We start from the raw sequence: 54,898 nt of genomic DNA on the forward strand, positions 1-54,898 counted from the left end.
GTCAGGCCGCCGTTCGCCGGGTCACCGCCCAACTTGTTCCGCAGGATGTCAGCCAGCAGCGCGGCAGCGACCTCAGTGTCCGTCTCGGACAGGAAGGTCACACCCTTTTCGAGCAGCTCGAGCTTGAGCTCGGCGAAGTTTTCGATAATGCCGTTGTGGATGACGGCGAGCTTGCCGCCGTCAGCCAGGTGCGGGTGCGCGTTGCGGTCCGTCGGGCCGCCGTGCGTGGCCCAGCGGGTGTGGCCGATGCCGGTCACTGCCTCAGGCAACGGACGCGCCTCCAGCTCACCGATCAGGTTGCTCAGCTTCCCGGACTTCTTCCGCGACTCGATGGTCCCCTGGGACACCACCGCCACACCGGCAGAGTCATAACCGCGGTACTCCAGGCGGCGCAGCCCCTCAAGGACAACGTCCAGCGCACTGTGACCGTTAATTGCACCGTCAGTCGAACGGCCTACGTATCCCACGATTCCACACATAGCCACAAGACTATCGGCAGCGTGCCTGTTGCTCTAAACCGGCTGGCCCATGTGTGGGGCTTGCGGCTGGTCTTCCGTGACGGGTGCCGCCGCGCTGAGCAGGGGCGTCATTTCGCGATGGGCCGGGAGCGGGGCAGAATCTTTAGCGTGACTTCGCAACGCAATGAAGCGAACGGGGAGGGTGCCTCGCCGTTCGTGGAGCTGGACCGGCATACCTGGTCCCGGCTCGCAGCCCAGATGGAACAGCCCCTTAATGAAGAGGACGTGCTGCGCCTTCGCGGGCTCGGCGACCCCCTGGACATTAAGGAAGTCCGGGACGTCTACCTGCCGCTTTCCCGGCTCCTGCACCTGTACGTGGAGGCGGCCGGCCAGCTGCACGCCGCCACCACCACGTTCCTGGGCGAGCAGACCCAGCGCACCCCTTTCGTGATTGGCGTGGCCGGTTCCGTTGCGGTGGGCAAGTCCACCATCGCCCGCGTGCTGCGGGAAATGCTGCGCCGCTGGCCCGGCACCCCCAACGTGGAACTCATCACCACCGACGGCTTCCTCTACCCCCTGGCAGAGCTTAAGCGCCGCCAGCTGCTGGACCGGAAGGGTTTCCCGGAGTCCTACGACCGGCGGGCGCTGCTGCGGTTCGTGAGCGAGATCAAGAGCGGCGCAGAGGAAGTCCGCGCCCCCTGGTACTCCCACGTCACCTACGACATTGTGCCGGGCAAGGAAGTGGTGGTCCGCCGCCCGGACGTGCTGATCGTGGAGGGCCTGAACGTGCTGGCCCCGGCCCGCCCGCGCCATGATGGCCGCCAGGGCCTGGCGCTGAGCGACTTCTTCGACTTCTCCATCTACGTGGATGCCAAGACCTCATACATTGAAGAGTGGTATGTGGACCGGTTCCGGAAACTGCGGAGCACCGCGTTCGCGCAGCCGGAGTCCTACTTCCACCGCTACGCCACCCTGTCCGACGAAGAGGCGGAGAGCACCGCACGGGACATCTGGAAGCGGATCAACGAGCCCAACCTGGAGGAGAATGTGCTCCCCACCAGGGGCCGGGCGCAGCTGGTACTGACCAAAGAGGCGGACCACTCCATCCGCCGCATGCTCCTCCGGAAGGTTTAGCACACGTGTGCCACGAATGCGGGTCACCCAGCCGGCGCAGCTTCACGCGCTTCCTCGCAGCCGGTGCCGGGCTGACGGTCCTGGCTGCCTGCACACCGGAGGCACCCAAGGCGGCGCCGTCGTCGTCCGCTGCTCCTTCCCCGTCCCCCTCCCCCTCAGCCCTCTCGGCTTCAGCGGGCCCGACGGCGGAAACCGCCACGGTAAGCCAGTCGCCGGAGTCGCCGTCCCCCACGCCGTCGCCGTCCGCCACCCTGGCGCGGCAGTTTTCGCTTGACGACCCCAAGAGCCAGTGGGTCATCGTGAACAAGCACCGGCCGTTGAAGCCCGCGGACTATGTGCCGGCTGACCTGGTGCGTCCCGCCGTCGCCATTTCCGCCGCAGGTGAGGCGGCGTTGCTGAACAGCACCACCGCGGCAGCCGCGGAAGCGATGTTCGCAGCGGCCGCACGGGACGGCGTGGCAATCGTGCTGGCGAGCGGCTACCGCTCCTACAGCACGCAGGTGACCACCTACAACGGCTACGTTGCCGCACGCGGACAGGCCGACGCCGACACCGCCAGCGCGCGCCCGGGCCATTCGGAGCACCAGACGGGGTGGGCGTTCGACATCGGCGACGGCGGAGGCGCATGCAGCTTCCAGCCGTGCTTCGCGGACCAGCCGGCGGCCACCTGGGCGAAGGCAAACGGGCACCGCTTCGGGTTCGTGGTGCGCTACCCGTGGATGCTGCACCCCATTACGGGGTACTACTACGAGCCATGGCACCTGCGGTACGTGGGCGTGGAGGCGGCCACGGACATGCTGAACCGCGGCATCGGCACGCTGGAGGAATACTTCGGCCTGGAGGCGGCACCCGCGTACCTGTAATGCCCGCGAAAAGAGCTTCGGAAAACATGCGCAGATATTGATCTGCAACTGCAAAGAACCTGTCTTTCCTGAGGTAACCTCACGTTTCATGTCGCTAAGGCCCGGAGCAATCGCCGCAATATTCCAAAATGCGGCCGTCGGCCGGTCCTGGGCACTTGCGATAGCCCGGCTAGACGCCCTGATTACACCTCAACGGCTGCGCCTTTACCCGCGTTTCTTCGCGGTGGCAACAATTCTCGCGTTGCTACTGTCATCCATTGCGAGGATTGCAGCCCCTACCGTTCAGGGCGCTTGGCTCCCGGACTATTTGGCTCATTGGACGGGAGGCAGGCTTCTGGTGACTTCAGAAACTGCTGGCTTATATGACCCAGGAGTTCAACAAGCCCTGCAGAACGCAACCTTGGGCGGGACGTCCGCACTCGCCTGGTTCGTTTCGCTGCCGGTAGTTGCCGTCTTTTATGCTCCTCTTGCTGTGCTTCCGTACACCTTGAGCGGGCTGGTCTGGTTTTTTGTCAGTGCATCCCTCCTGGTCTGGTCCATCCTCGCTCTCAAGGATCTTGCGCCGGTGCTGATGGCACGACGAAAAATGGCCGTGGTTCTGGCGATCATGGCCTCACCTGTTGTCTTCGAACTGCTCGGCGGGGGCCAGGACTCAGCGTTCATTCTGGCAGTTTGGCTTCTCGGCATCCGTCTGGTGAGCAGCCGGCATGATATTTGCGCGGGGGCTGTGTTTGGCCTGGGATTCGCCAAGCCTCAACTCATTCTCCTTGTGCCGCTCACGTTGCTGGTTACCAGAAATTTCCGGGCCTTGGCGTCATTTACAGCAGTTTGCGCTCTTCTCGCCGGGGTTTCTCTGGGAGTGGCCGGTGTGGAGGGGCTGCGGCATTGGCTGTCGGCGCTTTCCAGCCCCCTGTATATGGAGCACGTTCAAAATGGTCAGGCTTGGAAGATGGTGGGACTGCCCTCCCTGCTGCAAGCATTCATACCGCCGGCTCACCAGGCGTGGGGAACCCCGCTTCTGACCTGGCTGCCATTGCCGCTGGGAGCGCTCATCCTGCTGGCCTGGATCCGGGGACATCGAGGGGCCCAAGGAAGCCCCATAACAGTTTGGATCGTTGCACTGGCCACGACCGTGGTGTTCTCACCCCATTTGGCCACCTATGACGCCATTCTCTTTATCCCAGTGATCATGTTTCTCCTCGAAGAACGCGCCTCCCGCGTGCTGCGCGTTTCCGTTGTTGCCGCCTTCGGACTCCTCTACCTGGGGCCTGTCTTCCACGTTGCCGCAAGTAACCTTTCCTGGCCGCTGAGCATCATCCAGGCGCCCTGGTCCGCGCTGCCGTTCACGCTCATTTGGCTGGAATTGCTCCGGTCACAGGGAGCTGCACCACACACTTCCCTTGGGCCCGTGCCTTCGGGAAAAGAGCCGGAGGCTAAGACAATCATTATGGAGTAGCGGTTGCTGGCTGCTAGCCGCACCCTAGCGTAGGCGAAGGTACCCCGCGTTGCACCCGGGGCGTGTTGCTTGCTCATCCGCCGTTCGACGCGTCAGGGTAGGTTGGTTTCCATGCTGACTGGATTCAAGAACTTCATCATGAAGGGCAATGTGGTTGACCTTGCGGTCGCCGTTGTCATGGGTACCGCGTTCGGATCGGTGGTGACGGCGCTGGTGAACAAAGTGCTGATGCCCTTCATCTCCGGCCTGGTGGGCGCGCCAAACTTTGACAGCTTTGCGCGGGTGGAGCTGCGCGGCAACGCCATCGAGTTCGGCGTGCTGCTGACGGCTGTGGTCAACTTCCTGCTGATCGCCGCGGCCATCTATTTTGTGGTGGTGATGCCGATGAACCTGATGATCGAGCGCCGCAACCGCCGGCTGGGGATTGACAAGAGCGTGAAGAAGGACGCTGCGGAGGACCCGCAGGTAGCGCTGCTGACCGAAATCCGGGACGCGCTGAAGGACCGCGTCTAAGCCTGCTCAACCGCAAGTGGCCCGCCTCCTGCTGGGAGGCGGGCCACTTTTGTTGCTGCTAGTTCGACGCCAGTTCCAGCGCGAGCTCGGTCCGGACCACCTGGGCCAGGTGTTCGGCGATGGACTGGGCCGTCTCTTCGTCCGCGGCTTCCACCATCACCCGGACCACGGGCTCGGTGCCGGAGGGACGGAGCAGGACGCGCCCGGTCTCGCCCAATGCCGCTTCGGCAGCTGCCACCGCCTGGGCCAGGACGTCATTGCTGCCCACTTTGCTGCGGTCCACGCCCTTGACGTTGATCAGCACCTGCGGAAGCTTGGTCATCACCGTGGCGAGTTCTTTGAGCGGTTTACCGGTCAAGGCCACCTGCGCGGCGAGCTGCAGGCCGGTGAGCAGGCCGTCGCCGGTGGTCGCGTGGTCGGAGAAGATGACGTGGCCGGACTGCTCGCCGCCAAGGTTGTAGCCGCCGTCGCGCATGCCTTCCAGGACGTAGCGGTCACCAACGGCGGTTTCCACGATGGTGATGCCGGCTTCCCGGAGCGCAATCTTGAGCCCGAGGTTGCTCATCACAGTGGCCACCAGGACGTCATCCCTGAGTTTGCCGGCCTTCTGGAGCGCGACGGCGAGGATGGCCATGATCTGGTCGCCATCCACCTCGTTGCCCTCGTCGTCCACGGCCAGGCAGCGGTCGGCGTCGCCGTCGTGGGCGATGCCGAGGTCGGCACCGTACTTGACGACGGCTTCCTTGAGCGGGCCGAGGTGGGTGGAGCCGACGCCGTCGTTGATGTTGAGGCCGTCAGGATCCGCGCCGATCACGATGACGTCCGCGCCGGCGTCCTTGAAGAGCTGGGGCGAGCAGCCGCTGGCGGCGCCGTTGGCGCAGTCCAGCACCACGGTGAGCCCGTCCAGGCGGTGCGGGAGGGTGCGGAGCAGGTGGACGATGTAACGGTCCTCTGCGTCCGAAAAGCGCTGGATGCGGCCGACGTCCGCGCCGGTGGGGCGGACGGCCTCCTTGCTCATCTGGGCTTCGATGGCGTCCTCCACTTCGTCGGGGAGCTTCTGCCCGCCGCGGGCGAAGAACTTGATGCCGTTGTCCGGCGCCGGGTTGTGCGAGGCGGAGATCATGACACCGAAGTCCGCTTCCAGGTCCGCCACCAGGTATGCGGCGGCAGGCGTGGGCAGGACGCCGGCATCGTAGACGTCGATGCCCGAGCTGGAGAGGCCGGCTTCCACGGCGGCGGCGATGAATTCACCGCTGGCACGCGGGTCCCGGGCCAGCACGGCGCGGGGCCTTGCGCCGTTTGCACTGCGGTCATGACCAAGCACGACGGCGGCCGCCTGGGCCAGCTGCAGGGCCAGTTCTGCTGTCAGCAGGCCGTTGGCCAAGCCCCGGACACCATCAGTTCCAAATAATCTAGACACCGGTCAAGTGTAGAGGATGGGTGCGGTGGGACCTGCGTAGGCGTCGCCTCCGGGCTGGTTCTACCTGTCGGATACCTGCCTCCCGACGGGGCCGGATACTGGGACTACTTGCTTTCATCCGCGGCTACCTGTCTTTGCCCAAAACCCTCGCCACGGTTATTTGGCGCCCCCTACGATCCATGCATGACACCTAGCTATGGGGGCTTGGCGCTTGAAATTGTAGTACCGGTCTATAACGAAGAAGCGGTACTGGAACGCAGCATCACAAGGCTCGCCGAATATCTGACGAATGAAATGCCGTCGACGTGGAAAATCACCATCGCCGATAATGCAAGCACCGACCGGACACCGGTGATTGCCGCCCGCCTTAGCGGGTACATTCCAAACGTCGAGTATCGGCGCCTCGAGGTCAAAGGACGCGGGTACGCGCTAAGGGATGCCTGGTCTGCCTCCGATGCCAAAGTCCTGGCTTACCTGGATGTCGACTTATCCACGGACCTTGCCGCTCTGCCTCCGCTGGTGGCTCCATTGTTGTCCGGTCACTCTGACGTCTCAATCGGCACGCGTCTGGGCCAGAACTCAAGAGTGAGCCGAGGTCCGAAGCGTGAATTCATATCGCGGTCTTACAACTTCCTGCTTCGCCGAGCCATGCAGGTTCGGTTTACCGACGCACAGTGCGGGTTCAAGGCCATCCGAGCTGGCGTTGCCAAACGACTTCTCCCCCATGTTGAGGACAACGGCTGGTTCTTTGACACCGAACTGTTGATCATTGCTGAACGCTCCGGACTTCGTATCCACGAAATCCCCGTCGATTGGGTGGATGATCCGGACAGCCGCGTGGATGTCAGGCAGACAGCCCTGGATGACTTGAGGGGAATGGTGCGGGTCGCCGGATCGCTGGTCAAGGGGGTCATCCCGGTGCGGGCAATATACGCAGAGCTCGGCCGCCAGCCTATCGGACACGGTGGGCGGCCAAGCTTTTTTGGGCAGGTGCTGCGATTTGGACTGGTCGGAGTGGCCTCGACACTCGCGTACGCGCTTCTGTACCTTCTCATGCAGGGGCCGTTCGGTTCCCAGGAAGCGAACTTTATCGCCCTGCTTATAACAGCTGTCGGCAATACCGCTGCCAACCGCAGGTTCACTTTCGGCATCAGCGGTCCCGTCGGGCTGTTTACCCAGCAATTCCAAGGGTTGCTCGTCTTCTTGCTGGCCTGGACATTCACGTCGGCGTCCCTCCTTCTTCTGCACGCAATCTCCTCAGATACACACCCCAGCCTGGAACTTCTTGTGCTGACGGCGGCAAATATTTTTGCCACTTTACTGCGGTTTGTATTACTGCGCCTTTGGGTGTTCGGCGGAAGGAAAACCCGGCCGCGTTCATTGGTAACGGAGGTGGTGCATGTTCAGAACATCTCGTACTAACACCCCCGACGCCGACCACCAACCTCACACTTTGGGCCAAGCATTCGCAAGCCGGCCTAACTCCCTGAACGCTGTGCGTTTAGGGCTGGCGGTCACGGTCGTTTTCTCCCACAGTTGGCATCTGGGTGGGTACGGCGAAGAGCCTCAACTGTTCAAGCTCGGCCTCGGCACATGGGCCGTCTTGGCGTTTTTTGGTATTTCCGGCTACCTCATAACAGGCAGCCGAGTCAGCCAAGAGAGTTCATGGAGGTTCTTTCGTGCCCGCATCCTTAGGATCTTGCCGGGCTTATGGTTTTCGGTTGCCATGGTCGCCTGTGCAATAGCGCCGACTGCTGCGGCACTGAGCGGACGAATCTACAGTCCTGCCGACGCGTTCTCATTTATAGTCCACAATGGCCTATTCCTTTCACAACCATCCGGCGTTAGTACTATCGGTGAGACCCTTTCGGGTCTCCCTGACGAGCGCTTCTGGAATGCTCCGCTTTGGACGCTTTTTTGGGAGGCGTTCTGCTACGTGGTCGTGGGTTTGTTGGGTGCGATACTCAGGCCCAGGCTGTTCGCTATCGCTGCTGGGCTACTGTTCGTCGTGGGGACGGCCGGCCTGCTCCTGGTGTCTAGGACGGAGGAAACGTCATACTGGGTATCGAACGGCCCAATAGCCCCACTTACCGCTTTCTTCGCGGGCTCGGTAATCTACTTACAGCAGCACCGTGTCCATTTTTCCGTGAAAAGCGTGTTGGGATGGTTGTCCCTGACTGGCATCATTGCCGCAACGGGACTAAGTAATTATCTTATCTTTTTGCCATTCATCCTATGCACGATCTTGTTTTCGCTGCTTGTTCCTTTGAAACATGTAGGCCGGCGGCATGACATCTCCTATGGAGTGTATATATATGGATGGCCCGTACAACAGTGTCTCGCGATGGCCGGACTTCAAAAACTCTTTCCGCCCACAATTTTCGCTGCCGTAAGCCTGATTGCCGTTTTGCCGTTCGCATGGTTCAGCTGCGTCGCGGTGGAACGCCCGGTGCAGAAAATTGCTAAATTCATGGAACGAAAGCCGGGCTATCACCAGATGATACGCGGGATTAACACAGTTGGACCGATAGGCCATTCTCTGAATCGGAAGTCATTCACCCTTACGCACGAACAAGCTCCCGGCAGGCTCCGAAAAAGCAATACTCCAAAGCGGGCTGGCTTCAAGGTAGGCAGCGAGACCCGTGTCAGGTGGAACAAGCGCGCAGTCAGCACCTTGAAGCGCCGAGTCGAGGTCTCCGCGCCCGGCAACGGTCTCAAGCGATTTATCAACTCGAGCTGATCCGTAGAGATCATTCCGTGAATCCATGGAAACCTTGACGTCCGGTCGCTCCAAGATCACGAGGCCACCGATTTGGTAGTCATTGTACAAATGGCATCCTGTGGGAATCTGTTGGATGGCTGATACGGGAAAATGGGTGGGATCCGGACGCCCCAGGCTTTGCACGTTAACCATGGCTGCAGAAGCTGCAATGACAACAGCCGCAACGGCACCTTGATTAAGCATCTTTCGGCGGCTTCTAAAGTACTGGAGCAACTTCGGAGGGGCCCCAGCCGCCAAGACCGGAAGGGAGAGGAAGAGCAATATGGGAAGGATTCGATATGCCGCGAAGGATGCGCACAGGGTGGCGGACAGCACCGCCACTGCGACAGGGTCCCGACGTCGAATCGAGACCAAAAGAGCAATGACACCAGCCGCGAGAACCAACAGCTGGAGGGGATCTCCGGGATCGAAAGCCTGCCACTCCTTGATGTTGGACGACTCGTTCTTTACAAGGAGTGTCTGCCCTACAATTCCCACCCCGTATGGCGTAAAGAAGCAGCACATGGCAACCGTCAGGCTGGCTGTCACAAACCGGATTGCCTGCCAACGTTCACTTCGACTCGCAAGAATCCCAATAGTCGCTGCCCCACACACCAGAGCCCCGAGTAGCGCAGCAGCATGCAAATTCGCCCACATCGTCGTCACGACAGCGAGCCATACCAGGACGCAGACAGGACGGGCGGCCACCCGAAGGCGCCCCAGGAGGAGGACGATCACAAGCATCGCGCTGTAATCCACGATCTGGGGCCTTGCAGTGATCCAGGTTGTCGCCATTGCACCTCCGACGAAGAGCACATAACCAGCCACTACGGGGTTGGCGCCCAGTTGGCGAGCTTGGAATAGAACCAAGCCCCCGATTAACGCAACGAAGATAGAGGACACAATGGCAGTTCCCGCCAAGCCAAATGCGAGATATGCACCGCCAAGGACGACGTTGAAACCCCAGGCATTCAGCGTCCACGGCTCCCCCGCGGCCGTCCAGGAAAAGGGATCGCGCGTCGGGAGGGACCTTGTGGCCATAGTCAGCACGCCCGTACGGATTGCCCAGAAGGTATCAGACTCAGCGAAGTTTTCAGCACGAATCAGCACTAAAGGCAAAAATGCGAGCCACGCAAGTAACCATGGAGTTCTACGCTCAGCAACCTGGATATCACTTTGGCTCGCCGGTACTCGGAGCGTATCCTCGCGACTTAAGATCCATCTCATAGGAGATTCCTCCACTGTCTCTGCCATAGAGGCTGGCCTCTTCGCAGATAACGTATTTCCCCAGTCATGCCCTGCGCCCTGTTGGCAATCATATTCCCTACACTACGGATAGCTGGTTCGACCTTGAGAATGCGCCCTGTTCTAAACAAAGATCAATTTTCTGCACGCTATCCCACATTCATGAAGGGTGCCCTGGTTCTTGCGTGGGTATACGGCATCTTCACAGTTCTATACAAGATATGGGTTTCGATCGGCACTGGTTGGCTCGGCTGGGATGCACACGCGTATTGGCTTGCCGCTCGCGGTGATATGGCCTACAGCCGTTCCGGTGGCGAGGTTGACGCCTATCTTTACTCGCCGGCATTCGCCACGGTCATCCACCCGATGGCCACGTTGGGCTGGCCGCTCTTCTATGCACTCTGGGTCATGTTGCAGTCATCGGCACTGGTGTGGCTTCTCAAACCGTTGAAGCTGAGGTGGTCCGCACCCCTCTTCTTGGCCAGTGTTCCCGAGCTGATCAATGGGAACATCTTCATTCTCCTCGCCATGTGTGCGGTCCTAGGGCTCACGAAGCCGGCCCTTTATTCCTTTGCCCTCCTCACTAAGATCACCCCCGGAGTCGGCCTTCTTTGGTTTGCAGGGCATCGGAACTGGCGTTCCTTGGCCGAAGCTGCGATAGCTACCCTATTAGTCACCACCTGTTCCTACTTGCTGAGCCCCACAGAGTGGGATGCATGGCTGCAGTTCTTACTCAACCATCACGACGGCAGTCCGGACGGGCTAGCCGGCTTGGTGGTGCGCTTCCTTCTCGCGGCCGCACTCGTGCTGTACGGGGCCAAGAAAGACATGGCATGGCTGATCGCGCCCGCCATGGTCATAGCTTCGCCCATATTTGATTTTCCAGTTTTAACTCTATTGACAGCCATTCCCCGGTTATCTTTAGGTTCACAAAGCCGCACTGACCAAAATCTTCGAGTTAAGGTACCAGTCACGTGAACAGCCATGCGTCGCAATCACCCGGGAGCAACCTCATCGTGAAAGTATCGAAGCGTACTTTCACCGCTGGCACGGAGCGAACTCTCCTCGGCATCCTCCTATCTGGCACGGCCCTGCTGTATGCGTGGGGCCTGGACCAAAACGGGTGGGCCAATTCGTACTATTCAGCGGCGGCTATGTCCGGGGCGGAGGATTGGACTGCTTTTCTGTTCGGCTCGTCGGATCCTGCTAACGCAATAAGCGTGGACAAACCGCCAGCGGGTCTCTGGCTGATGGCGTTGTCAATACGCGTGTTCGGCCTCAGCCCTTGGAGCATCTTGCTGCCGCAGGCGTTGATGGGCGTCCTTAGCGCTTATTTGTTGTTTCGCCTTGCCCGTACCTACCTTGGCCCTACCCCAGCTCTCGCCGCTTCCTTCCTCCTCGCCATTACGCCTGTGGCAACTGTGATGTTCAGGTTCAACAACCCTGACGCCCTGCTTTGCCTTGTGATGATAGGCATCGCGCATACGACACTGAAGTCCATTGACCGCAACAACAGCCGGTGGCTTATTGCAGCAGGGGGATTGGTTGGATTCGGGTTTCTTACAAAACAATTGCAAATTGGTTTGATTGTCCCGGCCATGGTGGTTACGTACCTTGTCTTTGCGGGTGGCAAACTCACGATCCGGCTGTTGCGGCTTGGATGCGCGGGACTTGCCGCCGCAATCACGGGGGGATGGTGGTTGATCCTGGTGCAGTTGACGGACCATGCTTCCAGGCCATTCATCGGCGGATCCTTCACCAATAGTGCCGCTGAGCTCACCCTCGGCTACAACGGGCTGGACCGGCTAACCGGACAGGATGCCGCAAGCAGCGCTACGAAAGGCGCATGGGGTTCCGTGGAAACGCTCGATCCCGGCCTGCAACGTTTCCTCCAGCCTGATTTCTCTGGACAGTTCGGCTGGTTTCTTCCGCTTGCTGTTGCGGGATTAGTCATTTCGATCGTGCAACTCCATCGCCGTCAGGGCCCGCGCCCCTACCGCACATTTCTTGTGTTCAACATTATTTGGTTAGCAGTAGCCCTCATCTTGATCGCCTTTATGTCGGGGATTGTGCATCCCTATTACGGGCTCACGGCCGTGCCACCAATCTGCGTCCTAGCTACCGTCGCCCTAAGGACTTTCCTACGGGAAGGACTCTCCGGGCCTCGGCGCGGGCTGGCAGTGGCCACCCTAGTGGCAAGCGCGTTGTTCGCATACGTAACGGCGGTACGATCCGCGGACGACTTCCCTGGATTGCCCCTGGTCGTGCTGCTTCTATGGGCGGTGACCATCGGCTTATATGCACTCAACGTTCAGCACGCGTCATTTCACCGTATCTCCGCCTCATTGCTAACATTCACTCTCCTTTTGGGCCCGGTTCTCTGGAGCTTGAATACCATCTTCACGGGCCATATTGGAGCCGCTGTCTCGGCAGGCCCCGCCACACTCGGGTTGAAGGCAGATGACCCCAGCAGGCAGCGGCTCAATCCGGAGGATCCCCAAGCTGTCGTCGCGCTCATGCTCGGCGATATCCCGGCACCGGGAATCTTGGCTAAGTTGAAGAACGACAACCTAGCAACATGGCCGGCTGCAATCGTCGGCTCGGAGTCTGCAGCAAATTACCAGATGGAAACCGGACGTCCGATCATGGCCCTCGGGGGTTTTACTGGTTCCGACCCATTCCCCACAATGGATGAGTTCACCAACTTGGTCGGGGACGGGAAGATCGGAGCTCTCGTTATTCAGAACCTCCCTCCAGTAACTGCCGAAGGCCGAGGAGATGCGGCTCGTATTGTCGCTTGGGTGCGGCATCATTACAGTGCCCAGATGATTGATGGCGCAGAATTCTACGATCTCGCAGTCAGCCGTTGATCATACCCACAGGGAGCATTGCGGGCTGCAACCAACAGTTCCGATCCTCCCCGCGCATACAACAAAAGCCCGCCCCGCCAGCGGCGGAACGGGCTTCTGTGCAAGCGAATTCAGCGCTTGGAGTACTGCTGGGCCTTGCGGGCCTTCTTGAGACCGGCCTTCTTACGCTCGATGACACGGGCGTCGCGGGACAGGTAACCGGCCTTCTTCAGGGTCGGCCGGTTGTTCTCCACGTCGATCTCGTTCAGCGAACGGGCGATGCCGAGGCGCAGTGCGCCGGCCTGGCCGGAGATGCCACCACCGTGAATACGGGCGATGACGTCATAGGCGCCTTCGAGATCGAGGATCTTGAAGGGCTCGTTGACGTCCTGCTGGTGCAGCTTGTTCGGGAAGTAGTTCGCCAGCTCGCGGCCGTTGATGGTCCACTTGCCGGAGCCCGGCACAACGCGGACGCGTGCAACGGCTTCCTTGCGGCGGCCAACAGCTGCGCCGGCAACGGTCAGTGCCGGGCGCTCCTTCTTGGGAGCAGCTTCAGCAGCGGAGCTCTCAGAGGTGTAGCTGGTCAGGTTTTCCTCGGCCTCGGGGGCCTCGGTGGTCAGTTCTTCGTTCTGAGCCACGATTCTCCTTGTATTAAGTAAGTTGTTTGGTGGCCAGGACTACTGGGCGACCTGGGTGATTTCGAAAGTCTTGGGCTGCTGGGCGGCGTGCGGGTGCTCGGCACCGCGGTAAACCTTCAGCTTGCCGAGCTGCTGGGCAGCCAGGGAGTTCTTGGGGAGCATGCCCTTGATGGCCTTCTCAACGGCGCGGACCGGGTTGGTTTCCAGCAGTTCCGCGTAGTTGACGGAGGTCAGGCCGCCCGGGTAGCCGGAGTGGCGGTAAGCACGCTTCTGCTCCAGCTTGGCGCCGGTCAGGGCTACCTTCTCAGCGTTGATGATGATGACAAAGTCGCCCATGTCCATGTGGGATGCGAAAGTGGCCTTGTGCTTGCCGCGCAGCAGGATTGCGGTCTGGCTTGCAAGACGACCAAGGACAACGTCGGTGGCGTCAATGACGTGCCACTGGCGGTTGATATCGCCGGGCTTCGGGGTGTACGTACGCACGGTGTTTGCCTCGTTCTTGTTCTGGCGTTCTTGTTTAGGTGTCGCTAGCTCGCGCACCTACTGTCTGCGCGCTACCGGAACAGAGGTGAGGGCTCTATGTAACCAGTCATCCTGAAGTTCCGAATGTGCACGTTGAGTAGTTATCCTGCAACCGGATTCTCAAGCGGGCACGCACCATCGGAACGGGACACGCACAACGACTACCAAGATTAGCGCGTCAGGTGGTTCAGGGTCAAAATGGGGTAGCCAACGACCACTGGGGGCGTGCCGGCTCAACCAATACAGGGAGATGCAGTGTTGTCAGCGGGGAACGGGGACTCCACTAGCCTGCTCTTAGTCCTTGGGGCCGGCCTTGCAGGCGCCTTCGTCTCCCCCGTCGCCGAGGCACTCATTGCAAAACTCCTTCCGCGACTAGGCACCGTTCCCGCGCCACGCGTTCGCATTGCGACGGCGGCACTCACCGGCGTCGCCTGCGCCGCCTTTGCGTTGCATTTTGGAATTACTTCCAGCCTTCCGGCGTTTATATTCCTTGCGGTCATCGGCTCGCAGCTGGCCCGGATCGATGTGGCGCTCCATTTGCTGCCCAATCCCCTTGTATTGATACTGCTGGCCGGTGGTCTTTTATTGCTTTTGCTGCCAGGACTAACTGATAAGCAGTCTGACGAATGGCTTCGTGCGGCTCTCGGAGCCGTCATTTTGTTTGCCGCCTATCTGATTTTGCGACTAATTTCCCCCGGAGGCATCGGTATGGGTGACGTGAAGCTGGCAGCACCAGTCGGCCTTTACCTGGGGTACCTAGGTTGGACCCAACTGCTCTACGGGGGCCTGCTGGGCTTCGTTCTCAACGGTGCTGTCACGGTGCTGGTACTGCGGGTAAAAGGCCGGGAACAAGCTACAGAAGTACCGCATGGCCCCTCCATGCTGGGCGTTTTGGCAGCGATTGCACTCTTCACCAACTAGGCATCTTCATTTCAATCCCCCAGCCCTTCCGCGGCATCCAGCGTCGGCTTCCAAGTAGCCGGCAGGGTACCCGCGCCCCTTTCTGAGTACTGCCCACATCTTTCGAGTACGTATTTTTGCCTCCCACGCTAAAAGTCGAGTACCACTACGCATTGTTGGTCAATAGCGTCCAGTGACAATCTCTTCTTAGCGAAGTCCAGCCGCTAGGATTTATGGGGGCAGCTGGAAATTCGTTGAAATCAAAATATCAATTCATTTCACCGAATTAAGGACACTAAAATGACTTCTCTCATGGTCTCGATGATGGCATTCGTCGCCGGCGTCAAGGATCGCTTCACTCGCGAGGAAAATGGCGCCACCGCCGTCGAATACGGCCTCCTGGTGGCGCTCATCGCAGCAGTGATCGTGGTTGTGGTTGCAACCCTTGGCACTCAGATCAATGCGGCGTTCGGCAAGATTTCCGGCGAGCTCTAGTCCAATGTCTGGTCTCACGTTGCGGTTTCTGCTGCTCCTCAAGACCTGGAAAGCCGGCGTTCATTCAGAAAAGGGCGCAACTGCCGTTGAGTACGGGCTCCTGGTCGCACTGATCGCCGCGGTGATCATTGTGGTCGTTGCAACGCTTGGCACGCAGATAAACACAGCTTTCAGCTCCGTTTCCTCCCAACTCTGACGTGACGACACATCCTCGGGCGGGTGAACAGGGAGGCAACCAAATTGCTGGCCTGTTCACTCGCCCTTGGTGGTTCTCAAGAAAAAGTTCCCCCGGCCGCTGCATGTCGATGGCCGGCCTTCACAGAATCTGGTCACATCATCATGAAGACTCGTTCCACTCGAAATATTCGGCGGCGCCGCCGGCGTGAAGCCGGTGCTGTTGCGGTCGAGTTCGCGTTAGTTCTTCCGATTTTCCTGGCCCTCGTCCTGGGCATTGCTGAGATGGGACGGGCATTCAACATCCAAGTCTCGCTGAGCGAAGCTGCTCGTCAGGCATCGCGGTACGCGGCCGTCCACTGCTCTGAACCCGGATACTCACAAACGAACGCGCAGGCGTCAGGTGTAGCAGCCGCTCCTTCTGTGCCTCTGACGAACGCGAACATTGCCATCTCGTACACAGGCACTGGCTCGTGCGCTGACGGCAATGACGTCTCGGTCAGCGTCAGCTACACAACTCCGTGGATGACGGGCTTTCCCAACATGATTCCTGGGATGCCGGCCAGCCTCACCATTCAAGGCAAAGGTGTCATGAGATGCGGCGCATGAAGAAAACGGGCTCTGAGCGCGGCGTCGTTGCCCCTCTGACAGCGCTCGTTATGGTGTTCCTGCTGGGTATGGCAGCCTTCGCGGTCGACGTTGCCACCATGTATTCCGAGCACGCGCAACTTCAAAACGGTGCCGACGCTTCGGCACTCGCCATCGCGAAGGAGTGCGCCAAGTCGGCAACGCCCTGCGCTGCCAATCAATCCGCTGCAGCAGTCGGGTACGCCAACGGCAACGCATTGGATGCACACAGCAATGTTCTTAGCGCTATAGCGGATGCCTCGGCCGCAACCGTCGACGTTACCCTGCAGTCGCAGGACCCCGACGGGGGTAACCACTTCTCTCTTCAGTTCGCCAGGGCTATAGGAATTCCGACAGCAGACATCCAGGCTTCCGCTTCTGCAAAGTGGACCTATCCGAGCAGCGGCAAGGGATTTCCTCTGGCGTTCTCGCAAAGCTGTTGGAACCTGGGCCCGGCAACGCCCGCGGGAGGCGACGTACAAAAGATCACGTGGAAGCCCGGGACACCGTCCTGCACCAACGCTTCCGGCCTCACTGTTCCGGGCGGCTGGGGATGGTTGGACGATGCCTCAACGGATCCCTGCACCGCCGTTACTTCCATTGGTGACTTCACCACGAGCAATCCCGGCAATAATCCGCCTACGACTTGCCAAACCATCCTCCAAGGCTGGAAAGACACGCTCCTGGCTGGCGGGACCGTAAAGGTCACCTTCCCCATTTTTGATACGGCCTCCGGCAGCGGCAACACGGGCGTATTCCACATCGTGGGGTACGCAACGTTCAGCATCTGGGGCTGGCATTTCGGAAATGCTGCCGGGCCATACGAGTTCCGTGACACAGCCACGGATCCTGGCATGAACGCAACCCTGGCCTGTTCTGGTGGAAACGATCGCTGCATCATCGGCCAATTCGTCGAATACTCAACCTCCGGCGGAGGCGGCGGTGGAGCGGACTTCGGGACAGACAGTGTCTCACTCATCAAATAGGAACCAAGTTAGGGGAATACATTGAAAACTCGCCTTCTGGGAGGCATCGTTGCGCTTGTGCTCGCCGTAGTCGGCACACTGCTTCTCATTTCATACGTTCAAGGCTCTGAAGCCAGGGCCCAGGCGGATCTGCAACCCATCGACGTTCTGGTGGTGGAAAAGCAGATCCCGCAAGGATCGACGCTGGACCAGATCAAGTCGGCGGTCAAGCTCGCTTCCCTCCCGTCAGCTTCAGTGCCCAATGGCGCCCTGAAGAGCCTCGACGGCCTCGACGGGAAAGTGGCGTCCGCTGACCTGGTACCGGGAGAACCCCTCCTGGGAGTTCGCCTCGTTGACCCGACGTCTCTGGCAGCCCCGGGATCCGTTCCCGTTCCTGCCGGCATGCAGGAGATCTCGGTCCAGCTCGACGCGCAGCGGGTTGTTGGCGGACGTATCGCGGCCGGCGACACCGTGGGCGTCGTAGCCCTGTTCGCTGGAGACGGACCCGACGGCGCGACCGCGCAGCAGATCTTCCACAAGGTACTGGTCACCAGCGTCCAGCGGGCGGCCGCCCAAAACTCCGGGAACAACGGGAACAACCAGGCGTCCAGCGAACAGGCAAACACGCAGCTACCAACGGGTCAGTTGCTGGTGACGTTCGCCCGCAGCGACGCCGACGCTCAAAAGATCGCTTTCGCCGCAGAGTTCGGAAAGCTCTGGCTTACGAAGGAACCGGCATCAGCTACGGAAAGCGCTCCGGCCGTCATCAAGAAAGTGGAGCTGGTCAAATGAGCAGGTTCGTGTTGATCACCCCGGACAACAACTTCACCCAGCGGACCAAGCAGGCCACCAACAGCCTCCACGGAGCTGTGCAGACGCTGCAGGCTGATTACCTGCCGCCGAGCCCGGACGACATCCTCCGCGCCATCAACGGGGACCCGGCGGAAGTGATCCTCCTGGGTCCCGGGCTTCCAACCGAAGATGCTATCCGGCTTGCGAGCCTGTTCGATCTCCAGTTCCCGGAGATCAGTGTAGTCCTGGTCACTGAGGGAGGATCCGACGTCGCATTGCCGGCCATGCGGGCCGGTATCCGTGACCTCCTTAGCCCGGAGGCGTCAGTTGACGACATCCGGGCGATGCTGGAACGGGCAAGCCTGGCATCGGCGGGACGACGGAGGGGACTGGGTGCGTCTGTAGCGGAAGCACCCACCGGAACCCGCATCATTGCCGTGATGTCGCCCAAGGGCGGAGTGGGCAAAACAACGGTGACAACGAACCTGGCAGTAGGGCTGGGGAAAGTTTCACCAAGCAACGTCGTAGTGGTGGATCTTGACCTTCAGTTCGGTGACGTTGCTTCCGGGCTGATGCTGGAACCGGAGCGTACTTTGATTGATGCGGTCACCGGAGCGGCCGTACAGGACAGCATGGTCCTGAAGTCCTACCTGACCCTGCACCAATCCGGTGTCTACGCCCTGTGCGCCCCGCTTAATCCTGCCCAAGCCGATCAAATCAGCGGCGATCAGGTGGGCCACCTTATTGCGCAACTCGCTTCCGAGTTCCAGTACGTCGTGGTCGACACCGCGCCCGGTTTGGGTGAACACGTTCTTGCAACTTTGGATCGTGCCACTGATGCCGTGTGGGTTTGTGGCATGGACATTCCCAGCATCAGGGGCTTGCGGACAGGCTTCCGGATCCTCGAGGAGTTGAATCTCCTGCCCGAGAACCGGCACGTTGTGCTGAACTTCGCGGATCGCAGGAGTGGGCTCACGGTGCAGGATGTGGAAGCCACGATTGGCTGCCCGGTGGACATAGTCCTCCCACGTTCCCGGGCCGTTCCCTTTTCCACCAACAAGGGCGTGCCGCTCCTCCAGGACGGCAGCCGGGACAGCGCTGCACGGGGCTTGAGTCAGCTGGTGGAGCGTCTCAAGCCTGATTGGAAGGAAAAACAGCACAAGAAGCTGCACAGAAGGGCGGTAGTGCAATGAGTCTGGCAAGAAGGTTGGAAGCAGCCCGCGGAAACGACGAAGCCAAGAACGGTCCCGACACGGCAGTGCCGGCAGCCCCATGGAGCCCCAACAGTGCCTCGGTTGCCGATCCGCTCGTTTCCCCGGCGTACACAAGTGAACCCAACGAAGCCCTCGCTGCCGTCAAGGAACGGGCTGGCGTGGCGTTGTATGAGCGCATGGGCAGCCGGATCACTGATTCTTCCATCGAGGACGCGGAGCTGCAGCAGTACGTCAAGGATGAACTCAAGAAGATCATCGAAGAAGAAGACATCCCGCTGACGCTCACCGAGCGGAACCGGCTTGTCCAGGAGATTATCGACGACGTCCTGGGCCTGGGCCCCCTTGAGAAATTCCTCAAGGACGGGGACATCACGGAAATCATGGTGAACGGTCCGGACAAGATCTACGTCGAACGCCAGGGCAAGCTCGGGGTGACCGGTGCCCGCTTCAATGACGAGGACCACCTTCGCAGAGTGATCGAGCGGATCGTGACGAAGGTGGGACGGCGCATTGACGAATCGTCACCGCTGGTGGATGCACGCCTTAGCGACGGATCCCGCGTTAACGCGATCATTCCGCCCCTGGCCGTCAGCGGTTCATCCCTGACAATCCGCAAGTTCGGCCAGGTTCCGCTGACAGTCAACAACCTCATTTCCCTGGGGTCGATGTCTCCTGAAATCGCCGAGCTTCTGCACGCATGTGTCCAGGCCCGCCTCAACATCATCGTGTCCGGGGGAACCGGTACCGGCAAGACGACGTTGCTCAACGTCCTGTCGTCCTTCCTGCCCTCGGACGAGCGGATCGTCACCATTGAAGACGCGGTGGAACTCCAGCTCCAGCAGGAACACGTGGTACGGCTTGAGAGCCGCCCACGCAATATCGAGGGCAAAGGTGAGATCACTATCCGGGATCTGGTCCGTAACTCCCTGCGCATGCGGCCTGACCGGATCGTGATCGGCGAAGTTCGTGGAGGGGAATCGCTTGACATGCTGCAGGCGATGAACACCGGCCATGACGGCTCCATCTCCACCGTCCACGCCAACTCGCCGCGTGACGCCATCTCCAGGCTTGAGACCCTGGTCCTCATGGCCGGCATGGATCTGCCGCTGCGCGCCATCCGTGAGCAGATTGCCTCGGCCGTGAACCTCATTGTCCATATTTCCAGGCTCCGGGACGGATCCCGGCGAATCACGCACGTGACCGAAGTACAAGGAATGGAAGGCGACATAGTTACCCTCCAGGACGCGTTCGTATTTGATTACAGTGCGGGCCTGGATGCCAACGGAAAATTCCTGGGGCGCCCTGTACCGACGGGGGTGCGTCCGCGCTTCGTAGACCACTTCGCGGAACTCGGCATTTCGCTGTCGCCGGCAGTGTTTGGCAGCTCGCCCGTGGGCGGTGGCTTCCGGTGACCACCACCAGCCCGGTCTTCCTGGCCCTCGGCGTGGCACTCTGCCTGGGCGCCGGCACGATCCTCTTCTTCGTCACGTTCAAGAGCAGCCGCGGTGCGATTGCCATTTCCCGTCGGAGGCCAGGGGTAGCCAACGGCCCTACCCTCCTCACGCGCGTAACGGATTCGGCCACGTCCTACCTGGAAAGAAACGTCAGCAAGAACGCCAGGTTCGGCAGCCGCGCGTCATTGGAACAGGCCGGCCTGAAGATGCGCCAAGCAGATTTCCTGTTGTTGGTTGCGTCCGTAGCCGTCACGGCAGGCTTTGTCGGCTTCATTCTCGGGGGGATTGTCGCAGCGCTGCTCTTCGTCCTGGCGACTCCCGTGCTGGCCATGCTGGTCCTGAGCATCCTTTCTTCCCGACGCCGTTCAAAGTTCGAAGCTCAGCTGGGCGACACCCTGCAAATGCTCTCCGGCGGCCTGCGTGCCGGACACAGCCTGCTCCGGGCCGTAGACGCAGTTTCGAAGGAAGCCGAGGCACCCACGTCCGAGGAGTTCGCAAGGCTGGTCAACGAGAACAGGCTTGGGCGGGACCTTAAGGACTCGATGCTTGATGCCGCCCAGCGGCTGCGCAGCCAAGACTTCGAATGGGTGGGCCAGGCGATCGAGATCCATCGTGAGGTGGGTGGCGATCTGGCGGAAGTCCTCGATCAGGTGGGTGACACCATCCGCGAGCGCAGCCAGATCAAAGGCCAGGTAAAGTCACTAAGCGCTGAGGGCCGGCTCTCCGCCTACATCCTGGTGGCTCTCCCGATTGGAATGTTCCTGTACATGTCAGTCGTCAACACCTCATACATCGCGACCCTCTACACCGCCGTCATCGGATGGATCTTGCTGGGAGTTGCAGTGTTTCTCCTGGTGGTGGGGTCGTTCTGGCTTAGCCGCGTCGTGAAGATCAAGTTCTAGGAGGAAGACATGACACCAATGGCTTGGCTGATTGTTGGCCTGATCGTGTTTCCCACCTCATTCCTTGTTTGGTCCTTCCTGGCCGTAGACAGGACAGGGGTCGCAGCAGTTCGCAGCAACCTGGGCCGCGGCATCCGCCTCGTGGAGAGCGCGGTGCCCGGGGCCGGGGCGGCCGGGGCCGGGGAATCCAAACCATCGGTCCCCCTCGGGATGAGGATGACGCCCAAAGGGTACGTGGCTTGGCTGGATAAACTCCTGGCCAGGGCCGGCAGGCCCGCACAGCTTCCCCTTCCGCGGCTGCTGATTGCCAAGCCGGCGTTAGCGCTCCTCGTCACGGTACTCGGGATCCTTATCGCCACCAAGAACCCCACAGCATCGGCTTACCTGTTCGTAGTGCTGGCGGCAATCCTCGCCTACTTTGTTCCGGACATCCTGGTTCACGGCAGGGGCGTCGAGCGTCAGAAAGCCATCGAACTCGAACTGCCAAACACACTCGACCAGATGCTGATCTCCGTTGAGGCCGGATTGGGGTTCGAGATTGCCATGGCAAGGGCAGCACAAAACGGAAAAGGCCCCCTGGCCTTCGAACTCACGAGAACCCTCCAGGACATGCAGGTGGGCAGGAGCCGGCGGGACGCCTACCTCGCTTTGGCCTCCCGGACCGATGTGCCCGATCTTCGTGCTTTTGTTCGAGCCGTGGTCCAGGCGGACATCTATGGGATTGCGATCGCGAACGTGTTGCGTACCCAGGCAAAGCAGATGCGCGTCAAGCGGCGGCAACGGGCCGAGGAGAAAGCCATGAAACTGCCCATCAAAGTTCTCTTTCCACTGATGTTCTGCATCCTCCCAGCCTTGTTCATCGTGATCATAGGGCCCGCTGCCATCAATGTCATGAAGAACTTCGCTGGAGTCTTCTAAACCTCGTCCACCCCCATCGCGCTCCTGCAGCGCCCACTGACCGGACCCCCTCGGCACCCAGAACCGAGGGGGTCCTTTTGTGTGCCTGCAGTGGTGTTGGGAAAACGCAGCGTCAGCGCAACAAAGACCACGCAAATGCGCAGCGAACAGGCACGCCGTAAAGGCTTTGCGCAGGATGTTGCAAGATCCCATCAATGTCGTATCAAGCGTTGCTAACTTCGTTGAAGCGCTGGTGCTGGGCCAGCCTATCCGTCTCGCACAGGAGTCAAAATGCTTTCTCTCTACACCAACCTCTCGGTCCGCCTTCGCAGCGAAAAGGGCGCAACCGCCGTTGAATACGGCGTCATGGTGGCCCTCATTGCTGTTGCCATCATCGTCGCCGTCACTCTGCTTGGTGGTAACCTCACCGAGCTCTTCAATAGCACTGCTTGCTCCGTCAAGGGCGGCACATGGACGGCGACGACCACCGCCCTCGCAGGCAGCTGCTCCAAGTAACCGTCAGGGCTTTCCAAACGTGGTGGCGGCGGCATTTGGATCGCCGCCACTTGCGTTTCAGTAACGGAGCGTATGCAAACGAGAGGCACACCCATGAATCGCCAATCCGAACGCGGCGCTGCTGCTGTCGAGTTCGCGATCGTGGTGCCTGTCCTAGTCATGTTGCTTTTGGGAATCATGGAATTCAGCCGGGTTTACAACACCCAAGCATCGTTATCAGCAGCCGCGCGTGAAGGTGTGCGGGTTATGGCCATCTCCAATGATCCAGCGGCCTCACGAACAGCAGCCAAGAACACCGCAGTTTCCCTCAATCCAGTGTTAGTTGATTCAAACATCACCTTCAAGAACCTTGACACGGGTACGGCGACCTGCGCGTCCGGGAACCGCATGTCCGTGACCATCACGTACTCGCTGTCCACCCTGACAGGAATAGCGGGCCCCTTCAGCATGACCGGCCAGGGAGCCATGCTGTGCGGAGGCTGAACCTGACTAAAAGGACGCACGACGGCGAACGCGGCGCTGTTAGCGTCATTGTCGCACTGATGCTGGTGGTCCTCCTCGGCTTTGGTGCCATGGCTGTGGACGTGGCGATGATGTACTCAGAACGCACCCAACTGCATAACGGAGCCGACGCCGCCGCCCTGGCAATCGCCCAAAAGTGTGCCAGCAACCTGACAGACCCGGACTGCTCGCCCACGTCGACGTTGGCTGCGAACCTGGCGAACAACAATGCCAATGACAGCCTCAGCAACCTCAAGTCCGTGGTGCTCGACAAGACCAACCGCAAAGTGACCGTTACAGTCGCGTCCCAGGAAGCGGGCCACACTCCAAACCAGGTGTCACTCTTCTTCGCACGCGCCCTGGGACTAAACACCACGGAGGTCAATGCGCCCGCGTCCGTCCAGTGGGGCAGCCCAACTAAAGGTCTGGCCGCCTTCCCCATCACCATTTCGATTTGCCAGGTCCGCGGCCAATACGGAGTCATGCAACTTCTGCAGATGCATGGAACAGGAGCCAACCCCTCCTGCAACTACGGACCCTCCGGTGCTGCAGTGGACGGCGGCTTCGGCGGACTCAAGCAGGACCCCAATGCCTGCGGTGCCACGATCGACATCTCAAAAAGCACCGCCGGCGGCGATACCGGCAACAATCCGCCGCCCTATTGCGACACCCTCTTGAACTCATGGGCGGCGGACATGACAGCCGGAAAAGACGTCATCGTGCTGATCCCCATCTTCAATGCCGTCACCGGTACCGGCACCAATGCCATCTTCGGCCTCACCACCTTCGCCGCCTTCAAAGTCGCCGGCTGGAAATTCGGTCCGACAGGCCTGCCGTACACGTTCCGCAACAGGACGCCGGACGTACCTGCCGCGCTGCAGTGCAAAGAGCCATGCCGCGGAATCATCGGAACCTTCGTCAAATACGTCTCCCTGGCCAACGGTTACACCCTGGGCCCCGTTAATCCGGACGGCGCTACCGTCGTCGTCCTCAGCAGCTAGCCCCACCCCGTCAAGTGGTTTTCAGAGCAACAGGAGAAGTCAGTGAAGTCTCGTATGTTGGCCGGTGTATCAGCAATAGTGCTGGCCATCATCGGAGCGGTCCTCATCGTCACCTATGCCCAGGGTGCCGATCAGAGGGCCATGAAGGATATGGATCCAACTGACGTCCTGGTGGTCACCAAGGCTGTCCCGGCAGGTTCGTCCCTCGATGTCGTGAGGGCCTCTGTGGCAGTGCAGCAGGTTCCCGCCACCGCTGTTTCCAAGACCGCCCTGAAAAACCTCGACGACGCGGCCGGCAAGGTGGCGGCCGTCGACCTCGTCCCCGGCGAACAGCTCCTGAAGGAACGCTTGGTTGACCCCGCGGATGTTAAGACCAGCGGCTCAGTAAAGGTGCCCGCAGGCCTTCAGGAAGTCACGTTCGAGCTGGAGCCAAAGAAGGTGGTTGGAGGCCGCCTTGAAGCAGGCGACCACGTAGGCATCGCGCTTAACTTCACAGCCGGGGCAGACAAGACCAAGGCAGGCGATCCAACCACCCAGCTCACCATCCGCAAGGCCCTGGTCACCGCCGTCCAGCGAGCGCCCCAGCCGTCAGCCACAGCAAAGCCCACGGACGGCACAAACCCTCAAGACACCACACTCCCGCAGGGATCCTTCATGGTGACAGTGGCGGTCAATGACATCGACGCCGCGAAAATCATCTACTCCTCCAACAACGGCGACCTCTGGCTCACCAAGGAACCCCTCGACGCCCAGGACAACGGCCCGTTCATCGCCAGGAAGGACAACGTGTACAAATGAGCCGCTTCGTCCTTCTCTCCCCCAACGCAGACTTTGACCAGAAGCTACGCGCCGCCGTCGCCAACGGCCTGCGCGGCAGCGTCCAGACCATCGCCTCGGACATCCTTCCGGCAGGCCCGGCGGAACTCTTCGGCCTCCTCAACCAGGAGCAGCCGGAAGTCCTGATCATTGGACCCGACGTTCCTTATGAAGAGGCGTTGCGGTTCGCCAAGGTCTTCGACGTCCAGCTCCCGGGCCTCAGCCTGGTCCTGGTCAGTGACGTCCAGCCGGAGTTCCTCCTCCACGCCATGCGCGCCGGCGTCCGCGACATTCTCAGCCCGCAGGCGGACGCGGCGGAAATCAGGGTGCTGCTGGAACGTGCCTGCCAGTCCTTCGCCACCAGGCACCGCAGCCCCGATGCACAGCAGGCGGAAGCAAACACCAAGGGCCTGGTAATCGGCGTCTTCTCCCCCAAGGGCGGCGTAGGCAAAACCACCCTGGCCACCAACATCGCCATCGGCCTGGGCCAGATCGCACCCATGAGCGTGGTGATCGTGGACCTGGACCTGCAGTTCGGCGACGTCGCGTCCGGCCTCTACCTCAATCCGGAGCACACCGTGACGGACGCCGTCACTCCTGCCGCCGCCCAGGATTCCCTGGTCCTCAAGGCCTTCCTCACCGTCCACCCCGCCGGCATCTACGCCCTGTGCGCCCCGCCAAACCCCGTGGACGCGGACCACATCACCCCGGACCAGGTCAGCCGCCTGCTCGAACAGCTCGCCCAGGAGTTCCAGTACGTGGTGGTCGACACTGCCCCCGGCATGCCGGAAATCGGCCTCGCCGCCATGGAACAGTGCACGGACGTGGTCTGGGTCAGCGCCATGGACATCCCCAGCCTCCGTGGCCTGCGCTCCGGCCTGGAGGTGCTCCGCCAGCTGGAGATCATGCCCGAATCCCGCCACGTGGTCCTCAACATGGCGGACAACAAAACCGGCCTGAACGTGCAGGACGTCGAATCCACCATCGGCGCGCCCGTGGACGTCAGCGTCCCCCGCTCCCGCGCCGTGGCCCGGTCCACCAACCGCGGCATACCCCTCCTCCAGGAATCCAAGAAAGACCCCGCCGTCAAAAGCCTCCGCCAGCTGGTGGAGCGCTTCAACCCGGCGTGGCGCACGCAGGCCCAGCGGAAGCTTCACCGAAGGGTGGTTATCTGATGAAACTCTCTGAACGCATCAACGCGGTCCAGAACCGTACCCAGGCAGCCGGTGCCGGCACGGCGCTGCTCGATGCTCCCCTCCCGGCGCCGCCGCCGTCCGCCGCGGAAAGTCCGGAGCGGTACCTTCCGGCGCATGCCGCCGTCGAACAACCAACGCACGACGACGGCATGCAGCAGGTGCCTGCGGCCCCCAGGGTGGACGTCTTCGCAGCCCTGAAGGACAGGGCGGCAACCGCCCTCTTCGAACGCATGGGTACCCGCTTCAACGACGCCGCCGTCACCGAGCAGGAGCTGCGGAGCACCGCCAAGAAGGAACTGACCCGCATCATCGACGCCGAACAGGTGCCCCTGACGCCCGAGGAGCGCACCCGGCTGGTCCAGGACGTCGCCGACGATGTGCTGGGCTACGGCCCCCTCCAACGCCTGCTGGACGATCCCGCCGTCACGGAAATCATGGTTAACCGGATGGACCAGATCTACGTCGAACGCAAAGGCAAGCTGACTCTCTCCGAGTCCCGTTTCAGCTCCGAGGAACACCTGCGCAAGGTCATCGAACGGATCGTGTCCAAGGTGGGGCGCCGCATCGATGAGTCATCTCCGCTGGTGGACGCTCGCCTGGAGGATGGCTCGCGTGTCAATGCCGTGATCCCCCCGCTGGCTGTGGGCGGCTCCTCGTTGACCATCCGAAAGTTCTCCAAGACCCCATTGACGGTCCGCAACCTCATCGACTTCGGCACGCTGACGCCGGAGATGGCCGAGCTGCTGAACGCCTGCGTGAAGGCCAAGCTCAACATCATCGTCTCCGGTGGTACGGGCACGGGCAAAACCACGCTCCTGAACGTGCTGTCCTCCTTCCTGCCGCACGACGAACGCATTGTCACCATCGAGGACGCCGTGGAACTGCAGATCCAGCAGGAACACGTGGTCCGGCTGGAAAGCCGGCCGCCCAACACGGAGGGCAAGGGTGAAGTCACCATCCGCGAGCTGCTCCGCAACTCCCTCCGTATGCGGCCGGACCGCATTGTGGTGGGTGAGGTCCGTGGCGGGGAATCGCTGGACATGTTGCAGGCCATGAACACCGGCCACGACGGCTCCCTCTCCACCGTGCACTCCAACTCACCCCGCGACGCCGTGGCCCGCCTCGAAACCCTGGTGCTGATGGCCGGCATGGACCTCCCGCTCCGCGCCATCCGCGAGCAGATCGCCTCCGCCGTGAACCTCATCGTCCAGATTTCCAGGCTCCGCGACGGCTCCCGCCGCATCACCCACGTCACGGAGGTCCAGGGCATGGAAGGCGACATTGTCACACTCCAGGACGCCTTCGTCTTCGACTACTCCGCAGGCGTTGACGCGCATGGACGCTTCCTCGGCCGGCCTGTGGCCACAGGGATCCGGCCCCGCTTCATCGACCGGTTCGAGGACCTGGGCATCCATGTCTCCCCCGCTGTATTCGCCGGATCACTGACGCCCGGCGGCAAGTAGGGACGCGGCCATGCTCATCGCCCTCGGCAGCGTCATCCTCCTGGCAGCCATCTGCCTCCTCGGTGTGGCCGTGCTCCTGCCCGGCGCCCCCTCGGTGCCGCTGGACCGCCGTCGTCCGTTTGAACCCGAACCCCCGTCCTCGCTCTCCCGCCTGGCGCTGTCCGGGGTGAGGTCCTTCGAACGTGTCCTCGGCGGCCGCAACGTCAAACTGTTTTCCCGCGCGGAACTGGAACACGCCGGCCTCCGCCTCAGCCAGGCGGAATTCTTCCTGCTCGTGGGCATCGGCGCGTGCGTGGGACTGCTGGTGGGTGTGGTCACCGTGGGTCCCGTCATGGGACTGCTGCTGGCCCTGCTGGCACCATTCGTGGGCAAACTCGTCCTCGGTTTCCTGGCCGGCAAGCGCCGCGCCGCCTTCGACAGCCAGCTGGGCGACACGCTGCAGCTGCTCTCGGGAGGCCTGCGGGCCGGCCACAGCATCCTGCGCGCCATCGACGCCGCTGCCGCCGAGTCCCAAAAGCCGACGTCCGAGGAGATGCGGCGGGTCATCACCGAAACCAGCCTGGGCCGGGACCTGTTGGCCGCCCTCAACGACACGGCGGAGCGGATGAAGAACGAGGACTTCGTCTGGATCTCCCAGGCCATCCAGATCAACCGTGAAGTGGGCGGCAACCTGGCCGAGGTGCTGGACCAGGTGAACGAAACGATCCGCGAGCGCACCGAAATCAAGGGCCACATCAAGGCCCTGGCCGCGGAAGGCAAGTTCTCCGCCTACATCCTGATCGCCATGCCGTTCGGCATTGTGGCCATGCTGCTGGCCGTGAGCCCCAACTACATGAACGCGATGTTCACCCACCCGCTGGGCTGGGTGATGATCGGCGCCTCCTTTGTCCTCATGACCATCGGCGCGCTGTGGATGCGCAAGATCATCGACCTGAAGTTCTGAGGACGCCATGAACCTGACCGTTTTGCTCGCCGTGCTGCTGGTGTGTGTACCTGTGGGGTTGCTGGCCTGGTCCGTGCTCACCGTGGACAAACAGGGGCGCCTCGCTGTGACCGAGTTGCTCTCCCGCGGCGCCCCGCCCGTTACCGCCGCCCCCGCTTCCAACGCCGGCCTGCTGGAAGGAATCGGACGGCGGCTTACTCCCCCGGCGTATGTGGCCTTCCTCGACCGGCTGCTGTCCCTTGCCGGCCGGCCCGCCTCAATGCCGCTGGGCAAGGTACTGGGATCGAAGCTGGGCCTTGGCGTGGCAGGGGCGGCAATTGGCCTCTATCTGACCTCCATTGGCAGCTCGCCGATCATGAAACTCGCCGGGATCTTCGTCCTGGTCCTGGGCTACTTCATCCCGGACCTGCTCCTGTACAGCAAAGGCCAGGAGCGGCAGAAGGCCATGCAGCTGGAACTCGCCAACACGCTGGACCAGATGCTGATTTCGGTGGAAGCCGGGCTGGGCTTCGAGGGGGCCATGGCCCGGGCAGGCGAGAACGGCAAGGGTCCGCTCGCGGAGGAACTTGTGCGCACGCTGCAGGACATGCAGGTGGGACGCAGCCGCAGGGAGTCGTACATCGCCCTGGCCGAACGGACCAACATCCCGGAGCTGCGCAGCTTTGTGCAGGCCGTGGTGCAGGCCGATACCTACGGCATCGCCATCAGCCGGGTGCTGCGTGTCCAGGCCAAGGTCATGCGCGTCAAACGGCGCCAACGCGCTGAAGAAAAGGCCATGAAGCTTCCCGTCATGATCCTTTTCCCGCTGCTGTTCTTCATCTTCCCGGTCCTCTTCATCGCCATTCTGGGACCGGCAGTCATCAACGCGGTGATGACCTTCAGCGGCCACTAAGGGATACGCAGGGGGGCGGCAAGGTTGCCTCAAGGTTTACACAGAATGATCAGAAATTGAACCGCGAAGGAATTCCAGGAAGTAGCCTTGAACAATGCACAGTCCAGATCCCGGCACCAGCGGAAAGAGCCCCGCTGCGGACTCACCGCTCCCCGGGGTCACTCTGCCAGCCCCGCCAACTTCGGACCCAGGCAAGGTCCATTCCCTGGAAGCGGCCGGACTTTTGCCGCTCATTGATGCTGCCGTACTGGATGAACTGGAAGACGAACTGGCAGGATCCGGACTGGCCCGCCGCTTCGCCCGCGACTACGCCGCCATGTGGGACGTCCGCCTGGCCCGGCTGGGAACAGCCGTGGACAGCGAGGATGAAGCCTCCGCCCTGGACGCTGTCATCAGCCTCAAGATCAGCTCCGCCATGGTGGGCGGCATACGGCTGGCCCGGCTCGCCGAACTCCTCGAAGGCCTGATCCGGCAGGGCGACTTCGCCCGGAGCCAGGCCATGATGGCGGATATAGCCCAGGACGGCGCCCTGACTGTTTCCGAGCTGCAGGCGACGTACATCCTGGAAACGGCCAGCGGCACGGCAGAAGGAACGTGTGCGCCGTAAGGGGGCAGCCCCTAAGCGTCGTCCGGACGCCGCGGCGCCAGGCGGTAGCCCACACCGCGGACTGTCTGCAGCCACCGCGGCGACAGCTGGTCCTCCTTGAGTTTGCGCCGCAGGTTTCCCACATGGACCTCCACGGCACGCTCGTCGGCCTCGCTGATGTAGGTGTCCCGGTCGTAGAAATCACCGCGGACCGCGCGCACCAGGTCCGCCCTGGTGCACACCGCGCCCCCGCCCTTCAGCAGCACGTGGAGCAGGTCGAACTCGCTGCGCGTCAGGCCAAGCGGCTCACCCTTGACTTCCACCGTGCGGGTGCGGTGGTTCAGCAGGAGACCGTTGTGCTGAAGGACCCCGGGTTCGGGATGGTGGGCCGCAGGCGCCTGCCCTGGTCCCCGCTGTGCAGGAGACGGTTCCTGTCCGTCCGCTTCATGGCGGGGCCTGCGCATCATCGCCGCCACCCGCGCCCGCAGTTCCCTGGGGCGGAAAGGTTTGGCAATGTAATCGTCCGCCCCGGCATTGAGCGCCGACAGCAGGTCAGGTTCGTCGGTCCGGCCGGTCAGCATCACCACATAGGCGTTGCTGAAATTCCGGATCCGCCGCAGAACCTCAAACCCGTCAATATCCGGCAAACCGATATCCAGCGTCACAACGTTGGCTTGCTTGCCGCGAACCACCTCAACCCCGGAGCGCCCATCAACTGCTGTATGCACTTCGAAGCCTGCCTGCGTCAGCACTCCTTCAAGGAGGTTACGCACATCGGCATCATCTTCGATGACTACAGCTACACCAAGATCGTCCATTACTATCCCTGCGCCAGGCGGAGATGGCCCCCCATTGGCCCAGCGCCAATGCCACTCCCGCTCCAACCATTTATACGCTACTAGTAAGCCGGGCTGATGACACCCCAATCGGCCCCGGAAATTGAAAAGTCAATTATTATGACAAGACATGTGCAATATCCGAAGGAAACGCTGGTTGTCCAGGGCAACTACTGGGTAATGGATAACCTTGGCAGCGCTTGCTTTCCAGACGTAAAGGGGTACGAGTCAAAAACATGGCCGAGCCGTTGTTCCGCCGTGGACCCGGCCGCATCTTCCGCCGGCTGGGGACGCGCGCCCAGGTGGTTTTGTGCCAGCTCCCCCTTTCGCTCCTTGTGGCCGCAATTGCCGTTGCCACCCCCTTTGCGTGGCCTTCCCTCACCCACAGCCCGCTCTACCTGGCCGGGATCGTCCTGCACGCCATCCTGTTCCTTGGCTGCTTCCTGGTCCCGTGGGAACGTCTGGCCCACCGCCCATATTTGCTGATTCCGGTCCTGGACTTCGTCGCCATCGGGCTCCTGCGAAACGGGGCGGCGCCCCTCCTGCCGGGCCTCGCAGTGCTGGTGGTTTTCCCGGTCATCTGGCTCTCTGCCTCCGGCATGCTGGCCCGCAGCAGCCTGGTGCTCAGCTTCCTGGGCCCCCTGCTGATCATGCTTCCCTCAGTGGCCGAAGACTTCCCTGCCGTCACCGCCGGGGACATCACCAGCGCAGTCCTGTTTCCCCTCATGATGCTCGCCGTGCCGCTGGCCATCCGCTTCGCCAGCGTCAGCCTCCGCCAGCAGCAGGCTGAATTGGCGGACAAGGACCGGGAACTCCGGGACCTTCTGGCCGCCAGCCGGGAACGGGAGAAGCTTCTTGAAACCGTGCTGGACGCTACGGACGTAGGTATTGCCGCCGTCGACCGCTCCGGGCACTTCCTGGTTTCCAACAGCAGGCAGCGCAACTTCCGCCGCGCCACGGGCGCCGATGAGGCCATTCCCGGGCAGGGACACCAGCTGATTTTTGGCCAGGACCGCGTCACCCTTCTTCCGCCGGACCGGCGCCCCATCAGCAGGGCCATGGCCGGGGAGTCCTTCGCCGACTACCTGGTTTGGGCGGGCGAAGGCCCGGACCAGCGCGCCGTGTCCACCGCCGCGCGCCCGCTGGTCAGCGAAGGTGGCCGCCTCACGGGCGCAGTCGTGGTTTACAGCGACGTGACCGGCTGGGTGGAGTCCCTTGCTGCCAACCAGGAACTCGTCTCCAACGTCTCGCACGAATTCAAGAACCCCCTGAACTCGATCGTGGGGAATATGGACCTTGTGCTGGATGACGCCGAACTCCTGCCTCCCCACATCACCCGGCGCCTGCTGGTGGTGCAGCGCAACGCTGAACGGCTGCTGGACATGGTGGCCGACCTCACCACCTCCGCCTCCGCCACGCTGAACGTCCACCCCAAGCGCACGGACCTGGCCAGCCTGGTGGAGACCAGCCTGAGCTCCGCCCAGGCCTCGGCCGAGCGGTCCCATGTGGAGATCGCCGCGGACGTCCCGTCACCGCTGTGGGCCTACGCCGATCCCTTGCGGATAGGACAGGTGCTGGACAACCTGGTGTCCAATGCCATCAAGTACTCCCCCGACGGCGGCAGGGTCAGTATCAGCGCCCGGGCAGACAATCAGTGGGTCCGGCTGAGCGTTACGGACACCGGGATGGGTATGTCCACCGAGGACGCCGCGAAGGCCTTCAACCGCTTCTTCCGGTCCGAATCTGCCCGGAGGGCAGCCATTCCGGGGGCAGGGCTGGGACTTTCCATCACCCGAATGATCGTGGAGCGGCATGGGGGCAGCATCATGTGCGAGAGCGGCGAGGGCCAGGGCAGCACCTTCACGGTGACGCTGCCGGCAGAAGGTCCTCCGCCGGCGTTCTAGGACCATCCATTGTTGAGTAACTGTCGTTCAGGCCCCAAAACGGCAGCGGGCCCACGCCGGCGAGGGCCCCGGCCCGAGCTTGCGAGGGCTGGGAGCCGGTGGGGCGCAGTCGATGAGTCGGTCCACGCCCGCAGGGTGCCCTGGCCGAACCTGTGAGGCTAGGGTGCGGCCGGCGAATCGCGGACAGCCCGGGTTTGCTCGGCGCGGGCCAGCAGTTCGCCGTCCGAAGGGTACGCCACTTCCTCCAGCACCAGGGGATGCGGGGCGGCAAGGACGGACTTCGCGTCCCGCTTTTGCAGGAGGAGCCGCTCGTACAACCAGCCAGGCTCCACGGCTCCCTCCCCCACGTACAGGGCTGATCCGATCAGCGCGCGGACCATGTTGTGGCAGAACGCATCAGCCTGGACGGTGGCTACGATGACGCCGTCCTCGCCGCGCCGGAACTCAAAGCGCTGCAGCTCGCGGATGGTAGTGGCCCCTTCGCGCGGCTTGCAGAAGGACAGGAAGTTCTGCAGGCCCAGCAGCTGCGACGCCCCCTGGTTGAGCAGCTCAACATCCAATGGGTTCTTATGCCACAGGGTGAAGTACCGCTCCAGCGGATCCCACAGGGCCGGTCCGTCCGCGATGCGGTAGCTGTACCGGCGCCAGAGGGCCGAGAAGCGGGCGTCGAAACCTTCTGGAGCAAGCGTAACCGCATGCACCTCGACAGCCCCGGGCAGGTCCCCCAGGGCGCGGTTCAAGGCCCCGCGGAGCCTGCGCAGCATGGCGACGGCGGGATCCAGCTCGTGCCCGCGCGGCAGTCCCAGCCACTCGGCTTCAGTGAGGTCCAGATGGACCACTTGGCCACGCGCGTGGACGCCCGCGTCGGTGCGGCCGGCAACGGTGACCCGCACCGCCCGGCGCACCAGGAGCTGGATCGCCTCCTCCAGGACGCCTTGGACGGTCCGCAGCCCTGGCTGCACTGCCCACCCGCTGAACGGGCCGCCGTCGTAGGAAAGATCGAGCCGGATACGCAAAAACCCGCCGCCCCCTGGAACGGGGGCCGCGGGTTTTTGGTGGTTCACAGACCTAAGTCTATGCGAAGGAAATCAGCGAATTACTTCGCGTCCTTCTCCTCGGCTGCGGGAGCTTCGGCAGCTTCCTCAGCGGCGGGTGCCTCTTCGGTTGCAGCTTCCTCAGCAGCAGGTGCCTCTTCGGTTGCAGCAGCTTCCTCAGCGGCCGGAGCCTCTTCAACGGGAGCTTCCTCGGCGGCCGGAGCAGCCTTGGCAGCAGCCTGGGTAGCCTCGGCTACGACGGCCTGCTTGGCGGAAACCGGCTCGAGGACCAGTTCGATGACAGCCATGGGAGCGTTGTCGCCCTTGCGGTTGCCGATCTTGGTGATGCGGGTGTAGCCGCCGTCGCGGTTCTCCACTGCCTGCGCGATGTCGGTGAACAGCTCGTGGACGACGCCCTTGTTGCTGATCAGGCCGAGCACGCGGCGGCGGGAAGCGAGGTCGCCACGCTTGGCGAAGGTCACCAGGCGCTCTGCGTACGGCTTCAGGCGCTTGGCCTTGGTGACCGTGGTGGTGATCCGCTTGTGCTCGAACAGGGATGCTGCCAGGTTCGCGAGCATGAGGCGCTCGTGAGCCGGGCCGCCTCCGAGGCGCGGACCCTTAGTGGGGGTAGGCATAATTGTTTCTCCTCATGTGGAAGCCGTGGGCGGCACACCATGGTACTGCCCGCCGGCCAAGGTCTGGTTTAGAGTTCGTCGTCGCCGAAGGCGGCGTCGTCCTCTTCGATTGCTGCGGCGCGTGCTGCGAGGTCAAAACCGGGAGGCGAGTCCTTGAGGGACAGGCCCAGTTCAACCAGCTTTGCCTTGACCTCGTCAATGGACTTGGCACCGAAGTTGCGGATGTCCATCAGGTCAGCCTCGGAGCGGGCAACGAGTTCACCCACGGTGTGGATGCCCTCACGCTTGAGGCAGTTGTAGGAACGGACGGTGAGGTCCAGATCCTCGATCGGCAGTGCCATGTCCGCTGCCAGGGCAGCGTCGGTGGGCGAGGGGCCGATCTCGATACCTTCAGCTGCGGTGTTCAGCTCACGGGCCAGACCGAACAGTTCCACCAGGGTGGTGCCTGCGGAAGCGACGGCATCGCGCGGGGCGATGGCCTGCTTGGTCTCGACGTCGACAATCAGCTTGTCGAAGTCGGTGCGCTGCTCAACACGGGTTGCTTCCACGCGGAAAGTAACCTTCAGCACCGGCGAGTAGATGGAGTCGACCGGGATGCGGCCGATCTCTGCGTCGCCGGACTTGTTCTGAGCTGCCGAAACGTAGCCGCGGCCGCGCTCGATGGTGAGTTCGAGTTCGAACTTGCCCTTCGAGTTCAGCGTGGCGATGTGCAGATCCGGGTTGTGGAATTCGACGCCGGCCGGCGGAGCGATGTCCGCGGCGGTGACGACTCCGGGGCCCTGCTTGCGCAGGTAGGCAACGACGGGCTCGTCGTGCTCGGAGGAAACCGACAGGTTCTTGATGTTCAGGATGATCTCGGTGACATCTTCCTTGACACCCGGAACCGTGGTGAACTCGTGCAGCACACCATCGATCCGGATGCTGGTTACGGCAGCACCGGGGATGGAGGAGAGCAGGGTACGGCGGAGGGAGTTTCCGAGGGTGTAGCCGAAGCCCGGTTCCAGCGGTTCAATGACGAAACGCGAACGGTTTTCGGAGACTACCTCTTCGGAGAGGGTGGGGCGCTGTGCAATGAGCACTTAGGTTTCCTTTCGGCGAGCATCCGCTATATGACGCAACACAGGTGGTGGAAATTCGGTCTGAAGACTTAACGCGCTGGGCTTGCCCGGACCATCGCTGGTCCGGGCAAGCTCCTGCTGCGGAAAGAATTAGACGCGGCGGCGCTTCGGCGGGCGGCAGCCGTTGTGGGCTGCGGGGGTGACGTCCTGGATGGAGCCAACCTCGAGGCCAGCGGCCTGCAGCGAACGGATGGCGGTTTCGCGTCCGGAACCCGGTCCCTTGACGAAAACGTCTACCTTGCGCATGCCGTGCTCCTGCGCACGCTTGGCAGCGGCTTCGGCAGCCATCTGGGCAGCGAACGGGGTGGACTTGCGCGAGCCCTTGAAGCCAACCTCGCCAGAGGAAGCCCAGGAAATAACAGCGCCGGTCGGATCCGTGATGGAAACGATGGTGTTGTTAAAGGTGCTCTTGATGTGCGCCTGGCCAAGCGCGATATTCTTCTTGTCCTTCTTACGCGGCTTGCGAACCGCGCCACGAGTCTTCGGGGGCATTTTTTCTCCTACAGAAAGTTATTGGGGAAAGCTCCGTCAAAAATCCCGGACGGGATTTTTAGCGGGCCTTCTTCTTGCCGGCGACGGTACGCTTCGGGCCCTTGCGGGTACGTGCGTTGGTCTTCGTACGCTGACCGCGTACGGGCAGGCCCTTGCGGTGGCGCAGGCCTTCGTAGCTGCCGATTTCAACCTTGCGGCGGATGTCAGCTGCTACTTCGCGGCGAAGGTCACCCTCAACCTTGTAGTTGCCTTCAATGTAGTCACGCAGCTCAACCAGCTGGGCGTCAGTCAGGTCCTTGACGCGAACGTCAGCGCTGATGCCCGTGGCAGCCAGGGTTTCGTGTGCACGGGTCTTGCCCACGCCGTAGATGTAAGTAAGCGCAATTTCCAGCCGCTTTTCGCGGGGAATGTCTACGCCAGCGAGACGAGCCATAGTGGCAGTACTCCTTGATAAACCGGAGGTCGTAGGCAGTACACCCGCACGGTCCGTGCGGCCCCAGCCTCCGACCGGGGGTTAGCTGTCCGGACTCTTTCGAGCTCAATGTTCCAGATCAGCTTGTGCTGCCTTTATTTACTTGCGTGGGTTAGCAACCCAGGATTTCCTTCAGGGAAGGAAATTAGCCCTGGCGCTGCTTGTGGCGCGGGTTCTCGCAGATCACCATGACCCGGCCATTACGGCGGATCACTTTGCACTTTTCGCAGATCTGCTTGACGCTCGGCTTGACCTTCATGGCATTCCTTTGCGTGTAGCAGTTTGGTCAACTGGAGCGGCCGCCAGTTCGAACTGACGCCGCCCAGCAATTTACTTGTAGCGGTAGACGATACGACCACGGGTGAGGTCGTACGGGCTCAGCTCCACCACTACGCGGTCCTCGGGGAGGATTCGGATGTAGTGCTGACGCATCTTTCCAGAGATGTGTGCCAGAACGATGTGCTTGTTGGTGAGCTCAACGCGAAACATCGCGTTAGGCAGCGCCTCGGTCACAACGCCTTCGATCTCAATGACCCCGTCCTTCTTGGCCATACCCTCCGCTAACTGTTGTTGCCGCAGCCCCGCCGGATTGCACCGGGCATGACCACGAACGTTTTTGTTGGATCGATTGCCGGCTCCAGGCCCAAAAGGGCGTGGCAGTCCAGACAACCAACAAACAACACTACCCTCTTGGCCGGTAAAAGTTAAATCGGCCATAGTAGCCTACGCGGTGCGGTATGCACCATATTCACCGGCAGGAGTGATGATGCCTTCCGCGCTGGCAACGCCGTCAAGGATCGCCAAACGTACGACGTCGGCTGCCGCGCTTTGCAGGGTAATGAGGCTGAGCTGCCGGGCAGCCTCGTCCGAACGGTCGAGTCCCAAGGTCCCGGTTGCAAGGCAAAAAACAGTATCCCCATCGGCAAGCGTATGGGAAGGATTTAACGCCCGCGCGATCCCGGCATGGGAGGCCGAGGCAGTCCTTTTACATTCGGCCACGTCAAGAACGGCATTCGTGGCCACCACGACAAGGGTGGTGTTCAGTGGCGCGGGATCAGCGCGGCCGGCCGGGTCCGGCGCAGCTGACCCCAGCGGCAGGCCCAACGCGTTGACTACGGCGAGGGCTCCGACTACCAACCCGTTCTCCATGGTGACCGATGCGGTTCCCACGCCCCCCTTGAACTGCCCCCTGCCGATGAGCGCTCCGGTGCCGGCACCCACGTTGCCGCGTCCGACGTCGCGCCCTTCCTTTTGTGCGGCAGCGGCGGCGGCTGCAGCGTAGCCCATGTCCGGCGTCGGGCGTGCGGAAAAGTCGCCGCCCCTGCCGAGGTCGAAGATGGCGGCGGCGGGGACGATGGGCACCACCCCGCCGGGGACCGGAAATCCGCGGCCGTGCTCCTCACACCATCGCTGGGCACCGGCGGCGGACGCGAGGCCGTAGGCGCTGCCGCCCGTGAGCACTACCGCATCCACCTTGCTGACCAGGGTAGTGGGGTCCAGCGCATCGGTTTCGTGCGTGGCCGGTCCGCCGCCTTGGACATCCACCGAGCCCACGGTGCCCTGCGGCGCAAGGACCACCGTGACACCTGTCAACCAGCCGTCAGCGTCGTTCTGCACATGCCCCACACAGATACCCGGTACGTCGGCAATGGTTCCCATGCCCCCATTGTCCCTCCGCTGGCGTGCCCCTGCCGCATCGGCGAACTTTATGCGAGACTGCAAACAACACAGGGTTAATGGGCAACGAAGCCTTTGTTAACTATTGGAGGAGAAGGGCTTTTCCAGGGGTTTCGCCCACCAACAATGTGGTGAAGTAATAGCTTGATTCCCCTTACCCGCGAGACCGGCCACAGCTGGCTCCGAAACCCGTGAGAGATCCGCATGACACGTCAACTCTCCCCACGACCCTTCACCAGGCCCGCTGACCCGGGGGCCGGTACCGCCAAGATACCCCGCAGGCGATGGACCGCCCGGAGCCGTCGCGACTTCTTCGTTTTCCTTGCCATGGCGCTGCCCAACCTGGTGCTGATCGCCGTCTTCACCTACCGTCCGCTGTTGAGCAACATGTATTACTCGACCCTGGACTGGACCCTGGGCTCCCCCACCGCCACGGTGGTGGGCCTGGACAACTACGTGACCTTCTTCAGCAGCAGCGATGCGCCCAAGGTCCTGGGTACCACGGCGGTCTTCACGCTGGTTACCGTGGGCGGCTCCATGGTGCTGGGCCTGCTGGTCGCGCTGGCACTGAATGCGAAAGTCCGCGGCACCACCTTCGCCCGCTCCGCCGTCTTTGCCCCCTATGTGCTCTCCGGAGTCGGCGTGGGCCTGGTCTGGCTGTTCATCTTCGACCCCGGCTATGGGGTCCTTGCCTGGCTGCTGCGGGGCTTAGGGCAGCAAAGCCCGCAGTGGATCAACGATCCCCAGCTCTCCCTGGTCATGGTGATCCTGGTCTACGTATGGAAGAACCTGGGCTACTGCGCCGTGGTGTACCTGGCTGGGCTGCAGTCCCTTCCCAAGGAAGTCATGGAAGCTGCCTCCCTTGACGGCGCCAACGGTTTCCGCCGCTTCATGGCGATCTCGCTGCCGTTGCTGTCCCCCACCACGTTCTTCCTGCTGATCACCACCATGCTCAGCTCCCTGCAGGCCTTCGACCTGATCCGGATCATGACTCCGCTGGGCACAGGCACCAGCACGCTGATCTACGAGGCCTACCTCCAGGCCTTCGGCGCCTACAACAGGGCCGGCTACTCGGCAGCCATTTCCGTGGTCCTGTTCGCCATCCTCCTGGTAATCACCGTGCTCCAGCTGCGGTTTGTGGAACGAAAGGTGCACTACTCGTGACCTCCCTGTCTCCGGTGGACCCGGACCCCGCTGCTCCTGCCGTTCCCGGACCCGCCCCGGACCTCGGCCGCGACCGGCCGTTGTCGCGCCGCAACCTCATCCAGACAATCGTGGGCGGCTACCTGCCCCTGCTCATCGCGACGCTGGTGGTGTTCCTGCCCCTGCTGTGGATGGTGCTCAGCTCCTTCAAGCAGTCCGGCGAGATCGTCACCACAGACCTGAAGATCCTGCCGGAGAGCCTGAACCTGGACAACTACCGGACCGCCATGACCACGGTCCCGTTTGCGCAGTTCTTCCTGAACAGCACCATCGTCACCCTGGCCGGGGCCACCATCAAAGTCATCCTGGCAATCCTGACCGCGTATGCCCTGGTGTTTGTCCGCTTCCCGTTCCGGAACTTTATCTTCGTGCTGATCCTGGTGGCCCTCATGGTGCCCCCGCAGGTTTCCATCCTGCCCAACTTCATCCTGATCGCGGGGATCGGTGGAAAGAACACTTTGTGGGGCATCATTTTGCCCGGCCTAGGCACGGCCTTCGGCACCTTCCTGCTGCGCCAGCACTTCCGGACCCTGCCCAATTCCATCCTGGAGTCGGCCGAGATGGACGGTGCCGGCCACTGGCGCCGGCTGTGGCAGATCGTGGTCCCCGTCTCGGTGCCGTCCATCGCCACGGTGGCGCTGGTGACGATCGTGACCGAATGGAATGACTACATCTGGCCACTGATCATCACGGACCGGCCGGAAACCATGACGTTGCCGGTGGGCCTGACCCTCCTCCAGAACAGCGAGAGCAACGCCGCCGGCTGGGGTGTCCTCATGGCCGGCGCGGTCCTGGTCATCGTCCCCATCCTGATCATCTTCGCGGCCCTGCAGCGCTACATCGTGGCGGGCCTCACCCAGGGCAGCGTGACCGGCTAAGCAGCCGGCCGCCGTCGTACTTTCACACCCTCGAATTCCAAACTTCCAAAGGCAACAACCGAAAGGAACTGTCATGACACTTCATCTGGACCGGAGGCATTTCCTGGGCCTGGCAGGGCTGACCGCCTCCGCCGCTGCCCTGGCCGCATGCGGCGGACCCTCAACCACCGGCGGCGGCCAGGCAACCACCCAGGCTGCCGACATCGACTTCAGCGGCGTGAAGCCTGCGGCCAAGATCGACTTCTGGTCCAGCCACCCCGGCCAGTCGCAGGACGTGGAGAAGAGCCTGATCGAGAAGTTCCAGGCAAAGAACCCCGGCATCACGGTCAACCTGGTGACGGCCGGCGCCAACTACGAGGAAATCGCCCAGAAGTTCCAGACGGCGCAGGCTGCCAAGTCCGGCCTCCCGGGCGTCGTGGTCCTCTCGGACGTGTGGTGGTTCCGCTACTACACCAACGGCAGCATCATCCCGGTGGACAGCCTCACCAAGCAGCTGAACATGAAAATGGACGACTTCCAGCAGTCCCTGGTGGATGACTACAAGTACGACGGAAAGCACTGGGCACTCCCCTACGGCCGTTCCACGCCGCTGTTCTACTACAACAAGGACCACTTTGCCGCTGCCGGCATACCGGACCGCGCACCCAAGACCTGGGATGAGTTCGGCCAGTGGGCCCCCAAGCTGAAGGCCAGCTCCGGCGCCCAGTACGCCTACATCTACCCGGCCCTGGCAGGCTATGCGGGCTGGACCCTGCAGAACATGCTGTGGGGCTGGGGCGGCGGCTGGTCCAAGGACTGGGACATCACCTGTGACTCCCCCGAATCAGTGGCCGCACTGCAGTGGGCCCAGGACTCGATCTACAAGGACAAGTGGGCGGGAGTGTCCTCCAAGGAAGCAGCGGACGATTTCTCCGCCGGGCTGACCTCAGCCACCATTGCCTCCACCGGCTCGCTGCTGGGGATCCTAAAGTCGGCCAAGTTCAACGTCGGTGTCGGTTTCCTGCCGGGCGGCCCCAAAGCCACAACCAACGTCTGCCCCACTGGTGGCGCAGGCCTGGGCATCCCCAGCGGGATCACCAAAGAGGAACAGCTCGCAGCCGGGATGTTCCTGGACTTCGTCACCCAGCCCGAGAGCACCGTCGAGTTCTCCGCCGCCACGGGTTACATGCCCATCCGCAAGTCGGCGGACATGTCGGCCGTCCTGGCCAAGACACCGCAGATCAAGACGGCAGTTGACCAGCTCGCCGTCACCAAGGTCCAGGACAACGCACGCGTATTCCTGCCGGGCGCGGACCAGGAGATGGCCAAGGCCGCCGCCAAGATCCTCACCCAGCAGGGCGACGTCAAGTCCACCATGACGGACCTCAAGAGCACCCTGCAGGGCATCTACGACCACGACGTAAAGCCGAAGCTGAAGGCCTAGGCGCAGTCGACACGCAAAAGCCCTGGCGCCCCCCGGATACAGGGGTCGCCAGGGCTTTTCCGTGCGCCAGGCGAGGGTGCGCAGCGCCTACGGGATCGGCACCGGGGTGACGCCGAGCGGCACCAGGTGCTCCGCGCCGCCGTCGGGCGCTGACAGCACCCAAATGCCCTTCTCGTGCACTGCCACCGAGTGCTCCCACTGGCAGGATCGCTTGCCGTCGGTGGTGACCACGGTCCAGTCATCCTCCAGGACTGCGGTTTCGATGCCGCCACGGACCAGCATGGGTTCAATGGCAAGGCACAGGCCCGGCTTGATCTTGGGGCCGCGGTGGCTGGTGCGGTAGTTCAGGACATCCGGCGCCATGTGCATCTCGGAGCCGATGCCGTGGCCCACGTAGTCCTCCAGGATGCCCAGCGGCTTGCCGGGGACGGAGGAGACGTAGTCGTCAATGGCCGCACCAATGTCGCCCACGTGCTTTCCGGTGGCCAGTGCGGCGATCCCCCGCCACATTGCAGCCTGGGTGACGTCGGACAGCCGCTGGTCCTCGGGATCGGCCGTCCCCACAATCGCCGTGCGTGCGGAGTCTGAGTGCCAGCCGTCCACGATCGCGCCGCCGTCGATCGAGATGATGTCGCCGTCCTGGAGCACCCGGGCGCCCGGGATGCCGTGCACGACTTCCTCGTTGACGGACGTGCAGATGGTGGCCGGGAAGCCGTGGTAGCCCAGGAAATTGGACTTGGCACCTGCCTCGTTCAGGACGGCGGCGAAGACGTCGTCCAGGTGCTTGGTGGTAACGCCCGGCACCGCCGCGGCAACGGCGGCGTCCAGCGCGCGGCTGAGGACCAGGCCCGCCTCGTGCATGGTGCGCATTTGGGCGTTGTTCTTGAATTCGATCCGGGGCTGGCCGAAGGCCATGGTGTTTCCTTTCAAATGGCTGAGGCTCCCCCCGGATGCCGGGAGGAGCCTCGATAAACCGGGCGCCTTAGATATCAGGCTGCCTGTGCGGCCTTGATGGCCTGCATCACTCGGTTGGTTACTTCGTCGATGGGACCGATCCCGTCAACCCGGGTGAGGATGCCACGCTCGGCGTACTTCGCCACCACGGCTTCGGTCTGCTGGTGGTACAGATCCAGGCGGTGGCGGATGACGGCTTCGTTGTCGTCGCTCCGGCCCGTTTCCTTGGCCCGGCCCAGGAGGCGGTGCACCAGTTCCTCGTCGTCGGCGGTGAGCTGGAGGACCACGTCGAGCTTCTCGTCGCCGTCGGCGAGGATCTCGTCAAGGTAGTCCACCTGCGCAGTGGTGCGCGGGTAGCCGTCCAGCAGGAAGCCGTTTTCGACGTCGGTCTCGCCCAGGCGGTCGCGGACCATCTTGTTGGTCACGCTGTCCGGAACGAAGTCACCGTTGTCCATGTACTTCTTGGCCTCGAGGCCGAGCGGGGTTTCGCCCTTCACGTTCGCACGGAAGATGTCGCCGGTGGAGATGGCCACAACGCCGAGGCGTTCTGAAATCCGCTCCGCCTGCGTTCCTTTTCCGGAACCGGGAGGTCCAATAATCAGCATTCTCGTCATCGCAAAAGCCCTTCGTAGTGACGTTGTTGTAGCTGCGCATCAATCTGCTTTACGGTCTCCAATCCAACGCCCACCATGATCAGGATCGAGGTGCCACCGAACGGGAAGTTCTGGTTTGCGTTGATCAGTACCAGTGCCACCAGCGGAATCAGTGCCACGAAACCCAGGTAGAGGGCGCCGGGCAGCGTGATCCGTGAAAGCACGTACTGCAGGTAGTCCGCGGTCGGCCGGCCGGCGCGGATACCTGGAATGAAGCCGCCGTACTTCTTCATGTTGTCCGAGACCTCTTCAGGGTTGAAGGTGATCGCGACGTAGAAGTAGGTGAAGAACACAATCAGGAGGAAGTAGACCACCATGTACGGCGGGTGGTCACCGCGGGTCAGGTTGTTGTTGATCCATTCAACCCACGGTTGCATTGGCTCGCCGTTCCGGGGCTGGTTGAACTGTGCAATCAGCCCGGGAATGTAGAGCATGGAGGAAGCGAAGATCACCGGAATGACACCGGCCATGTTCACCTTGATGGGGATGTAGGTGCTGGTTCCACCCACGGTGCGGCGGCCGATCATCCTCTTTGCATACTGCACCGGAATGCGCCGCTGGGACTGTTCGACGAAGACCACCAGGGCCACCGTCAGCAGGCCCACGGCCAGCACGATGAAGAAGGTTCCGGGACCCTGCGCGGTCCAGATGGCACCCAGCGAGGTGGGGAACTGGGCGGCGATGGACGTGAAGATGAGCAGCGACATGCCGTTGCCCACGCCCTTCTCGGTGACGAGCTCGCCCATCCACATGATCAGGCCGGTGCCCGCCGTCAAGGTGATGATGATCAGGATGGTGGTGATGATGCTGCTGTCCGGGATGATCGGCAGCTGGCAGCCGGGGAGCAACTGCCCGGAGCGGGCCAGGGACACCAGGGTGGTGGCGTTCAGCAGGCCCAGGGCGATGGTGAGGTAGCGGGTGTACTGGGTCAGCTTGGACTGGCCCGACGCGCCCTCGTCATAGAGCTCCTGGAACCGGGGAATGACCACCCGGAGGAGCTGGACGATGATGCTCGCCGTGATGTAAGGCATGATGCCCAGGGCGAAGATGGACACCTGGAGCAACGCGCCGCCGCTGAAGAGGTTGACGAGCTGGTACAGCCCGCCGGCCGTCTGACCATTGTGCAAGCATTGCTGGACATTCTGGTAGTTCACACCTGGCGAGGGAATGAAAGCACCCAAGCGAAAGATGGTGATGATTCCCAGCGTGAACAACAACTTGCGTCGCAGATCAGGCGTGCGAAAGGCCCGGCCAAATGCGCTAAGCAAGCGTCCTCCTGTGGTGTCAATAAGGGTGGGGTGTCGGATTGTGATAAATCCCGACAACCGAGTCTAACGGTTGGATACGCCCTGCGAACAATCCGCAGCGGCGGGTGTGCGCCGGATGGCGGGAAAAACTCGCCCGGCGGATATGGAAAACTCCCGGTATCCGGGGCCGAAGCCCGCGGATACCGGGAGTTCAACAGCTGGCGCCGTCCTTTACAGGGCGGTGGTGCTTCCGCCTGCTGCAGCAATCTTTTCAGCGGCGCTGGCCGAGAATGCATGGGCGGTGACGTCAACCTTGACGGTGATGTCGCCGGTGCCCAGCACCTTAACGGGCTGGTTCTTGCGAACGGCACCCTTTTCGACCAGGTTCTCCACGGTGACTGCGCCACCTTCCGGGAACAGCTCGTTGAGCTTGTCCAGGTTCACAACCTGGAACTCGACCCGGAACGGGTTCTTGAAGCCACGCAGCTTGGGCAGGCGCATGTGCAGCGGCAGCTGGCCGCCAGCAAAGCCAGCCTTCACCTGGTAGCGGGCAGCCGTACCCTTGGTACCACGGCCGGCGGTCTTACCCTTGGATGCCTCACCACGACCAACACGGGTCTTGGCGGTCTTGGCACCCGGAGCGGGACGCAGGTGGTGAACCTTCAGGGCGTTCTGCTTCTCAGCAGCCTGTGCCTTATCAGCAGTGTTCTCTGCCATTTACTTCGCCTCCTCTACCTTTACCAGGTGCGGAACCGTGTTGAGCATTCCAACGGTCACGGCGTCGGCGGTGCGGACAACGGTGTGTCCGATCCGCTTCAGGCCGAGGGACCGCAGGGTGTCGCGCTGGTTCTGCTTGCCGCCAATGGCGGACTTGATCTGAGTGATCTCCAACTGAGCGTCGGAGGGGACCAGGTTCTTAGCCATGACTAGACACCTGCCTTCGGGGCGAGGAGAGCCTTCACCAGTGCCTGGGGGGCAACCTCGTCCAGCGGCAGGCCGCGGCGTGCTGCCACGGATGCCGGCTCTTCGAGGCGCTTCAGGGCGTCAACGGTCGCGTGCACGATGTTGATGGCGTTGGAAGAGCCGAGCGACTTGGAGAGGATGTCGTGGATGCCCACGCACTCCAGTACTGCACGGACCGGACCACCGGCGATAACACCGGTACCGGCGGAAGCCGGACGCAGCATTACGACGCCGGCAGCGGCTTCACCCTGAACGCGGTGAGGGATGGTGTTGCCAACGCGGGGAACGCGGAAGAAGGACTTCTTGGCCTCTTCAACGCCCTTGGCGATAGCAGCGGGAACTTCCTTGGCCTTGCCGTAGCCCACGCCGACCATGCCGTTACCGTCACCAACGACGACCAGTGCGGTGAAGCTGAAGCGACGACCACCCTTGACGACCTTGGAAACGCGGTTGATGGTGACAACGCGCTCTACGAACTGGTTCTTCTCGGCTTCACGGCCACCGTCGCGGCCGCCACGGCCACCGCGGTCGCCACGGCCCTGGCCGCGGTCGCCACGCTCGCCGCGACGGGCGCCACCACGGCGGTCCTCGGCAGCGGGGGCAGTGGTCTCAGCAGCTGCGGCCTCGGGGGCCTTCTGATCTGCAGACACAGTGTCCTTTTCCTTGTTTGCTTCGGTCACAGTGACAGCCCACCTTCGCGTGCACCGTCGGCGACGGCGGCGATCCGGCCGTGGTACTTGTTACCACCACGGTCGAACACGACAGCCTCGACGCCGGCAGCCTTGGCACGTTCGGCAACGAGCTCGCCAACGCGCTTGGCCTTGGCAGTCTTGTCACCTTCGAATGCACGGAGGTCGGCTTCCAGAGTGGACGCACTTGCTACGGTCTGGCCAATGGTGTCGTCGACAACCTGGACAAATACGTGGCGTGCGGAACGGTTGACCACCAGACGGGGGCGGGCAGCAGTACCGGAGATGCGCTTGCGGATACGAAGCTGGCGGCGGCTGCGACCAGCAGCCTTGCTCTTGTTCGTACGCTTCTTGTTAATGGAGATGGCCATGGTTACTTACCAGCCTTTCCGACCTTGCGGCGGATGACTTCGCCGGCGTAACGGATGCCCTTGCCCTTATAGGGGTCCGGCTTCCGCAGCTTACGAATGTTGGCAGCAACTTCGCCGACCTGCTGCTTATTGATACCTGAGACAGAGAGCTTGGTCGGTCCCTCTACTGCAAAGGTGATGCCGGCCGGAGCCGAAACGTTGACCGGGTGGCTGTAGCCAAGAGCGAACTCAAGGTCAGAACCCTTGGCCTGAACGCGGTAACCGGTACCGACGATTTCAAGCTTCTTCTCGTAGCCTGCGGTGACGCCCTGGATCATGTTGGCGATCAGGGTGCGGGTCAGGCCGTGGAGCGAACGCGAGGCGCGCTCGTCGTTCGGGCGGGTAACGGTCAGGGTGTTGTCTTCCAGGGCAACCTCGATGGGGCTGGCCACAGTGTGGGTCAGCTCGCCCTTGGAACCCTTGACGCTGACGACAGAGCCGTCAACCTTGACCTCAACGCCGGCAGGAACGGTGATGGGGAGACGTCCAATACGTGACATTATTCTCTTCCTTTCCCGTTACCAGACGTACGCGAGGACTTCGCCGCCCACGCCCTTCTTGCCGGCCTGCTTGTCAGTCAGGAGGCCGGAAGAGGTGGACAGGATTGCGATACCCAGGCCACCCAGGACGTGCGGCAGGTTGGTGGACTTCGCGTAAACGCGGAGACCCGGCTTGGAGATGCGGCGTACGCCGGCGATGGAACGCTCGCGGTTCGGACCGAACTTGAGTTCGAGGGTCAGCTTCTTGCCAACCTCAGCGTCCTCTTCCTTCCAGCCGGCGATGAAACCTTCGGCCTTGAGGATGTCGGCAACGCGTGCCTTGAGCTTGCTGTAAGGCATAGACACGGAGTCGTGGTATGCCGAGTTTGCGTTACGCAGGCGCGTAAGCATATCTGCGACAGGATCTGTCATTGTCATGTGGGCTCATGCCCTTCCTCGTAACGGTTTCCGCCGTCCCGTCCTTTGCGGAGCGGAGCGGCCGGACCTTTTACGTAGTTAATTAAGCTTCGGTTTTGAACGGGAAACCAAGCGCCTTGAGCAGCGCGCGGCCTTCGTCGTCGGTCTTGGCGGTGGTCACAACCGTGATGTCCATACCGCGGACGCGGTCGATCTTGTCCTGGTCGATTTCGTGGAACATAACCTGCTCGGTCAGACCGAAGGTGTAGTTGCCGTTGCCATCGAACTGCTTGCCGCTCAGGCCGCGGAAGTCGCGGATACGGGGCAGTGCCAGGGTGACCAGGCGGTCCACAAATTCCCACATGCGGTCGCCACGCAGGGTTGCGTGTGCACCGATGGGCATGCCTTCGCGCAGCTTGAACTGTGCGATCGACTTGCGGGCCTTGGTAACCTGCGGCTTCTGGCCGGTGATCTGAGTGAGGTCGCGGACAGCGCCGTCGATCAGCTTGGAGTCCTTGGCGGCATCTCCAACACCCATGTTCACAACAACCTTGACCAGACGGGGAACCTGGTTCACGTTGGCGTACTTGAACTCATCCTGGAGCTGGCCCTTGATGGTTTCGGCGTACTTGGTCTTCAGACGGGGAACGATCTTCGTTGCCGGAGTCTCGATGGTCTCAGTCATTAGATGTCCTTCCCGGTGCTCTTGGACACGCGGATACGGACGGTCTTCTTGACGCCGTTCTTCTCCACGGTGTCGAGGCGGAAGCCCACGCGGGTCGGCTTCTTGGTCGACGGGTCAACCAGGGCCACGTTGGAAATGTGGATCGGGGCCTCTACGACCTCGATGCCGCCGGTCTTGGTGCCGCGCTGCGACTGTCCAACCCGGGTGTGCTTGGTGACGCGGTTGATGCCCTCAACCAGCACGCGGTTGGTGTCGGTGAAAACGCGCAGAACCTTGCCCTGCTTGCCGCGGTCGCCGCCGCGCTCAGCCTTGGCGCCAGTGATGACCTGAACCAGGTCACCCTTCTTGATCTTTGCAGCCATGGACTAGAGCACCTCCGGAGCCAGAGAAACGATCTTCATGAACTTCTTGTCACGCAGTTCACGACCAACCGGTCCGAAGATACGGGTACCGCGGGGGTCACCGTCGTTCTTCAGGATCACAGCTGCGTTCTCGTCAAACTTGATGTAGGAACCGTCCGCACGGCGGCGTTCCTTCTTGGTACGGACGATGACGGCCTTGACCACATCGCCCTTCTTTACGTTGCCGCCCGGGATTGCATCCTTGACGGTGGCGACAATGACGTCACCGATGCCTGCGTAGCGACGGCCGGATCCACCGAGAACGCGAATGGTAAGGATTTCCTTAGCACCCGTGTTGTCGGCGACCTTCAGTCGCGACTCCTGCTGAATCACTATTTACTCCTTGCGTCGCGCCGGTTCTCAGGCCGTGGTCTTGCTACGGAATGAGCCTTGCGGAACGGTTGATCGGGGTGTCTCTTGACCTGCCTGGATTTTGCCAGGCCAGGCCTAAACGCCCGTGCCAGAAGCAGTTGCTCCCATCCGGTCCGGGACGGATCCCGGGCGCACAGGGGCACTATGCTGTGGCACGCTTGTTTACGAGGTTGATGATGGCGCGCGAAAGGCGCCATACAAACTCAATAGCCTAGCACGGTTTCGGCCAGTCCCCATATCACCACCGTCCCCCGCCCCGCAAGCACGCTCCCCTGCCCGCAAGACGGCGTCGGGATTGGACGGACGACGGCGGCAGCCAAGGCGGTCTTTCGCCCCGCCAGGGGTGCCGCTCCCCCACAATCCGGGCCACCCGCCGTCGACCGCTCCCAGGACGCGCCATCACCTCCTGCACGAAAACCACCAACGGCCCATCACCTCCTGCACCAAAACCACCAACGCCCCATCACCTGCCAGCCGGCCCTTCCGGTAGGTGATGGGGCGTTCAAGAAAGCTGCGCCGAACCTGATGGGGCGTTCGTCTAAACGGGGCAGGAGGTGACGGGGCGTGGAGGAGGTGGGACGGACCGGTTAAACGAGGAAGCCCCCGCTCCCGTGAAGGGAGCAGGGGCCACAAGCTAAGCAGCAGGTGCTACTTGGCCTTCTCGAGGATTTCCACGAGCCGCCAGTTCTTCGTGGCGGACAGCGGACGGGTCTCGGCGATGACTACGAGGTCGCCGATGCCGGCGGTGTTCTCTTCGTCGTGTGCCTTGACCTTGGAGGTGCGGCGGATGACCTTGCCGTACAGTGCGTGCTTCACGCGGTCTTCAACCTCGACAACGATGGTCTTTTCCATCTTGTCGGAGACCACGTAACCGCGACGGGTCTTGCGGTAACCGCGCTGCCCAGCCTTGGCTTCGGTAGCAGTTTCGGTCACGTTCTGGTCCTTTTCACTCACTTGGCGTCCTCCTCGGTCTCAGCCTTTTCAGCCTTGTCGGCCTTCTTGGTTGAAGCCTTCTTGGACTTCTTCTCTTCCTTGGCTTCCACAACCGGTGCGGCAACCTCGGCACGAATGCCCAGCTCGCGTTCGCGGAGAACGGTGTAGATGCGTGCGATGTCCTTCTTTACCGCGCGCAGGCGACCGTGGTTCTCCAGCTGTCCGGTGGCGGACTGGAAACGCAGGTTGAACAGCTCTTCCTTGGCCTTGCGGAGTTCTTCAACGAGACGCTCGTTGTCGAAACCGTCCAGCTGTGCGGGAGCCAGATCCTTGGATCCTACTGCCATTTCTATTCACCACCCTCGCGACGCACGATGCGTGCCTTCAACGGCAGCTTGTGGATTGCCAGGCGCAGGGCCTCGCGAGCTACCTCTTCATTGACACCGGAGAGTTCGAAGAGAACCCGGCCCGGCTTGACGTTGGCGACCCACCATTCCGGTGAACCCTTACCGGAACCCATGCGGGTTTCGGCCGGCTTCTTGGTCAGCGGACGGTCCGGGTAGATGTTGATCCAGACCTTACCGCCACGCTTGATGTGGCGGGTCATGGCGATACGAGCGGACTCGATCTGACGGTTGGTGACGTATGCCGGGCTCAGTGCCTGGATGCCGTACTCACCGAAGGAGACCTGGGTGCCGCCCGTAGCAGCGCCGGAACGACCCGGGTGGTGCTGCTTACGGTGCTTTACTCGACGTGGGATAAGCATTTAAGCCTGTCCTCCTTCTGCAGCAGCAGGTGCTGCTTCAACTGCCGGTGCTTCGGCAGCAGGAGCTGCTTCAGCGGCCGGACGGTCGTTGCGACGGCGGCGGTCACCGCGGTCAGCGCCACCCGGGCGGCCGGGACGCTCGCCACGGCCACCGCGGGACGGTGCGGCAGCAGCCTGTGCGGCCAGTTCCTTGGCGGTGACGTCACCCTTGTAGATCCAGACCTTCACACCGATGCGGCCGAAGGTGGTCTTGGCTTCGTAGAAGCCGTAGTCGATGTTCGCGCGGAGGGTGTGCAGGGGCACACGGCCTTCGCGGTAGAACTCCGAGCGGGACATTTCAGCGCCACCCAGGCGGCCCGAGCAGGCGATACGGATGCCCTTGGCACCTGCACGCTGTGCGGACTGCATGGCCTTCTTCATCGCACGGCGGAATGCCACGCGGGAAGTCAGCTGCTCTGCAACGCCCTGGGCAACAAGCTGGGCTTCCATCTCGGGGTTCTTGACCTCGAGGATGTTCAGCTGAACCTGCTTGCCGGTGAGCTTTTCGAGCTCGCCGCGGATGCGGTCTGCTTCTGCTCCACGGCGGCCGATGACGATGCCGGGACGTGCCGTGTGGATGTCCACGCGGACGCGGTCACGGGTGCGCTCGATCTCGACCTTGGCGATGCCGGCGCGCTCCATGCCCGTGGACATGAGCTGGCGGATGCGGATGTCTTCGCGAACGAAGTCCTTGTACCGCTGCCCGGCCTTGGTGCTGTCAGCGAACCAGTGCGATACGTGATCGGTGGTGATGCCGAGTCGGAACCCGTGCGGGTTTACTTTCTGTCCCACTTAGCGAGCCTCCTCTTTCTCCGGGGTAGCGACTACCACGGTGATGTGGCTGGTGCGCTTCTTGATCTGAAATGCACGACCCTGGGCACGCGGCTGGAACCGCTTCATGGTCGGGCCTTCATCAACAAACGCTTCGCTGATGATGAGGTCGCCTTCGTCAAACGCAACGCCATCACGGTCCGCGAGGACCCGGGCGTTGGAGATTGCCGACTGAACTACCTTGAATACCGGCTCCGAAGCTGCCTGCGGGGCAAACTTCAGAATTGCCAGAGCCTCATTCGCTTGCAATCCACGAACAAGGTTGACGACGCGCCGGGCCTTCATAGGCGTTACGCGGATGTGGCGCGCAATTGCCTTGGCTTCCATTGCTTTCCTTCTCTCGTCTTTGACGTAAACGCAGGCGCCTAGCGGCGCTTGCCCTTACGGTCGTCCTTGACATGGCCGCGGAATGTCCGCGTGGGAGCGAATTCGCCGAGCTTGTGCCCGACCATCGACTCAGTGACAAACACCGGGATGTGCTTGCGTCCGTCGTGTACGGCGATCGTGTGTCCGAGCATGTCGGGGATGATCATCGAACGGCGGGACCAGGTCTTGATGACGTTCTTGGTGCCCTTTTCGTTTTCCCTGGCTACCTTCACAAAGAGGTGCTGGTCAACGAAAGGACCTTTTTTCAGGCTGCGTGGCATGTGTCCAGGCTCCTATCGCTTGTTCTTGCCAGTACGACGGCGACGAACAATAAGCTTGTCGCTCTCTTTGTTGGGGCGGCGGGTGCGGCCTTCACGCTTACCGTTCGGGTTCACGGGGTTACGACCACCGGAAGTCTTACCTTCACCACCACCGTGCGGGTGGTCAACCGGGTTCATGGCGACACCACGGACGGTCGGGCGGACGCCCTTCCACCGCATACGGCCGGCCTTGCCCCAGTTGATGTTCGACTGCTCGGCGTTGCCGACCTCGCCGACGGTTGCGCGGCAGCGCACGTCAACGTTGCGGATTTCGCCGGAAGGCAGACGCAGCTGGGCGAAGCGGCCTTCCTTGGCAACAAGCTGGATCGATGCGCCGGCGGAGCGGCCCATCTTGGCGCCGCCACCGGGACGCAGTTCAACTGCGTGGATGACAGTACCCACCGGGATGTTGAGCAGCGGCAGGTTGTTACCGGGCTTGATGTCAGCACCGGCACCTGCTTCAACAACGTCACCCTGGGAGAGCTTGTTGGGAGCGATGATGTAACGCTTGGTGCCATCAACGTAGTGCAGGAGGGCGATGCGAGCCGTGCGGTTCGGATCGTACTCGATTTCGGCAACGCGGGCGTTGACGCCGTCCTTGTCGTGGCGACGGAAGTCGATCAGACGGTACTGGCGCTTGTGTCCACCACCCTTGTGACGGGTGGTGATCTTACCGGTGTTGTTACGGCCGCCCTTCTTGGGCAGCGGACGTACCAACGACTTTTCCGGCGTCGACCGCGTGATTTCGATAAAGTCCGCTACGCTCGAGCCACGACGGCCCGGGGTAGTCGGCTTGTACTTACGGATTCCCATAATTTATTTCCTCGTTAAAGTGGTCTCCGCTACGCGAGCGGACCGCCGAAGATGTCGATGGTGCCTTCTTTGAGGGTGACAATCGCACGCTTGGTGTTCTTGCGGGTACCCCATCCGAATTTGGTGCGCTTGCGCTTACCGGCACGGTTGATGGTGTTGATCGATTCGACCTTGACGGAGAAGATCTTCTCCACGGCCAGCTTGATCTCGGTCTTGTTCGAACGGGGGTCCACCAGGAAGGTGTACTTGCCCTCGTCGATCAGGCCGTAGCTCTTTTCCGATACGACGGGTGCAAGCACGACGTCGCGGGGATCCTTGATGGTGGCTGCACTCACTTGGCATCCTCCTCGTTCTTTGCTGCCTTAGCGGCAACGAATGCGTCGTAGGCAGCCTTGGTGAAGACAACGTCATCAGAGACGAGAACGTCGTAGGTGTTCAGCTGGTCTGCGTACAGAACGTGAACGCCGGCGAGGTTGCGCACGGAGAGTGCAGCAACGTCGTTATCGCGCTCGATGACGACCAGCAGGTTCTTGCGGTCGGAGACACCGCGAAGCGTCGCCAGAGCGGTCTTGGAGGACGGCTTGTCGCCCGCAACCAGCTCGGAGACAACGTGGATACGACCGTTGCGGGCCCGGTCAGACAGTGCGCCGCGGAGTGCAGCAGCAATCATCTTCTTGGGGGTCCGCTGGCTGTAGTCACGCGGGGTGGGACCGTGGACAATGCCACCGCCGGTCATGTGCGGAGCGCGGACGGAACCCTGACGGGCGCGGCCGGTGCCCTTCTGCTTGAACGGCTTGCGTCCTGCACCGGAAACTTCAGCGCGGGTCTTGGTCTTGTGGGTTCCCTGGCGGGCAGCAGCGAGCTGGGCAACGACAACCTGGTGCAGCAGCGGCACGTTGGTCTGAACGTCGAAGATCTCTGCAGGCAGGTCAACCTGGACAGTGTTAGCCATTGAACTAGGCTCCCTTCACGGCGGTACGTACGAAGACGACCTGGCCGCGGGCACCGGGAACGGCACCCTTGATCAGGAGCAGCGACTTCTCGACGTCAACCGCGTGAACGGTGAGGTTCAGCGTGGTGTGACGAACGGCGCCCATGCGGCCGGCCATTCTCATGCCCTTGAAGACGCGGCTCGGGGTGGATGCGCCACCGATTGAACCGGGCTTACGGTGGTTCTTGTGGGCACCGTGGGAAGCACCAACGCCGTGGAAGCCGTGACGCTTCATAACACCGGCGAAGCCCTTACCCTTGGTGGTGCCGATGACGTCGATCTTCTGGCCGGCTTCGAAGAGCTCTACGGAGAGCTCCTGGCCCAGCTCGTACTCGGCAGCATCTGCGGTACGGAGTTCGACGACGTGGCGGCGAGGCGTGACGCCTGCCTTCTCAAAGTGACCAGCCAGCGGCTTGGTGACCTTGCGGGGATCGATCTGGCCGTAGCCGATCTGAACGGCGACGTAACCATCAACTTCTGCGTTGCGCAGCTGGGTGATGACGTTCGAGTCTGCCTGGACCACAGTGACGGGGATGAGCTTGTTGTTCTCGTCCCAGACCTGGGTCATGCCGAGCTTCGTGCCCAGCAGGCCCTTTACGTTACGGGTTGCGGTCATAGTTTCTCAGCACCTCCCTACAGCTTGATTTCGATGTTCACGTCAGCCGGCAGGTCGAGACGCATGAGCGAGTCAACAGCCTTCGGCG

The 54,898-nt window shown here is 62.1% G+C and carries 66 protein-coding genes and 2 pseudogenes (1 of these 68 cut by a window edge); 31 read left to right on the forward strand and 37 right to left on the reverse strand.

The window, feature by feature from the left end; translation table 11 throughout:
* Window positions 1-479, reverse strand: a pseudogene (locus J2X98_RS03315) (glutamine--fructose-6-phosphate transaminase (isomerizing)); the annotation flags it as partial.
* Between the two features lie 117 nt (window positions 480-596).
* Here J2X98_RS03315 and coaA point away from each other — a divergent pair.
* The 4 genes from coaA to mscL all read left to right on the forward strand — a co-directional run bounded on the left by coaA (window position 597) and on the right by mscL (window position 4,424).
* Window positions 597-1,592: a type I pantothenate kinase gene (coaA, locus tag J2X98_RS03320; protein WP_174237603.1), complete on the forward strand. Its 996-nt coding sequence runs from the start codon at window positions 597-599 to the stop codon at window positions 1,590-1,592.
* A 5-nt stretch (window positions 1,593-1,597) separates the two neighbouring features.
* The gene (locus J2X98_RS03325) at window positions 1,598-2,455 is read left to right on the forward strand and encodes a M15 family metallopeptidase (RefSeq protein WP_307304235.1); all 858 of its coding nucleotides are present in this window, start codon (window positions 1,598-1,600) and stop codon (window positions 2,453-2,455) included.
* 337 nt (window positions 2,456-2,792) lie between these two features.
* The gene (locus J2X98_RS03330; RefSeq protein ID WP_307304238.1) at window positions 2,793-3,911 is read left to right on the forward strand and encodes a glycosyltransferase family 87 protein; all 1,119 of its coding nucleotides are present in this window, start codon (window positions 2,793-2,795) and stop codon (window positions 3,909-3,911) included.
* Between the two features lie 111 nt (window positions 3,912-4,022).
* Window positions 4,023-4,424 (forward strand): large conductance mechanosensitive channel protein MscL, encoded by a 402-nt coding sequence (gene mscL / locus J2X98_RS03335; RefSeq protein ID WP_141942582.1) that lies wholly within the window; start codon window positions 4,023-4,025, stop codon window positions 4,422-4,424.
* 58 nt (window positions 4,425-4,482) lie between these two features.
* On the opposite strand, the gene glmM is transcribed toward mscL, so the two are convergent.
* Entirely contained in the window at window positions 4,483-5,844 is a 1,362-nt protein-coding gene (gene glmM / locus J2X98_RS03340) for a phosphoglucosamine mutase (RefSeq protein WP_307304245.1), read from the reverse strand.
* 183 nt (window positions 5,845-6,027) lie between these two features.
* On the opposite strand from glmM, the gene J2X98_RS03345 reads away from it, so the two are divergent.
* Both J2X98_RS03345 and J2X98_RS22185 read left to right on the forward strand, forming a co-directional pair.
* Window positions 6,028-7,266 (forward strand): bifunctional glycosyltransferase family 2/GtrA family protein, encoded by a 1,239-nt coding sequence (locus J2X98_RS03345; protein ID WP_307304247.1) that lies wholly within the window; start codon window positions 6,028-6,030, stop codon window positions 7,264-7,266.
* Window positions 7,244-8,257, forward strand: a pseudogene (locus J2X98_RS22185) (acyltransferase family protein); the annotation flags it as partial. The gene J2X98_RS03345 and the pseudogene J2X98_RS22185, both read left to right, overlap by 23 nt.
* 138 nt (window positions 8,258-8,395) lie before the next feature.
* Here the strand turns inward: J2X98_RS22185 and J2X98_RS03350 are convergent.
* Window positions 8,396-9,832 (reverse strand): hypothetical protein, encoded by a 1,437-nt coding sequence (locus tag J2X98_RS03350; RefSeq protein ID WP_307304249.1) that lies wholly within the window; start codon window positions 9,830-9,832, stop codon window positions 8,396-8,398.
* A gap of 180 nt (window positions 9,833-10,012) precedes the next feature.
* Between J2X98_RS03350 and J2X98_RS03355 the strand changes: the two genes are divergently transcribed.
* Together J2X98_RS03355 and J2X98_RS03360 are read left to right on the forward strand one after the other, a co-directional pair.
* Window positions 10,013-10,828: a glycosyltransferase family 87 protein gene (locus J2X98_RS03355; RefSeq protein WP_307304252.1), complete on the forward strand. Its 816-nt coding sequence runs from the start codon at window positions 10,013-10,015 to the stop codon at window positions 10,826-10,828.
* A complete protein-coding gene (locus J2X98_RS03360) occupies window positions 10,825-12,720 on the forward strand; it encodes a glycosyltransferase family 39 protein (protein WP_307304255.1) in 1,896 nt (631 codons plus the stop codon). The genes J2X98_RS03355 and J2X98_RS03360 overlap by 4 nt, the downstream gene beginning before the upstream one ends.
* A gap of 110 nt (window positions 12,721-12,830) precedes the next feature.
* On the opposite strand, the gene rpsI is transcribed toward J2X98_RS03360, so the two are convergent.
* Window positions 12,831-13,337 carry a 30S ribosomal protein S9 gene (gene rpsI, locus J2X98_RS03365; protein ID WP_043454698.1) on the reverse strand — a complete coding sequence of 169 codons (507 nt, stop codon included), beginning with the start codon at window positions 13,335-13,337 and terminating at the stop codon, window positions 12,831-12,833.
* A gap of 39 nt (window positions 13,338-13,376) precedes the next feature.
* Entirely contained in the window at window positions 13,377-13,820 is a 444-nt protein-coding gene (gene rplM, locus J2X98_RS03370) for a 50S ribosomal protein L13 (RefSeq protein WP_043454696.1), read from the reverse strand.
* A 294-nt stretch (window positions 13,821-14,114) separates the two neighbouring features.
* Here rplM and J2X98_RS03375 point away from each other — a divergent pair, with 294 nt between their 5' ends.
* The 19 genes from J2X98_RS03375 (at window position 14,115) to J2X98_RS03465 (ending at window position 30,214) form a co-directional block, all read left to right on the forward strand.
* Window positions 14,115-14,780, forward strand: a complete 666-nt coding sequence (locus J2X98_RS03375; RefSeq protein ID WP_307304260.1) for a prepilin peptidase — start codon at window positions 14,115-14,117, stop codon at window positions 14,778-14,780.
* Window positions 14,781-15,059: 279 nt separating this feature from the next.
* A complete protein-coding gene (locus tag J2X98_RS03380) occupies window positions 15,060-15,254 on the forward strand; it encodes a Flp family type IVb pilin (RefSeq protein ID WP_307304263.1) in 195 nt (64 codons plus the stop codon).
* Window positions 15,255-15,258: 4 nt separating this feature from the next.
* A complete protein-coding gene (locus J2X98_RS03385; protein ID WP_307304265.1) occupies window positions 15,259-15,450 on the forward strand; it encodes a Flp family type IVb pilin in 192 nt (63 codons plus the stop codon).
* 23 nt (window positions 15,451-15,473) lie between these two features.
* Entirely contained in the window at window positions 15,474-16,037 is a 564-nt protein-coding gene (locus J2X98_RS03390) for a TadE/TadG family type IV pilus assembly protein (protein ID WP_307304270.1), read from the forward strand.
* Entirely contained in the window at window positions 16,025-17,041 is a 1,017-nt protein-coding gene (locus tag J2X98_RS03395; protein ID WP_307304273.1) for a pilus assembly protein, read from the forward strand. Before J2X98_RS03390 ends, J2X98_RS03395 begins: the two co-directional genes overlap by 13 nt.
* A gap of 21 nt (window positions 17,042-17,062) precedes the next feature.
* Window positions 17,063-17,812 (forward strand): Flp pilus assembly protein CpaB, encoded by a 750-nt coding sequence (gene cpaB / locus J2X98_RS03400; RefSeq protein ID WP_307304274.1) that lies wholly within the window; start codon window positions 17,063-17,065, stop codon window positions 17,810-17,812.
* Window positions 17,809-19,005: an AAA family ATPase gene (locus tag J2X98_RS03405; protein ID WP_307304278.1), complete on the forward strand. Its 1,197-nt coding sequence runs from the start codon at window positions 17,809-17,811 to the stop codon at window positions 19,003-19,005. Before cpaB (J2X98_RS03400) ends, J2X98_RS03405 begins: the two co-directional genes overlap by 4 nt.
* Window positions 19,002-20,438, forward strand: a complete 1,437-nt coding sequence (locus tag J2X98_RS03410; RefSeq protein WP_307304280.1) for a CpaF family protein — start codon at window positions 19,002-19,004, stop codon at window positions 20,436-20,438. The genes J2X98_RS03405 and J2X98_RS03410 overlap by 4 nt, the downstream gene beginning before the upstream one ends.
* Window positions 20,435-21,382, forward strand: coding sequence for a type II secretion system F family protein (locus J2X98_RS03415; protein WP_307304282.1), 948 nt, complete (start codon window positions 20,435-20,437; stop codon window positions 21,380-21,382). Before J2X98_RS03410 ends, J2X98_RS03415 begins: the two co-directional genes overlap by 4 nt.
* Window positions 21,383-21,391: 9 nt before the next feature.
* Window positions 21,392-22,300: a type II secretion system F family protein gene (locus J2X98_RS03420; protein ID WP_307304283.1), complete on the forward strand. Its 909-nt coding sequence runs from the start codon at window positions 21,392-21,394 to the stop codon at window positions 22,298-22,300.
* A 270-nt stretch (window positions 22,301-22,570) separates the two neighbouring features.
* A complete protein-coding gene (locus tag J2X98_RS03425) occupies window positions 22,571-22,795 on the forward strand; it encodes a Flp family type IVb pilin (protein WP_307304286.1) in 225 nt (74 codons plus the stop codon).
* 93 nt (window positions 22,796-22,888) lie between these two features.
* Window positions 22,889-23,278, forward strand: coding sequence for a TadE/TadG family type IV pilus assembly protein (locus J2X98_RS03430; protein WP_307304289.1), 390 nt, complete (start codon window positions 22,889-22,891; stop codon window positions 23,276-23,278).
* Window positions 23,266-24,297, forward strand: a complete 1,032-nt coding sequence (locus J2X98_RS03435) for a Tad domain-containing protein (protein ID WP_307304292.1) — start codon at window positions 23,266-23,268, stop codon at window positions 24,295-24,297. The genes J2X98_RS03430 and J2X98_RS03435 overlap by 13 nt, the downstream gene beginning before the upstream one ends.
* A 42-nt stretch (window positions 24,298-24,339) precedes the next feature.
* On the forward strand, window positions 24,340-25,095 hold the full coding sequence (gene cpaB / locus J2X98_RS03440; RefSeq protein WP_307304295.1) for a Flp pilus assembly protein CpaB: 756 nt from the start codon (window positions 24,340-24,342) through the stop codon (window positions 25,093-25,095).
* A complete protein-coding gene (locus J2X98_RS03445; RefSeq protein WP_307304300.1) occupies window positions 25,092-26,288 on the forward strand; it encodes an AAA family ATPase in 1,197 nt (398 codons plus the stop codon). The genes cpaB (J2X98_RS03440) and J2X98_RS03445 overlap by 4 nt, the downstream gene beginning before the upstream one ends.
* The gene (locus tag J2X98_RS03450; RefSeq protein ID WP_307304301.1) at window positions 26,288-27,772 is read left to right on the forward strand and encodes a CpaF family protein; all 1,485 of its coding nucleotides are present in this window, start codon (window positions 26,288-26,290) and stop codon (window positions 27,770-27,772) included. The genes J2X98_RS03445 and J2X98_RS03450 overlap by 1 nt, the downstream gene beginning before the upstream one ends.
* Before the next feature lie 10 nt (window positions 27,773-27,782).
* A complete protein-coding gene (locus J2X98_RS03455) occupies window positions 27,783-28,715 on the forward strand; it encodes a type II secretion system F family protein (protein WP_307304304.1) in 933 nt (310 codons plus the stop codon).
* A gap of 7 nt (window positions 28,716-28,722) precedes the next feature.
* Window positions 28,723-29,607 carry a type II secretion system F family protein gene (locus J2X98_RS03460; RefSeq protein ID WP_307304307.1) on the forward strand — a complete coding sequence of 295 codons (885 nt, stop codon included), beginning with the start codon at window positions 28,723-28,725 and terminating at the stop codon, window positions 29,605-29,607.
* Window positions 29,608-29,701: 94 nt separating this feature from the next.
* Entirely contained in the window at window positions 29,702-30,214 is a 513-nt protein-coding gene (locus J2X98_RS03465; RefSeq protein WP_307304309.1) for an Hpt domain-containing protein, read from the forward strand.
* 11 nt (window positions 30,215-30,225) lie between these two features.
* Here the strand turns inward: J2X98_RS03465 and J2X98_RS03470 are convergent, their stop codons facing one another.
* The gene (locus J2X98_RS03470) at window positions 30,226-31,011 is read right to left on the reverse strand and encodes a response regulator transcription factor (protein ID WP_141942648.1); all 786 of its coding nucleotides are present in this window, start codon (window positions 31,009-31,011) and stop codon (window positions 30,226-30,228) included.
* A 254-nt stretch (window positions 31,012-31,265) separates the two neighbouring features.
* Between J2X98_RS03470 and J2X98_RS03475 the strand changes: the two genes are divergently transcribed.
* Window positions 31,266-32,933: a sensor histidine kinase gene (locus tag J2X98_RS03475; RefSeq protein ID WP_307304311.1), complete on the forward strand. Its 1,668-nt coding sequence runs from the start codon at window positions 31,266-31,268 to the stop codon at window positions 32,931-32,933.
* A 158-nt stretch (window positions 32,934-33,091) separates the two neighbouring features.
* Here the strand turns inward: J2X98_RS03475 and truA are convergent, their stop codons facing one another.
* The 8 genes from truA to J2X98_RS03515 form a co-directional block, all read right to left on the reverse strand.
* Window positions 33,092-33,997, reverse strand: a complete 906-nt coding sequence (gene truA, locus J2X98_RS03480; RefSeq protein WP_307304315.1) for a tRNA pseudouridine(38-40) synthase TruA — start codon at window positions 33,995-33,997, stop codon at window positions 33,092-33,094.
* A 32-nt stretch (window positions 33,998-34,029) separates the two neighbouring features.
* On the reverse strand, window positions 34,030-34,602 hold the full coding sequence (rplQ, locus tag J2X98_RS03485; RefSeq protein WP_307304319.1) for a 50S ribosomal protein L17: 573 nt from the start codon (window positions 34,600-34,602) through the stop codon (window positions 34,030-34,032).
* A gap of 68 nt (window positions 34,603-34,670) precedes the next feature.
* Complete coding sequence (locus tag J2X98_RS03490) at window positions 34,671-35,681, reverse strand: DNA-directed RNA polymerase subunit alpha (protein ID WP_009358719.1); 1,011 nt, start codon at window positions 35,679-35,681, stop codon at window positions 34,671-34,673.
* Window positions 35,682-35,810: 129 nt separating this feature from the next.
* Complete coding sequence (gene rpsK / locus J2X98_RS03495; protein WP_009358720.1) at window positions 35,811-36,212, reverse strand: 30S ribosomal protein S11; 402 nt, start codon at window positions 36,210-36,212, stop codon at window positions 35,811-35,813.
* 58 nt (window positions 36,213-36,270) lie between these two features.
* Complete coding sequence (gene rpsM / locus J2X98_RS03500) at window positions 36,271-36,645, reverse strand: 30S ribosomal protein S13 (protein ID WP_003803743.1); 375 nt, start codon at window positions 36,643-36,645, stop codon at window positions 36,271-36,273.
* 184 nt (window positions 36,646-36,829) lie between these two features.
* Window positions 36,830-36,943: a 50S ribosomal protein L36 gene (gene rpmJ, locus J2X98_RS03505; protein WP_009358722.1), complete on the reverse strand. Its 114-nt coding sequence runs from the start codon at window positions 36,941-36,943 to the stop codon at window positions 36,830-36,832.
* Window positions 36,944-37,014: 71 nt separating this feature from the next.
* Entirely contained in the window at window positions 37,015-37,236 is a 222-nt protein-coding gene (infA, locus tag J2X98_RS03510; RefSeq protein ID WP_009358723.1) for a translation initiation factor IF-1, read from the reverse strand.
* Between the two features lie 171 nt (window positions 37,237-37,407).
* Window positions 37,408-38,343, reverse strand: a complete 936-nt coding sequence (locus J2X98_RS03515; protein ID WP_307304322.1) for a P1 family peptidase — start codon at window positions 38,341-38,343, stop codon at window positions 37,408-37,410.
* A 222-nt stretch (window positions 38,344-38,565) separates the two neighbouring features.
* Here J2X98_RS03515 and J2X98_RS03520 point away from each other — a divergent pair, with 222 nt between their 5' ends.
* The 3 genes from J2X98_RS03520 to J2X98_RS03530 all read left to right on the forward strand — a co-directional run bounded on the left by J2X98_RS03520 (window position 38,566) and on the right by J2X98_RS03530 (window position 41,865).
* The gene (locus tag J2X98_RS03520) at window positions 38,566-39,525 is read left to right on the forward strand and encodes a carbohydrate ABC transporter permease (protein WP_307304325.1); all 960 of its coding nucleotides are present in this window, start codon (window positions 38,566-38,568) and stop codon (window positions 39,523-39,525) included.
* Entirely contained in the window at window positions 39,522-40,442 is a 921-nt protein-coding gene (locus J2X98_RS03525; RefSeq protein ID WP_307304328.1) for a carbohydrate ABC transporter permease, read from the forward strand. Before J2X98_RS03520 ends, J2X98_RS03525 begins: the two co-directional genes overlap by 4 nt.
* A 73-nt stretch (window positions 40,443-40,515) precedes the next feature.
* Window positions 40,516-41,865: an ABC transporter substrate-binding protein gene (locus J2X98_RS03530; protein ID WP_141942659.1), complete on the forward strand. Its 1,350-nt coding sequence runs from the start codon at window positions 40,516-40,518 to the stop codon at window positions 41,863-41,865.
* An 87-nt stretch (window positions 41,866-41,952) separates the two neighbouring features.
* Here J2X98_RS03530 and map read toward each other — a convergent pair whose 3' ends face one another.
* The 23 genes from map to rpsJ all read right to left on the reverse strand — a co-directional run.
* Window positions 41,953-42,780, reverse strand: a complete 828-nt coding sequence (map, locus tag J2X98_RS03535) for a type I methionyl aminopeptidase (RefSeq protein ID WP_307304333.1) — start codon at window positions 42,778-42,780, stop codon at window positions 41,953-41,955.
* A 74-nt stretch (window positions 42,781-42,854) separates the two neighbouring features.
* Window positions 42,855-43,424 (reverse strand): adenylate kinase, encoded by a 570-nt coding sequence (locus J2X98_RS03540; RefSeq protein WP_307304861.1) that lies wholly within the window; start codon window positions 43,422-43,424, stop codon window positions 42,855-42,857.
* Between the two features lie 5 nt (window positions 43,425-43,429).
* Window positions 43,430-44,740 (reverse strand): preprotein translocase subunit SecY, encoded by a 1,311-nt coding sequence (secY, locus tag J2X98_RS03545; RefSeq protein WP_141942665.1) that lies wholly within the window; start codon window positions 44,738-44,740, stop codon window positions 43,430-43,432.
* 210 nt (window positions 44,741-44,950) lie between these two features.
* Window positions 44,951-45,436, reverse strand: a complete 486-nt coding sequence (rplO, locus tag J2X98_RS03550; protein WP_013601817.1) for a 50S ribosomal protein L15 — start codon at window positions 45,434-45,436, stop codon at window positions 44,951-44,953.
* Window positions 45,437-45,643 carry a 50S ribosomal protein L30 gene (rpmD, locus tag J2X98_RS03555; protein ID WP_009358731.1) on the reverse strand — a complete coding sequence of 69 codons (207 nt, stop codon included), beginning with the start codon at window positions 45,641-45,643 and terminating at the stop codon, window positions 45,437-45,439.
* A gap of 2 nt (window positions 45,644-45,645) precedes the next feature.
* Window positions 45,646-46,362 (reverse strand): 30S ribosomal protein S5, encoded by a 717-nt coding sequence (gene rpsE, locus J2X98_RS03560; protein WP_141942667.1) that lies wholly within the window; start codon window positions 46,360-46,362, stop codon window positions 45,646-45,648.
* Window positions 46,359-46,742: a 50S ribosomal protein L18 gene (rplR, locus tag J2X98_RS03565; protein WP_141942669.1), complete on the reverse strand. Its 384-nt coding sequence runs from the start codon at window positions 46,740-46,742 to the stop codon at window positions 46,359-46,361. Before rplR ends, rpsE begins: the two co-directional genes overlap by 4 nt.
* Before the next feature lie 2 nt (window positions 46,743-46,744).
* Window positions 46,745-47,281: a 50S ribosomal protein L6 gene (gene rplF, locus J2X98_RS03570; protein WP_141942671.1), complete on the reverse strand. Its 537-nt coding sequence runs from the start codon at window positions 47,279-47,281 to the stop codon at window positions 46,745-46,747.
* 18 nt (window positions 47,282-47,299) lie between these two features.
* Complete coding sequence (gene rpsH, locus J2X98_RS03575) at window positions 47,300-47,698, reverse strand: 30S ribosomal protein S8 (RefSeq protein WP_018769139.1); 399 nt, start codon at window positions 47,696-47,698, stop codon at window positions 47,300-47,302.
* 82 nt (window positions 47,699-47,780) lie between these two features.
* Window positions 47,781-48,362 (reverse strand): 50S ribosomal protein L5, encoded by a 582-nt coding sequence (gene rplE, locus J2X98_RS03580; protein ID WP_043454613.1) that lies wholly within the window; start codon window positions 48,360-48,362, stop codon window positions 47,781-47,783.
* Entirely contained in the window at window positions 48,362-48,724 is a 363-nt protein-coding gene (rplX, locus tag J2X98_RS03585) for a 50S ribosomal protein L24 (RefSeq protein WP_043454610.1), read from the reverse strand. Before rplX ends, rplE begins: the two co-directional genes overlap by 1 nt.
* 3 nt (window positions 48,725-48,727) lie before the next feature.
* The gene (gene rplN / locus J2X98_RS03590) at window positions 48,728-49,096 is read right to left on the reverse strand and encodes a 50S ribosomal protein L14 (RefSeq protein ID WP_003803789.1); all 369 of its coding nucleotides are present in this window, start codon (window positions 49,094-49,096) and stop codon (window positions 48,728-48,730) included.
* 687 nt (window positions 49,097-49,783) lie between these two features.
* Window positions 49,784-50,089 carry a 30S ribosomal protein S17 gene (gene rpsQ / locus J2X98_RS03595; protein ID WP_043454607.1) on the reverse strand — a complete coding sequence of 102 codons (306 nt, stop codon included), beginning with the start codon at window positions 50,087-50,089 and terminating at the stop codon, window positions 49,784-49,786.
* Window positions 50,086-50,415 (reverse strand): 50S ribosomal protein L29, encoded by a 330-nt coding sequence (gene rpmC / locus J2X98_RS03600; protein WP_018769136.1) that lies wholly within the window; start codon window positions 50,413-50,415, stop codon window positions 50,086-50,088. Before rpmC ends, rpsQ begins: the two co-directional genes overlap by 4 nt.
* Before the next feature lie 2 nt (window positions 50,416-50,417).
* Window positions 50,418-50,834 carry a 50S ribosomal protein L16 gene (gene rplP / locus J2X98_RS03605; protein ID WP_043454603.1) on the reverse strand — a complete coding sequence of 139 codons (417 nt, stop codon included), beginning with the start codon at window positions 50,832-50,834 and terminating at the stop codon, window positions 50,418-50,420.
* Window positions 50,835-51,665, reverse strand: coding sequence for a 30S ribosomal protein S3 (gene rpsC, locus J2X98_RS03610; RefSeq protein WP_141942674.1), 831 nt, complete (start codon window positions 51,663-51,665; stop codon window positions 50,835-50,837).
* Complete coding sequence (gene rplV / locus J2X98_RS03615) at window positions 51,666-52,031, reverse strand: 50S ribosomal protein L22 (RefSeq protein ID WP_009358304.1); 366 nt, start codon at window positions 52,029-52,031, stop codon at window positions 51,666-51,668. It lies immediately after the preceding gene.
* Between the two features lie 38 nt (window positions 52,032-52,069).
* Complete coding sequence (gene rpsS, locus J2X98_RS03620) at window positions 52,070-52,351, reverse strand: 30S ribosomal protein S19 (RefSeq protein ID WP_003803803.1); 282 nt, start codon at window positions 52,349-52,351, stop codon at window positions 52,070-52,072.
* Between the two features lie 12 nt (window positions 52,352-52,363).
* Window positions 52,364-53,203 carry a 50S ribosomal protein L2 gene (rplB, locus tag J2X98_RS03625; protein WP_026264302.1) on the reverse strand — a complete coding sequence of 280 codons (840 nt, stop codon included), beginning with the start codon at window positions 53,201-53,203 and terminating at the stop codon, window positions 52,364-52,366.
* Between the two features lie 29 nt (window positions 53,204-53,232).
* A complete protein-coding gene (gene rplW, locus J2X98_RS03630; RefSeq protein WP_011692807.1) occupies window positions 53,233-53,538 on the reverse strand; it encodes a 50S ribosomal protein L23 in 306 nt (101 codons plus the stop codon).
* Window positions 53,535-54,155, reverse strand: coding sequence for a 50S ribosomal protein L4 (rplD, locus tag J2X98_RS03635; RefSeq protein ID WP_141942676.1), 621 nt, complete (start codon window positions 54,153-54,155; stop codon window positions 53,535-53,537). Before rplD ends, rplW begins: the two co-directional genes overlap by 4 nt.
* Window positions 54,156-54,159: 4 nt before the next feature.
* Window positions 54,160-54,810 (reverse strand): 50S ribosomal protein L3, encoded by a 651-nt coding sequence (gene rplC / locus J2X98_RS03640; RefSeq protein ID WP_141942678.1) that lies wholly within the window; start codon window positions 54,808-54,810, stop codon window positions 54,160-54,162.
* 17 nt (window positions 54,811-54,827) lie between these two features.
* Window positions 54,828-54,898: the end of a 30S ribosomal protein S10 gene (gene rpsJ, locus J2X98_RS03645; protein WP_003803825.1), read on the reverse strand. It continues 238 nt past the right edge of the window; the window shows 71 of its 309 coding nt (coding positions 239-309); its start codon lies off the right edge, out of view; its stop codon occupies window positions 54,828-54,830.

Origin of the sequence: Pseudarthrobacter enclensis (assembly GCF_030811655.1) — a bacterium.
GTDB lineage: Bacteria > Actinomycetota > Actinomycetes > Actinomycetales > Micrococcaceae > Arthrobacter > Arthrobacter enclensis_A.

Excerpts from the sequence above, each read along its gene's own strand:
- rplC (WP_141942678.1), bottom strand. The coding sequence starts at position 54,810 with ATGACCGCAACCCGTAACGTAAAGGGCCTGCTGGGCACGAAGCTCGGC.
- J2X98_RS03345 (WP_307304247.1), top strand. The coding sequence starts at position 6,028 with ATGACACCTAGCTATGGGGGCTTGGCGCTTGAAATTGTAGTACCGGTC.
- J2X98_RS03465 (WP_307304309.1), top strand. The coding sequence starts at position 29,702 with ATGCACAGTCCAGATCCCGGCACCAGCGGAAAGAGCCCCGCTGCGGAC.
- rpmD (WP_009358731.1), bottom strand. The coding sequence starts at position 45,643 with ATGGCTAAGAACCTGGTCCCCTCCGACGCTCAGTTGGAGATCACTCAG.
- J2X98_RS03425 (WP_307304286.1), top strand. The coding sequence starts at position 22,571 with ATGCTTTCTCTCTACACCAACCTCTCGGTCCGCCTTCGCAGCGAAAAG.
- infA (WP_009358723.1), bottom strand. The coding sequence starts at position 37,236 with ATGGCCAAGAAGGACGGGGTCATTGAGATCGAAGGCGTTGTGACCGAG.
- mscL (WP_141942582.1), top strand. The coding sequence starts at position 4,023 with ATGCTGACTGGATTCAAGAACTTCATCATGAAGGGCAATGTGGTTGAC.
- rplX (WP_043454610.1), bottom strand. The coding sequence starts at position 48,724 with ATGGCTGCAAAGATCAAGAAGGGTGACCTGGTTCAGGTCATCACTGGC.
- J2X98_RS03430 (WP_307304289.1), top strand. The coding sequence starts at position 22,889 with ATGAATCGCCAATCCGAACGCGGCGCTGCTGCTGTCGAGTTCGCGATC.
- rplQ (WP_307304319.1), bottom strand. The coding sequence starts at position 34,602 with ATGCCTACCCCCACTAAGGGTCCGCGCCTCGGAGGCGGCCCGGCTCAC.
- rpsH (WP_018769139.1), bottom strand. The coding sequence starts at position 47,698 with ATGACAATGACAGATCCTGTCGCAGATATGCTTACGCGCCTGCGTAAC.
- rpsM (WP_003803743.1), bottom strand. The coding sequence starts at position 36,645 with ATGGCTCGTCTCGCTGGCGTAGACATTCCCCGCGAAAAGCGGCTGGAA.
- J2X98_RS03450 (WP_307304301.1), top strand. The coding sequence starts at position 26,288 with ATGAAACTCTCTGAACGCATCAACGCGGTCCAGAACCGTACCCAGGCA.
- J2X98_RS03530 (WP_141942659.1), top strand. The coding sequence starts at position 40,516 with ATGACACTTCATCTGGACCGGAGGCATTTCCTGGGCCTGGCAGGGCTG.
- J2X98_RS03460 (WP_307304307.1), top strand. The coding sequence starts at position 28,723 with ATGAACCTGACCGTTTTGCTCGCCGTGCTGCTGGTGTGTGTACCTGTG.
- J2X98_RS03520 (WP_307304325.1), top strand. The coding sequence starts at position 38,566 with ATGACACGTCAACTCTCCCCACGACCCTTCACCAGGCCCGCTGACCCG.
- J2X98_RS03355 (WP_307304252.1), top strand. The coding sequence starts at position 10,013 with ATGAAGGGTGCCCTGGTTCTTGCGTGGGTATACGGCATCTTCACAGTT.
- J2X98_RS03475 (WP_307304311.1), top strand. The coding sequence starts at position 31,266 with ATGGCCGAGCCGTTGTTCCGCCGTGGACCCGGCCGCATCTTCCGCCGG.
- rpsS (WP_003803803.1), bottom strand. The coding sequence starts at position 52,351 with ATGCCACGCAGCCTGAAAAAAGGTCCTTTCGTTGACCAGCACCTCTTT.
- J2X98_RS03455 (WP_307304304.1), top strand. The coding sequence starts at position 27,783 with ATGCTCATCGCCCTCGGCAGCGTCATCCTCCTGGCAGCCATCTGCCTC.
- rplB (WP_026264302.1), bottom strand. The coding sequence starts at position 53,203 with ATGGGAATCCGTAAGTACAAGCCGACTACCCCGGGCCGTCGTGGCTCG.
- J2X98_RS03540 (WP_307304861.1), bottom strand. The coding sequence starts at position 43,424 with ATGCTGATTATTGGACCTCCCGGTTCCGGAAAAGGAACGCAGGCGGAG.
- J2X98_RS03385 (WP_307304265.1), top strand. The coding sequence starts at position 15,259 with ATGTCTGGTCTCACGTTGCGGTTTCTGCTGCTCCTCAAGACCTGGAAA.
- rpmJ (WP_009358722.1), bottom strand. The coding sequence starts at position 36,943 with ATGAAGGTCAAGCCGAGCGTCAAGCAGATCTGCGAAAAGTGCAAAGTG.
- rplE (WP_043454613.1), bottom strand. The coding sequence starts at position 48,362 with ATGACTGAGACCATCGAGACTCCGGCAACGAAGATCGTTCCCCGTCTG.
- rpmC (WP_018769136.1), bottom strand. The coding sequence starts at position 50,415 with ATGGCAGTAGGATCCAAGGATCTGGCTCCCGCACAGCTGGACGGTTTC.
- map (WP_307304333.1), bottom strand. The coding sequence starts at position 42,780 with ATGGCCTTCGGCCAGCCCCGGATCGAATTCAAGAACAACGCCCAAATG.
- J2X98_RS03410 (WP_307304280.1), top strand. The coding sequence starts at position 19,002 with ATGAGTCTGGCAAGAAGGTTGGAAGCAGCCCGCGGAAACGACGAAGCC.
- rplV (WP_009358304.1), bottom strand. The coding sequence starts at position 52,031 with ATGGAAGCCAAGGCAATTGCGCGCCACATCCGCGTAACGCCTATGAAG.
- J2X98_RS03420 (WP_307304283.1), top strand. The coding sequence starts at position 21,392 with ATGACACCAATGGCTTGGCTGATTGTTGGCCTGATCGTGTTTCCCACC.
- J2X98_RS03515 (WP_307304322.1), bottom strand. The coding sequence starts at position 38,343 with ATGGGAACCATTGCCGACGTACCGGGTATCTGTGTGGGGCATGTGCAG.
- rpsK (WP_009358720.1), bottom strand. The coding sequence starts at position 36,212 with ATGCCCCCGAAGACTCGTGGCGCGGTTCGCAAGCCGCGTAAGAAGGAC.
- rplP (WP_043454603.1), bottom strand. The coding sequence starts at position 50,834 with ATGCTTATCCCACGTCGAGTAAAGCACCGTAAGCAGCACCACCCGGGT.
- J2X98_RS03405 (WP_307304278.1), top strand. The coding sequence starts at position 17,809 with ATGAGCAGGTTCGTGTTGATCACCCCGGACAACAACTTCACCCAGCGG.
- rplR (WP_141942669.1), bottom strand. The coding sequence starts at position 46,742 with ATGGCCATCTCCATTAACAAGAAGCGTACGAACAAGAGCAAGGCTGCT.
- coaA (WP_174237603.1), top strand. The coding sequence starts at position 597 with ATGGGCCGGGAGCGGGGCAGAATCTTTAGCGTGACTTCGCAACGCAAT.
- J2X98_RS03445 (WP_307304300.1), top strand. The coding sequence starts at position 25,092 with ATGAGCCGCTTCGTCCTTCTCTCCCCCAACGCAGACTTTGACCAGAAG.
- J2X98_RS03395 (WP_307304273.1), top strand. The coding sequence starts at position 16,025 with ATGCGGCGCATGAAGAAAACGGGCTCTGAGCGCGGCGTCGTTGCCCCT.
- J2X98_RS03470 (WP_141942648.1), bottom strand. The coding sequence starts at position 31,011 with ATGGACGATCTTGGTGTAGCTGTAGTCATCGAAGATGATGCCGATGTG.
- rplF (WP_141942671.1), bottom strand. The coding sequence starts at position 47,281 with ATGTCACGTATTGGACGTCTCCCCATCACCGTTCCTGCCGGCGTTGAG.
- J2X98_RS03350 (WP_307304249.1), bottom strand. The coding sequence starts at position 9,832 with ATGAGATGGATCTTAAGTCGCGAGGATACGCTCCGAGTACCGGCGAGC.
- rplO (WP_013601817.1), bottom strand. The coding sequence starts at position 45,436 with ATGGCAGAGAACACTGCTGATAAGGCACAGGCTGCTGAGAAGCAGAAC.
- J2X98_RS03380 (WP_307304263.1), top strand. The coding sequence starts at position 15,060 with ATGACTTCTCTCATGGTCTCGATGATGGCATTCGTCGCCGGCGTCAAG.
- rplD (WP_141942676.1), bottom strand. The coding sequence starts at position 54,155 with ATGGCTAACACTGTCCAGGTTGACCTGCCTGCAGAGATCTTCGACGTT.